Origin of the sequence: Flavobacterium sp., from assembly GCF_965657075.1 — a bacterium.
Classification (GTDB): domain Bacteria; phylum Bacteroidota; class Bacteroidia; order Flavobacteriales; family Flavobacteriaceae; genus Flavobacterium.
In genome coordinates this window covers 43140-100810 of the sequence record NZ_CBFHMV010000003.1, presented here as the reverse complement: position 1 = coordinate 100810, position 57671 = coordinate 43140, and the positions used below count along the sequence as shown (strand labels likewise).

General features: G+C 30.7%; 46 protein-coding genes and 1 tRNA gene (1 of these 47 only partly in view). 26 read left to right on the top strand and 21 right to left on the bottom strand.

Annotated elements, in window-relative coordinates; genetic code table 11:
• Nucleotides 1-289 carry the 3' portion of an OsmC family protein gene (locus ACTF56_RS03405; RefSeq protein ID WP_438965509.1) on the top strand. 122 nt of this gene lie to the left of the window's left edge, so the window shows 289 of its 411 coding nt (coding positions 123-411); its start codon lies beyond the left edge, outside the window; its stop codon occupies nt 287-289.
• A 249-nt stretch (nt 290-538) separates the two neighbouring features.
• Nucleotides 539-1819: an ornithine--oxo-acid transaminase gene (gene rocD, locus ACTF56_RS03400; RefSeq protein ID WP_438965508.1), complete on the top strand. Its 1281-nt coding sequence runs from the start codon at nt 539-541 to the stop codon at nt 1817-1819.
• Between the two features lie 47 nt (nt 1820-1866).
• Here rocD and ACTF56_RS03395 read toward each other — a convergent pair whose 3' ends face one another.
• Together ACTF56_RS03395 and ACTF56_RS03390 are read right to left on the bottom strand one after the other, a co-directional pair.
• On the bottom strand, nt 1867-2196 hold the full coding sequence (locus ACTF56_RS03395) for a CCC motif membrane protein (protein ID WP_438965507.1): 330 nt from the start codon (nt 2194-2196) through the stop codon (nt 1867-1869).
• Nucleotides 2197-2221: 25 nt separating this feature from the next.
• Nucleotides 2222-2500 carry a DUF2752 domain-containing protein gene (locus ACTF56_RS03390; protein ID WP_438965506.1) on the bottom strand — a complete coding sequence of 93 codons (279 nt, stop codon included), beginning with the start codon at nt 2498-2500 and terminating at the stop codon, nt 2222-2224.
• 107 nt (nt 2501-2607) lie between these two features.
• Between ACTF56_RS03390 and ACTF56_RS03385 the strand changes: the two genes are divergently transcribed.
• Complete coding sequence (locus ACTF56_RS03385; protein ID WP_438965505.1) at nt 2608-3165, top strand: Smr/MutS family protein; 558 nt, start codon at nt 2608-2610, stop codon at nt 3163-3165.
• A 7-nt stretch (nt 3166-3172) separates the two neighbouring features.
• Here ACTF56_RS03385 and ACTF56_RS03380 read toward each other — a convergent pair whose 3' ends face one another.
• Nucleotides 3173-3685: a hypothetical protein gene (locus tag ACTF56_RS03380; RefSeq protein ID WP_438965504.1), complete on the bottom strand. Its 513-nt coding sequence runs from the start codon at nt 3683-3685 to the stop codon at nt 3173-3175.
• 348 nt (nt 3686-4033) lie between these two features.
• On the opposite strand from ACTF56_RS03380, the gene ACTF56_RS03375 reads away from it, so the two are divergent.
• Both ACTF56_RS03375 and ACTF56_RS03370 read left to right on the top strand, forming a co-directional pair.
• Nucleotides 4034-5872 carry an MFS transporter gene (locus ACTF56_RS03375; RefSeq protein ID WP_438965503.1) on the top strand — a complete coding sequence of 613 codons (1839 nt, stop codon included), beginning with the start codon at nt 4034-4036 and terminating at the stop codon, nt 5870-5872.
• A 112-nt stretch (nt 5873-5984) separates the two neighbouring features.
• Nucleotides 5985-7109, top strand: coding sequence for a cysteine desulfurase family protein (locus ACTF56_RS03370; RefSeq protein ID WP_438965502.1), 1125 nt, complete (start codon nt 5985-5987; stop codon nt 7107-7109).
• Here ACTF56_RS03370 and ACTF56_RS03365 read toward each other — a convergent pair whose 3' ends face one another.
• Nucleotides 7110-7433, bottom strand: a complete 324-nt coding sequence (locus tag ACTF56_RS03365; protein WP_438965501.1) for a YbaB/EbfC family nucleoid-associated protein — start codon at nt 7431-7433, stop codon at nt 7110-7112.
• 142 nt (nt 7434-7575) lie between these two features.
• On the opposite strand from ACTF56_RS03365, the gene ACTF56_RS03360 reads away from it, so the two are divergent.
• The 3 genes from ACTF56_RS03360 (at nt 7576) to ACTF56_RS03350 (ending at nt 12349) form a co-directional block, all read left to right on the top strand.
• Entirely contained in the window at nt 7576-9636 is a 2061-nt protein-coding gene (locus ACTF56_RS03360; protein WP_438965500.1) for a S9 family peptidase, read from the top strand.
• A gap of 78 nt (nt 9637-9714) precedes the next feature.
• Nucleotides 9715-10755 carry a PLP-dependent cysteine synthase family protein gene (locus tag ACTF56_RS03355; protein WP_438965499.1) on the top strand — a complete coding sequence of 347 codons (1041 nt, stop codon included), beginning with the start codon at nt 9715-9717 and terminating at the stop codon, nt 10753-10755.
• Nucleotides 10756-10861: 106 nt separating this feature from the next.
• A complete protein-coding gene (locus tag ACTF56_RS03350; protein WP_438965498.1) occupies nt 10862-12349 on the top strand; it encodes an aminotransferase class V-fold PLP-dependent enzyme in 1488 nt (495 codons plus the stop codon).
• A 1-nt stretch (nt 12350) separates the two neighbouring features.
• Here the strand turns inward: ACTF56_RS03350 and ACTF56_RS03345 are convergent, their stop codons facing one another.
• Nucleotides 12351-13220, bottom strand: a complete 870-nt coding sequence (locus ACTF56_RS03345; protein WP_438965497.1) for a lysophospholipid acyltransferase family protein — start codon at nt 13218-13220, stop codon at nt 12351-12353.
• An 80-nt stretch (nt 13221-13300) separates the two neighbouring features.
• Here ACTF56_RS03345 and ACTF56_RS03340 point away from each other — a divergent pair, with 80 nt between their 5' ends.
• Both ACTF56_RS03340 and ACTF56_RS03335 read left to right on the top strand, forming a co-directional pair.
• Nucleotides 13301-13939 (top strand): rhomboid family intramembrane serine protease, encoded by a 639-nt coding sequence (locus ACTF56_RS03340; protein ID WP_438965496.1) that lies wholly within the window; start codon nt 13301-13303, stop codon nt 13937-13939.
• 176 nt (nt 13940-14115) lie between these two features.
• A complete protein-coding gene (locus tag ACTF56_RS03335; RefSeq protein WP_438965495.1) occupies nt 14116-14808 on the top strand; it encodes an SIMPL domain-containing protein in 693 nt (230 codons plus the stop codon).
• Nucleotides 14809-14864: 56 nt separating this feature from the next.
• Here ACTF56_RS03335 and ACTF56_RS03330 read toward each other — a convergent pair.
• From ACTF56_RS03330 to ACTF56_RS03305, 6 genes are all read right to left on the bottom strand, one after another.
• Nucleotides 14865-14945 (bottom strand) — tRNA-Tyr (locus ACTF56_RS03330).
• Nucleotides 14946-15118: 173 nt separating this feature from the next.
• On the bottom strand, nt 15119-16243 hold the full coding sequence (locus tag ACTF56_RS03325; protein WP_438965494.1) for a redoxin domain-containing protein: 1125 nt from the start codon (nt 16241-16243) through the stop codon (nt 15119-15121).
• Between the two features lie 101 nt (nt 16244-16344).
• Nucleotides 16345-17754, bottom strand: a complete 1410-nt coding sequence (locus tag ACTF56_RS03320; RefSeq protein ID WP_438965493.1) for an MBL fold metallo-hydrolase — start codon at nt 17752-17754, stop codon at nt 16345-16347.
• Nucleotides 17755-17909: 155 nt separating this feature from the next.
• On the bottom strand, nt 17910-18698 hold the full coding sequence (locus ACTF56_RS03315) for a sulfite exporter TauE/SafE family protein (protein ID WP_438965607.1): 789 nt from the start codon (nt 18696-18698) through the stop codon (nt 17910-17912).
• Nucleotides 18698-19330 (bottom strand): Crp/Fnr family transcriptional regulator, encoded by a 633-nt coding sequence (locus ACTF56_RS03310; protein WP_438965492.1) that lies wholly within the window; start codon nt 19328-19330, stop codon nt 18698-18700. The genes ACTF56_RS03315 and ACTF56_RS03310 overlap by 1 nt, the downstream gene beginning before the upstream one ends.
• A 55-nt stretch (nt 19331-19385) precedes the next feature.
• The gene (locus ACTF56_RS03305; RefSeq protein ID WP_438965491.1) at nt 19386-20636 is read right to left on the bottom strand and encodes an FAD-dependent oxidoreductase; all 1251 of its coding nucleotides are present in this window, start codon (nt 20634-20636) and stop codon (nt 19386-19388) included.
• A gap of 227 nt (nt 20637-20863) precedes the next feature.
• On the opposite strand from ACTF56_RS03305, the gene ACTF56_RS03300 reads away from it, so the two are divergent.
• Complete coding sequence (locus ACTF56_RS03300; RefSeq protein ID WP_438965490.1) at nt 20864-21379, top strand: hypothetical protein; 516 nt, start codon at nt 20864-20866, stop codon at nt 21377-21379.
• Nucleotides 21380-21763 carry a YchJ family protein gene (locus ACTF56_RS03295; RefSeq protein WP_438965489.1) on the top strand — a complete coding sequence of 128 codons (384 nt, stop codon included), beginning with the start codon at nt 21380-21382 and terminating at the stop codon, nt 21761-21763.
• 66 nt (nt 21764-21829) lie between these two features.
• Here the strand turns inward: ACTF56_RS03295 and ACTF56_RS03290 are convergent, their stop codons facing one another.
• Complete coding sequence (locus ACTF56_RS03290; RefSeq protein WP_438965488.1) at nt 21830-22726, bottom strand: SIMPL domain-containing protein; 897 nt, start codon at nt 22724-22726, stop codon at nt 21830-21832.
• A gap of 163 nt (nt 22727-22889) precedes the next feature.
• Here ACTF56_RS03290 and ACTF56_RS03285 point away from each other — a divergent pair, with 163 nt between their 5' ends.
• From ACTF56_RS03285 to ACTF56_RS03265, 5 genes are all read left to right on the top strand, one after another.
• Nucleotides 22890-23804 (top strand): hypothetical protein, encoded by a 915-nt coding sequence (locus tag ACTF56_RS03285; RefSeq protein WP_438965487.1) that lies wholly within the window; start codon nt 22890-22892, stop codon nt 23802-23804.
• A gap of 1 nt (nt 23805) precedes the next feature.
• Nucleotides 23806-24348 (top strand): hypothetical protein, encoded by a 543-nt coding sequence (locus ACTF56_RS03280; RefSeq protein WP_438965486.1) that lies wholly within the window; start codon nt 23806-23808, stop codon nt 24346-24348.
• Nucleotides 24349-24558: 210 nt separating this feature from the next.
• Nucleotides 24559-25458, top strand: a complete 900-nt coding sequence (locus ACTF56_RS03275) for a hypothetical protein (RefSeq protein WP_438965485.1) — start codon at nt 24559-24561, stop codon at nt 25456-25458.
• Between the two features lie 85 nt (nt 25459-25543).
• Nucleotides 25544-28978 (top strand): caspase family protein, encoded by a 3435-nt coding sequence (locus ACTF56_RS03270; protein WP_438965484.1) that lies wholly within the window; start codon nt 25544-25546, stop codon nt 28976-28978.
• A 60-nt stretch (nt 28979-29038) separates the two neighbouring features.
• Nucleotides 29039-32227 carry a CHAT domain-containing tetratricopeptide repeat protein gene (locus ACTF56_RS03265; RefSeq protein WP_438965483.1) on the top strand — a complete coding sequence of 1063 codons (3189 nt, stop codon included), beginning with the start codon at nt 29039-29041 and terminating at the stop codon, nt 32225-32227.
• Between the two features lie 3 nt (nt 32228-32230).
• Here ACTF56_RS03265 and ACTF56_RS03260 read toward each other — a convergent pair whose 3' ends face one another.
• The 4 genes from ACTF56_RS03260 to ACTF56_RS03245 all read right to left on the bottom strand — a co-directional run bounded on the left by ACTF56_RS03260 (nt 32231) and on the right by ACTF56_RS03245 (nt 39211).
• Entirely contained in the window at nt 32231-35233 is a 3003-nt protein-coding gene (locus ACTF56_RS03260) for a caspase family protein (RefSeq protein WP_438965482.1), read from the bottom strand.
• A gap of 38 nt (nt 35234-35271) precedes the next feature.
• Nucleotides 35272-37233, bottom strand: a complete 1962-nt coding sequence (locus ACTF56_RS03255) for a caspase family protein (protein WP_438965481.1) — start codon at nt 37231-37233, stop codon at nt 35272-35274.
• A gap of 5 nt (nt 37234-37238) precedes the next feature.
• Nucleotides 37239-38648 carry a hypothetical protein gene (locus ACTF56_RS03250; protein ID WP_438965480.1) on the bottom strand — a complete coding sequence of 470 codons (1410 nt, stop codon included), beginning with the start codon at nt 38646-38648 and terminating at the stop codon, nt 37239-37241.
• Between the two features lie 146 nt (nt 38649-38794).
• Entirely contained in the window at nt 38795-39211 is a 417-nt protein-coding gene (locus tag ACTF56_RS03245; RefSeq protein WP_438965479.1) for an SseB family protein, read from the bottom strand.
• Nucleotides 39212-39722: 511 nt separating this feature from the next.
• On the opposite strand from ACTF56_RS03245, the gene ACTF56_RS03240 reads away from it, so the two are divergent.
• The 6 genes from ACTF56_RS03240 (at nt 39723) to ACTF56_RS03215 (ending at nt 48338) form a co-directional block, all read left to right on the top strand.
• A complete protein-coding gene (locus ACTF56_RS03240) occupies nt 39723-41339 on the top strand; it encodes an N-6 DNA methylase (RefSeq protein WP_438965478.1) in 1617 nt (538 codons plus the stop codon).
• Between the two features lie 76 nt (nt 41340-41415).
• The gene (locus ACTF56_RS03235; RefSeq protein ID WP_438965477.1) at nt 41416-42471 is read left to right on the top strand and encodes a helix-turn-helix domain-containing protein; all 1056 of its coding nucleotides are present in this window, start codon (nt 41416-41418) and stop codon (nt 42469-42471) included.
• Nucleotides 42468-42983: a hypothetical protein gene (locus ACTF56_RS03230; protein WP_438965476.1), complete on the top strand. Its 516-nt coding sequence runs from the start codon at nt 42468-42470 to the stop codon at nt 42981-42983. The genes ACTF56_RS03235 and ACTF56_RS03230 overlap by 4 nt, the downstream gene beginning before the upstream one ends.
• Nucleotides 42984-43115: 132 nt before the next feature.
• A complete protein-coding gene (locus tag ACTF56_RS03225; RefSeq protein WP_438965475.1) occupies nt 43116-44366 on the top strand; it encodes a restriction endonuclease subunit S in 1251 nt (416 codons plus the stop codon).
• Between the two features lie 245 nt (nt 44367-44611).
• Nucleotides 44612-44977: a GIY-YIG nuclease family protein gene (locus ACTF56_RS03220; RefSeq protein WP_438965474.1), complete on the top strand. Its 366-nt coding sequence runs from the start codon at nt 44612-44614 to the stop codon at nt 44975-44977.
• Nucleotides 44978-45338: 361 nt separating this feature from the next.
• On the top strand, nt 45339-48338 hold the full coding sequence (locus ACTF56_RS03215; protein ID WP_438965473.1) for a type I restriction endonuclease subunit R: 3000 nt from the start codon (nt 45339-45341) through the stop codon (nt 48336-48338).
• 404 nt (nt 48339-48742) lie between these two features.
• On the opposite strand, the gene ACTF56_RS03210 is transcribed toward ACTF56_RS03215, so the two are convergent.
• Nucleotides 48743-49057: an Omp28-related outer membrane protein gene (locus ACTF56_RS03210; RefSeq protein WP_438965472.1), complete on the bottom strand. Its 315-nt coding sequence runs from the start codon at nt 49055-49057 to the stop codon at nt 48743-48745.
• Nucleotides 49057-49782 (bottom strand): hypothetical protein, encoded by a 726-nt coding sequence (locus ACTF56_RS03205; RefSeq protein WP_438965471.1) that lies wholly within the window; start codon nt 49780-49782, stop codon nt 49057-49059. The genes ACTF56_RS03210 and ACTF56_RS03205 overlap by 1 nt, the downstream gene beginning before the upstream one ends.
• Before the next feature lie 695 nt (nt 49783-50477).
• On the opposite strand from ACTF56_RS03205, the gene ACTF56_RS03200 reads away from it, so the two are divergent.
• The 3 genes from ACTF56_RS03200 to katG all read left to right on the top strand — a co-directional run bounded on the left by ACTF56_RS03200 (nt 50478) and on the right by katG (nt 55827).
• The gene (locus ACTF56_RS03200; protein ID WP_438965470.1) at nt 50478-51722 is read left to right on the top strand and encodes an FAD-dependent oxidoreductase; all 1245 of its coding nucleotides are present in this window, start codon (nt 50478-50480) and stop codon (nt 51720-51722) included.
• A 346-nt stretch (nt 51723-52068) separates the two neighbouring features.
• Complete coding sequence (locus ACTF56_RS03195; RefSeq protein WP_438965469.1) at nt 52069-52764, top strand: GYF domain-containing protein; 696 nt, start codon at nt 52069-52071, stop codon at nt 52762-52764.
• Between the two features lie 732 nt (nt 52765-53496).
• Nucleotides 53497-55827, top strand: a complete 2331-nt coding sequence (katG, locus tag ACTF56_RS03190; protein ID WP_438965468.1) for a catalase/peroxidase HPI — start codon at nt 53497-53499, stop codon at nt 55825-55827.
• A 222-nt stretch (nt 55828-56049) separates the two neighbouring features.
• On the opposite strand, the gene ACTF56_RS03185 is transcribed toward katG, so the two are convergent.
• The 3 genes from ACTF56_RS03185 to ACTF56_RS03175 all read right to left on the bottom strand — a co-directional run.
• Nucleotides 56050-56256, bottom strand: coding sequence for a hypothetical protein (locus ACTF56_RS03185; RefSeq protein WP_438965606.1), 207 nt, complete (start codon nt 56254-56256; stop codon nt 56050-56052).
• A 182-nt stretch (nt 56257-56438) separates the two neighbouring features.
• The gene (locus ACTF56_RS03180; protein WP_438965467.1) at nt 56439-56642 is read right to left on the bottom strand and encodes a hypothetical protein; all 204 of its coding nucleotides are present in this window, start codon (nt 56640-56642) and stop codon (nt 56439-56441) included.
• 64 nt (nt 56643-56706) lie between these two features.
• The coding region (locus tag ACTF56_RS03175) for a tRNA modification GTPase (protein ID WP_438965466.1) at nt 56707-57671 on the bottom strand (965 nt) is incomplete at its 5' end.

The window sequence follows — 57671 nt, the reverse complement described above, 5'->3', positions numbered from 1 at the left end:
AGTAGGAACCAATCCAGAAGAATTAGTAGCAGCAGCGCACGCTGGTTGTTTTTCCATGCAATTATCAGCTTTCATTGGAGAGTTAGGTCACAAAATTGAAAGCATACAAACTAAGTGCGAAATTAACTTGGTAGAAGGTTCAATCATTGGTTCACATTTAATTGTAGAAGCAAAAATCGACGGAATTTCAGAAGATAAATTTCAAGAATTAGTTACTAAAGCAGAAGAAAATTGCCTAATATCAAAATTATTAGACACAAAAATTACTTCAAGTGCTACTTTAGTATAAGTTGGTAATAATCTATAAATCAATAAAAATCCTTTATTTTATAGAGGATTTTTTTTCTAATTTTATGAAGTAAATAAATATTTTTTAGATTTCAAAAAATTGGAATTTGGATTTTTCTTTTTGGTATTTCTTTTTATTACATTTGTAACATATGGATGATTTCTCTCCAAAAGAAGGAATCTTGCCTGTTAAAAAACAGGTTGATTTTATTAAGAATCTGTAACGAGTTCAGATTAAAAAAATTCATTTATGTCAGTTTTAGAAAAAAATGCATCTAATCAAGCAATTGCTTTAGAAGATCAATTTGGGGCACACAATTATCACCCACTTCCTGTAGTTTTAGCAAAAGGAGATGGCGTTTATGTTTGGGATGTTGACGAAAAAAAATATTACGATTTTCTTTCGGCTTATTCTGCAGTGAATCAAGGACATTGTCATCCTGCAATTATTGGAGCAATGATTGAACAAGCCAAAACCTTAACGTTAACTTCTCGTGCTTTTTACAACGATAAGTTGGGAGTTTACGAAGAATACATTACAAAATATTTCGGTTTTGATAAGGTTTTACCAATGAATACAGGTGCTGAAGCAGTTGAAACAGCTATCAAAATTTGTAGAAAATGGGCTTACGAGAAAAAAGGAATTTCAGAAAATGATGCACAAATCATAGTTTGTGAGAATAATTTCCATGGAAGAACTACAACAATCATTTCGTTTTCAAACGACGAAAATGCTAGAAAGAATTTCGGACCATATACTGCAGGTTTTATCAAAATTCCTTATGACGATATCGAAGCTTTGGAAAAAGCCATTAAATCGTCTAAAAACATTGCTGGTTTCTTGGTTGAACCTATTCAAGGTGAAGCTGGAGTTTATGTTCCAAGTACAGATTATTTAGCTAAAGCTCAAAAACTTTGTAAAGACAATGAGGTATTATTTATAGCAGACGAAGTTCAAACAGGAATTGCACGTACAGGTTCCATTTTAGCTGTTTGTGGAAATTGTACTTGTGAGAACAGTTGTGAAAAACAAGCAACTTACGTTCAACCAGATATGTTAATTTTGGGAAAAGCACTTTCTGGTGGTGTTTATCCTGTTTCTGCAGTTTTAGCTAACAATGAAATTATGGATGTCATTAAACCAGGGCAACACGGTTCTACTTTTGGTGGGAATCCTGTAGCAGCAGCGGTTGCTATTGCAGCTCTTGATGTAGTTAAAGATGAGAAATTAGTTCAGAATGCAAGAACGTTAGGGAATTTATTCAGAAGTGAATTAAATAAATATATTGAAACTTCAAATATTGTTTCATTAGTAAGAGGAAAAGGATTATTAAACGCCATTGTAATCAACGATTCAGAAGAAAGCGAAACTGCTTGGAACATTTGTATGAAATTATCTGAAAATGGTTTATTGGCAAAACCAACCCACGGAAATATCATTCGTTTTGCACCACCTTTAGTAATGACTGAAGAACAATTATTAGATTGTGTGTCAATTATCACCAAGACTTTAAAAGAATTTGAAAAGTAAGAAATAAAAAAAAACCGATTAAAATTTTAATCGGTTTTTTAAAAAAATTATCTTCCTTTACTTAGTTGTTCTAGAAGTTCTTCAAGTTGTTTTTGTTGTTCAATATCTTTTCCTGTTGCTTTCATGTAAATCCAGTATACAAAGACAAGAGCACTTAAAACAAACGCAACCATATTTACAATTTTCCATGTATCTAATGATTTAATGTTGTAAAGTTCAGGGTTTTCGTTGTAAGTATCGTGTGCTTTTTTAGCTAAATACAATCCAATTCCCGAAAGAATTAATCCTCCAATTCCACTCGTACAGCAACATCCAATATAGGATAAGATGCCTAAAATCATTACTACTTGTTCGTTAGGTAATTTTTGTTTTTCCATAATTTAATTTAGTTTTAGTTGGTATTTAATTGAAATTGATTTTATAAAAATAATTAATAATCATTAGAATTCCATTTACTATTGCTAAAAGACTTATTAATTTTAAATAGTTTCTTTTTTTATCAATAAAATGTAAAAATAGAACTACAGTAAATAGTATTAATGTGTAGATAGCTGGAAACATTTTAAACGCTTCTACAAATTCACCTTGCAATAAAAGGTGAAATGCTCTTTGTGTTCCGCAACCCATACAGTCTACTCCAAAAATAGTTTTATTCATGCAGGGTAACATGTAATCTTCCATAAAATAAAAAATTATTTGTTTACAATTTTACAAATAAAAAATGTATTTGTAGTTAATTCCTTTAATCTTTTTTACTTTTGGTAAGGTTTAATTTTAATAAAAAAGGCATGTCAAATTTTCAAATAGGAGATAAGGTTTCGGTTTTAGATGATGCTATTGACGGTATTGTTATTGCAGTGAATTCAAATCAAATAACCATAGAAACTGAGGATGGATTTCCGATGACATATTTTGTCAATGAATTGGTTAAAAACAACATTTCCAATGATTTAAAAGGTTTTATTTCTCGTGATACTATAAGTCAAGTAAAAGCTGAAAAACAAGAAGAAAAAAAGAGAAGTTTTACAAAAGAAAAGAAATCTTCAAGAGATGTTTTTACTTTAGAAGTGGATTTGCATATTGAAAAATTAGTTCCTTCAAAGAAAGGTTTGAATAATTATGACATCTTAACCATTCAATTGGATACAGCAAAAAGACAAATGGAATTTGCCATTAGAAACCGAATTCCAAAGTTGGTTTTAATTCACGGAGTTGGTGAAGGAGTTTTAAAAACAGAGTTAGAATTTCTTTTAAAACGATACGAAAACATAAGCACCCAAGAAGCCAATTATCAAAAATATGGTCAAGGAGCAACCGAAGTTTATTTCTTACAGAAAAAGGTTTAAGTTTTTTTTAGGGTTGATAATCGCCTAGTAAATATTCTTCAAAACTGAATGAGTTATTAGAATTAGCGAAATTAACATTTAAAAACTTTATGGTGTAAGTGTATCCTAATAATGTTATGCCATCAGTAGCAAAACGTTTTGAGGTTGTAACTTCAATCGTTCCACCAGTTGCATTCCATTCATTAACAACTATTGGGGTTGCTGGTGCAATTGTACTGCAAATTGTAGTAGTTGAAGCAGTAGTATCATAAATTCTATAAAAAATCCCATAAGCACTACCAACTTGATAAGTTTTGGTATAAGGAAAATTAGTTTCGTTAGGATCTAAGGTATAAATAGTTGCATCTGTATTTAAAACCAAAAGTTCTTCGCCGTTTATTTTGTATAAAAAAGTCTTGTTTGGATCAGAACATTTTTGAATGGCTTGATTGGAAAAATTAAATGATTCTAAAGTTAAGTCACCATCATCACAGGAATTAAAAAGTAATGACAAAACTAAGATTGCTATGATTTTTTTCATTGTTAACTATTTTTAGCAAAAGTAATTTTAAAAATGAAAACTCGATAACTTTTAACTTAGTTTTTTAATGATAACAAACAGTTGTCTTATTTTAATCGTCTAAATGCTATGAATTTAGAGCTTATCTTAAGAAATATGTAGGTTTTTGGTTCAATAATAATGGACAATTCATTTTTTTTTTAATTCATAAAGAAAACGATTTCGTTAATAACTAATTTTTATAATAATATAGAATATTACCTTATAAATGTATATTTAACAAATTTTTCAGCTTTAAATTATCATTTATTTAATTTAAGTTGTTTGTTACTAATATTTTATAAAATTGAAAATTAAACAGCATCAATTATGAGTTCAAACAAGATTCAAACCAACTATCCAGCATTGTATACACTTATTACAGTATTTTTCTTTTGGGGATTTATTGCAGCTGGAAATAGTATTTTTATTCCCTTCTGTAAAAGTTATTTTTCGTTAGATCAATTTCAATCTCAATTGGTAGATTTTGCCTTTTATACAGCCTATTACGTTGGGGCTTTATTATTGTTCGCTTTTGGAAATAATACGGGGAAAGATATTGTTGGAAAATGGGGTTATAAAGGAAGTATTGTATATGGCTTATTATTTTCAGCATTGGGAGCAGGAGCTATGATTGTTGCAGTTGAGGCTAATTTGTATGCAGGAATGTTAGTTGGATTGTTTATTGTTGCTTTGGGCTTTTCTTTACAACAAACAGCAGCTAATCCGTTTGCCATTTTATTAGGTGATCCAAAAACAGGCGCTAGTCGTGTTAATCTTGGTGGCGGTATCAATTCGTTTGGAACAACTATTGGTCCAATTGTAGTTGCATTAGCACTTTTTGGAACTGCAGCTTCCATTTCTGACGAACAAATTAAATTATTAGAATTAAATAAAGTTGTGATTTTATACGTTTGTGTTGGTTTACTTTTTGTAGCTGCTGCAGCATTATTTTATTTTTCTAAAAAAGTACCTTCAGGAATTTCAGATGAGCCCATTGAAAAAGCTAACAAAGCTTTATACACGCTAATTGTTATTACAGGTTTACTAATTGTAATGTTTAGTCCAGTTTTTGCTAGCTATAATTCTGATGAAGCAAAACAAATTGTTCAAATTGAAAAAAATATTGAACCTACAACAAAAAAAATCAATAAACTTATTGATGATTTAGTTTTAAACAAACATGACAAATCTCTATCTGAAGCTGAAAAATCAATAAAAGTAACTAACATTGAGGCTTCAATTGACGTATTGAAAAGTGAAATTAAACCACAAACCGATGAAATAGATACCATAAAAATGCCATTAGAAAAATACAGAATGTATTGGCTTTTTGGTGCTTTAGCTGTTATTTTGGGTGGAATTTTATTTTCGTATACTTCGGCCAAAAAGAAATCAGAAGGTTGGGGAGCTATGCAATATCCACAATTAGTTTTGGGAATGTTGGCAATTTTTACTTATGTAGGAGTAGAGGTAGCTATTGGAAGTAATTTGGGAGAATTATTAAAACTAAAAGATTTTGGAGGTTTAATGTCATCGGAAATTGCTCCTTACATTTCAATGTATTGGGGAAGTTTAATGATTGGTCGTTGGGCAGGAGCAGTTAGTGTTTTTGAATTAAAAGGTATGAAAAAAACAATTGCTTTAATCATAGTGCCTTTGGTAGCTTTCGCAATAATTTTAGGAGTAAATATTTTGTCAGGAAAAGACATGAAACCATTATATTATTATGTGTTTTGTGTGTTTATTCAAATTGGAGCTTTCTTTTTGAGTAAAGATAAGCCTGCTAGAACTTTAACTATTTTTGGTAGTTTAGGAATTTTAGCTATGTTGGTAGGCTTGTTTAGTACAGGAACTGTTGCTATATATGCATTTTTAGCCGGTGGATTGGCTTGTTCGATCATGTGGCCATCTATTTTTAGTTTGTCTATTATTGGTTTAGGAAAATATACTTCTCAAGGTTCTGCTTTCTTAGTGATGATGATTTTAGGTGGTGGAATCATTCCTCCAATTCAAGGAAAATTATCAGATATTATTGGGATTCATCAGTCTTATATAGTAGCTGTTGTTTGTTTTGCATATTTAACATTATTTGCAATTCTGGTAAAAGCCTTGTTGAAGAAGCAAAATATTGATGTTGACGCTGTTGAAGTAGCTGCGAGTCATTAATATCTTTTAATCTTAAAAACAGAATTCCAAATCCCAAAGTTTATTTAATTTTGGAATTTGGAATTTCTTTTTTAGCAATTTCTTATTCGTATCTTTGCATAAAACACAACAAATGTCAAAAAAAGTTTATTTAGATAGTGCAGCAACAACTTGTTTATTGCCTGAAGTAATAGATGAAATGGTTCAGGTTTTACAAAATGATTATGGAAATCCTTCATCAACACATAGTTTTGGAAGAAGTTCAAAAACATTAGTAGAATCTTCAAGAAAATCCATTGCTAAACATTTGAATTGTTCTTCATCAGAATTAATCTTTACAAGTAGTGGTACAGAAGCTACGAATTGGATATTAAATAATGCCGTAAAGCATAACGGAATCAAGAGAATAATTTCTTCTAAAATAGAGCATCATGCTACTTTATATACTGTTTTAGCTTTGCAAAAAGAATACAATATCCAACTTGATTTTGTAAATATATTACCAACTGGTTCAATTGATTACAATCATTTATCGGAACTATTAAATCAAGAAATTCCAACATTGGTTTCATTAATGCATGTCAATAACGAAATAGGTACTCAATTAGATGTTAGTAAAGTTGGAAAGTTGTGTAAAGAACACAAAGCCTTATTTCATTGTGATACTGTTCAATCTATTGGGAAATCTAAAATAGACTTAGAACTTTTACCAGTTGATTTTTTAGTTGCAAGTGCTCATAAATTTCATGGTCCAAAAGGCATTGGTTTTGCTTATGTTCGAAAAGGAATTGTTATGCAGCCTATGACTTATGGTGGTGCACAAGAAAAAGGATTGCGTGCAGGCACTGAAGCTGTTCATCAAATTGCAGGAATGGCTAAAGCATTTGATTTAGGTCACGAAAATCTTGAAAAAGACATGGCCTATATTTCAGATTTAAAAAACTATTGTATTGAACAATTACTAGCCAATTTTCCTGACATTAGAATAGTGGGAGAAAACACATTCTATAACATCATTAATTTTATTTTACCTTTTTCGGAAGCCAAAACTGCTATGATGCTTTTTAATTTAGACATCAAAGGGATTGCGGTTTCTAGAGGTAGTGCTTGCCAAAGTGGAAGTGTAAAGCCTTCTCACGTTTTATCTGAAATTTTATCAGATGAAAACTTAAAAAAACCTAATTTGCGAGTTTCCTTTTGTCACACTAACACCAAAGAGGATATTGATATGCTTATCGAAGGCTTAAAAAGTACTTAATTATTTAAACAAATCCATTCCTGGTATTGATGGCATTCCTTCTTTTGCAACAGCAGCCAATTCGGTTTCGTTAACATTTGTTGCTTTGGCAATCACTTTATTTAAAGTCGTAATTAAATAATCTTCCAACATCTCTTTATCTTCCAAAAGTCTATCATCTACAGAAATGTTTTTAACAACTCTATTTGCTGTCATGGTAACTTTTAATAAACCATCAGTACTCTGCTCATCAACCAAAACATGGTCTAAACGTTTCTTTGTTTCTTCTACTCTTTGTTGGGTTTCTTTTAATTTACCCATCATATTCATCATGTCTCCAAACATTGTTAATAATTTATTTGTGGTTAAGAAGGCAAATTTACTAAATTGCATTAAAATTAATCAAAAAAAGATGAAATTTAAAACCTCAATTTTCTTACTATGTCTTATTTTTGTAAGCTCTTGTAATAAAAGTAAAAAATCAAAAATGCCTGAAAATATTAAGACACCCATTGCTAAAGTAAAAGATACTATTTTAGAAAAGCATGGTGACCAACGATTAGATCCTTACTATTGGTTAAACGATAGAGAAAATCCAGAAGTAATAGCCTATCTTAACGAAGAGAATGAATATTACAATAAAATGACCGCTCATACCAATGATTTGCAAAAGACTTTATTTGATGAAATGAAATCTAGAATCAAAGAGGATGACGAATCGGTTCCTTATTTGTACAATGGTTATTATTACATAGTGAAATACGAAAAAGGTAAAGATTATCCTATTTATGCTCGAAAAAAAGGAAGTATGTCTGCTAAAGAAGAAATTCTTTTTGATTGTAACGAAATGGCCAAAGGACATGCGTATTTTAGTTTGAGTGGTTTGAGTGTTAGTGATGATAATAAATGGGCTGCTTTTGGTGTGGATAAAGTTTCAAGAAGACAATATGAAATTCAAATAAAAAACCTAGAAACTAATGAAATTCTTCCTGATAAAATAGAAAACACAACTGGTGGTGCAACTTGGGCTGCGGATAATAAAACTTTTTTTTACACGCTAAAAGATCCTGTAACTTTACGATCAAGTAAAATTTACAGACATGAACTAAATACACCAGTTGCTGATGATGTAATGGTTTTTCATGAAAAAGATGAAACATTTACTACTTATGTTTATAAAGAAAAATCAAAAAAATATATTGTAATTGGTTCCAATAGTACTTTATCAAATGAATTTCAGATTTTAGAAACAGATAATCCAAAAGGAAATTTCAGAATGTTTCAAAAGAGAATAAGAGGCTTAGAATTCAGTATTTCGCACTTTGGAGATAGTTTTTATGTGGTGACTAACAAAGACAAGGCTTTCAATTTCAAATTAATGAAAACTCCTGAAAATGCTACGGGTTATGAAAATTGGACTGATGTTATTCCTCATCGAAAAGAAACTCTTCTTGAAGGTGTAGATATTTTTAAAGATTATTTGGTTGTCGAAGAACGTACCAATGGTTTAAATAAAATTCAAATTAGACCATGGAATGGAGTAGGTGCTTATTATCTACCTTTTGAAAGTGAAACTTATACTGCATACACAACAACTAATGTTGATTTTGATACTGAAATACTTCGTTTTGCTTATCAATCCATGAAAACACCTTCTTCAGTTATTGATTTTAACATGAGAACTCAAGAAAAAACTGTTCTTAAGGAACAGCAAGTTTTAGGAGGCAAATTTGATAAAGATAATTATACAGAGGAACGAGTTTGGGCAACCGCAACGGATGGAACTAAAATTCCAATATCGATGGTTTACAGAAAAGGTATCAAGAAAGATGGATCAAATCCGTTATTGCAATATGCTTATGGTTCTTATGGTTCATCAATGGATCCTTACTTTTCATCAATAAATTTAAGTTTATTGGATAGAGGTTTTATTTATGCAATTGCTCACGTAAGAGGTGGCGAAGATTTAGGAAGAGAATGGTATGAAAACGGAAAATTATTAAAAAAAATGAATACGTTTACAGATTTTGTAGATTGTTCTAAATTCCTAATTCAAGAAAAATATACTTCTAAAGACCATTTATATGCAGAAGGTGGCTCAGCTGGTGGATTACTAATGGGAGTTGTTGTAAATATTGCTCCAGAATTATATAACGGAGTAATTGCACAAGTAGCATTTGTTGACGTTGTAACTACAATGCTTGACGAAACAATTCCGTTAACAACTGGTGAATATGACGAATGGGGAAATCCAAATGAGAAAGTATATTACGATTATATGAAGTCTTATTCTCCTTACGATAATGTAAAAACTCAAAATTACCCTAATGTGTTAGTAACTACAGGTTTACATGATTCTCAAGTCCAATATTGGGAACCAGCAAAATGGGTAGCCAAAATAAGAACAAAAAAAACAGATAAAAATATTTTATTGTTCCGAACAGACATGGATGCGGGGCATGGTGGTGCTTCAGGAAGGTTTGAAAGTCTCAAAGAAGTAGCCAGAGAATTTAGTTTTTTACTAGATTTAGAAGGAATTGAGAAATAATTAAATTTTTTTTGTAAATTTGCAGGGTTTTGTGGTTAAAAAAATCAAGAAAAAACACTTTGGAATAATACGTTATTTATGAAAGAACAAATAAAAGCTTATAACAACGTTTTAGAACTAATTGGAAACACTCCATTAATTAAGCTTAGTAAAATCACAAATGAACTAGAAGGAAATTTTTACGCTAAAGTAGAAGCTTTTAATCCAGGTCATTCAACTAAAGACAGAATTGCTCTATACATTATTGAAGAAGCTGAAAAGCAAGGTATTTTATCACCAGGTGATACAATAATCGAAACAACTTCAGGAAATACCGGTTTTAGCTTGGCTATGGTTAGTATCATAAAAGGTTATAATTGTATTTTAGCAGTAAGTTCAAAATCATCAAAAGACAAAATTGATATGCTTCGCACGATGGGTGCAAAAGTATATGTTTGTCCTGCTAATGTTTCCGCAGATGATGAAAGATCTTATTACAGTGTTGCCAAAAGATTACATGATGAAACTAAAGGTTCTGTTTACATCAATCAATATTTTAATCAATTAAATATTGATGCTCATTACAAAAGTACTGGTCCAGAAATTTGGGAACAAACTAGAGGTCAAATAACCCATTTAGTAGCTTGTAGTGGAACTGGTGGAACCATCTCAGGAACCGCAAAATACTTAAAAGAAAAAAATCCAAATATTAAAATTTTAGGTGTCGATGCTTTTGGTTCAGTATTAAAAAAATACCACGAAACAAAAGAATTTGATAATGATGAAATTTATCCTTATAGAATCGAAGGTTTAGGAAAAAACTTAATTCCAACCGCTACAGATTTTGATATTATTGATAAATTCATGAAAGTATCTGATGAGGAAAGTGCTCATTGTGCTAGAGATTTAGCTAAAACAGAAGGTTTATTCGTAGGATATACTTCAGGTGCAGCTCTTCAAGCCGTTAAACAATTTTCACAAGAAGGAGAATTTGACGAAAACAGTAATGTTGTAGTGATTTTCCCAGATCATGGTTCACGTTACATGAGTAAAGTATTCAGCGATGATTGGATGAATGAACAAGGTTTTTTTGACAGTATTAACATTGAAGAAGCTCAGAAAATTGAATTCATAAAATAAGAATCAATAATATAATTATAAGAAACCTTCAAATTTTGGAGGTTTTTTTATTTTATATTCAGTTTTATTGAATTTAATATTATTTTTGTATCAAATCATTATGGTTATGAATTCAGTGTCAGAAACAACAGCATTAGAAGTTTATTTTCAAAAATACAGAGCTAATATTATTGGAATCAATCAACAATTTGAAACCCCATTTGGGTCAAAAAAAATTATTTATACCGATTGGACCGCAAGTGGCAGACTTTACAGACCAATTGAAGACAAACTAGCGAATGATTTTGGACCTTTTGTAGCCAATACCCATACAGAAACTTCTGTTACCGGTAAAACCATGACAATGGCTTATCATAAAGCAAAAAAAATAATTAAACATCACATCAACGCTAATGATAATGATATTTTAATTAACTGTGGAACCGGAATGACAGGTGTTGTAAATAAATTGCAGCGTATTTTAGGTTTAAGAATACCTGAAAATTTAAAAGAGTTTACAAATATTCCAAAAGCAATAAAACCGGTTGTTTTTGTTTCGCACATGGAGCACCATTCTAACCAAACTTCTTGGATTGAGACTATTGCCGATGTTGTGATTATTCCTGCCAATAACGAAGGATTATTTTGCTTAAACGAATTTAAACAAGTATTAGATAAATATAAAGACAGAAGTTTTAAAATTGCTTCAATTACTTCTTGTTCTAATGTAACAGGTATCAAAACTCCTTATTATGAAGTGGCTAAAATGATGCACCAAAATAATGGAGTTTGCTTTGTGGATTTTGCTTGTTCTGGTCCTTATGTCGAAATCAACATGCATCCAGAAGATGAAGAAGCTTATTTAGACGCAATTTTCTTTTCACCTCATAAGTTTTTAGGCGGACCAGGTACTTCGGGTGTAATGGCTTTTAATAAAAATTTACATAAAAATAACATTCCTGATTGTCCTGGTGGAGGTACTGTTTCATGGACCAATCCTTGGGGCGAACACAAGTATATTGATAATATTGAAGATAGAGAAGACGGTGGAACTCCTGGCTTTTTACAAGTGATTAAAACAGCATTAGCCATTCAGCTGAAAGAACAAATGGGTGTTCAAAATATCTTAAAACGGGAACATGAAATTGTAGACTTTATTTTTGAAAGTCTAGGCAATGTTGAAAATATTAACATTTTAGCCAAAGAACATAAAGACAGGTTGGGAGTAATATCTTTTTATATAAATGACTTACATTTCAATTTAGGTGTCAAAATATTAAATGACAGATTTGGTATTCAAACTCGAGGCGGATGCAGTTGCGCAGGAACTTATGGTCATTATCTGTTGCATGTTGATCAAGAAACTTCTAATAATTTAGTTTGTCAAATCACATCGGGTGATTTGATTCAGAAACCAGGTTGGATTCGCATGTCAGTTCATCCTACAACTACCACAAAAGAAATTGAATATGTTTGTGATAGTATCAAAGAATTGGCTAAAAATCATTCGCAATGGGCAAAAGATTATCAGTACAATCCAAAATCAAACGAATTTGAATTTATTGATGCAAAATCAGTTGATGAAAATAGAGTAGAAGAGTTATTTAATTTTTAACTTATCTTGTGTGCTTCCAGCGTTTATGAGTCCATAAATAATATTCAGGAGCTTCATAAATTTGTTTCTCAACTCGCTTAATAAAATCTTTAGAAATTTCAAAACGGTCAGTTTCTTTAGGATTTTCGGCCATTAATTCAAATGTGCCTTCATAATAACCGCGTTTTATTTTTTTGGTTTTTAAAAATATTACGTTCATGTCGTATCTTTTAGCAAGCATTTCTGCACCAGTATGAATTGGAGTTTCAACACCCATAAAATGTTCCCAACAAATGATTTTGTCTTCTCTTGGAGATTGATCACTTGCAAAACCGTATAAGCTCAAAACACCTTCTTTATAATTTTTTTCAATCCTACTAGCAGTCTCTTTTGTAGTTATCAGATTGGCTTTAAATTTTGAACGAATTTCATGAACTAATTTATCAAAATATTTATTAGCAATTTTTTTATAAATTCCATATCCTTTAAATGAAATATAACGATTCATTGATACAACCCATTCATAACTTGCATAATGCGCACAAAGTAAAGCAATACTTTTATTCTTTTTTTCTAAATCTTTGTAAACTTCTAAATTGGTAAAAACATAGCGTTTTTCAATCTCTTTTTTAGATATACTAAGTGTTTTTATCATTTCTAAAAACATATCGCACATGTGATGATAGAATTTTTTTTCTATTTCATTTCTTTCTTCTCTTGATAAATGAGGTAAAGCAAGCGCAAGATTTTGTCGGACTGTTTTTTTTCTGTATTTTATTATTCTATAAACAAGAAAGAAAACAAAATCAGAAAACAAGTACAATAATCGAAAGGGCAAAATAGAAATCAGCCACAAAATAGGATAAACAAAAATAAAAACTATTAATTGCATTACAATTTTTTTACAAATATACTTATAAAATAACATTTAGAAAGTTCCTTTTTTCTACTTTTACAAAAACAATACAAAAAATGAATAGTATAATAATTGCAATTATTGCTATTAACGTCATAGTCAGTTTTAAAGGCTTTGGTGATTCCTCTTTTTTTAGAAAATACGAATTTCATATAGGAAGTGTAAGAGCTGGAGAACAAATTCGAATGCTTACTTCAGGTTTTCTTCATGTTGATATACCACATTTGGCTTTCAATATGTTTACTTTTTATATTTTTGCACCCATAATTGCCAATAATTTCAATGATTTAATGTTTCTATACATTTATTTTGGAAGTCTAATTAGTGGTAGTTTACTAACTTATTATTTTCATAAAGACGAATATTATTATCGTGCCGTTGGTGCTTCAGGTGCTGTTACAGGTATTATTTATAGTGCAATTTTGTTGTATCCTGATATGGAATTATTGTTGTTTTTTGCCATTCCAATTCCGGGATATATTTTTGGCATTGGTTATCTTTTATATTCCATTTATGGTATGAAAGCAAAATCGGATAATATTGGACATACAGCCCATTTTGGTGGAGCTATTGGTGGCTATCTCATTACTTTAGCCATAAAAAGAGAACTCATTTTTGAAAACACTCAAATGGTAGTACTTTTAGCAATTCCAATTCTAATTTTATTCTATCTTCACAAAAATAATAAGCTTTAGTAACCCAACTTTAGGCATTTTTACATTTCCTATTCCTGCTGTCCATTATATCTTTTGTGGTTTATTGAAAACAACAAAAGGATGCCATTTCCATCAGGGTTATTAGATAAGGGTTCTTACCAATTAATTTTGGCATACGTTTTGAACTTAATATAATATCACAAAAAAATATACATATGAAAAAAGTAATCTTATTATTATTTATGGTCTCAACTTCAATATTTGCTCAAGACATCAAACAAGTTCCTCAAATCAATGTTACTGGTGAAGGAAAAATAAAAGTAATTCCTGACGAAGCTATAATTACAGTTTCAATCGAAAGCACAAATAAAGAAGCCAAGGTTGCTAAATCCGAAAATGATGTTATTGTAGATCAAGTTTTAAAGCTTCTTAAGAAACAAAACATAGCTGCTACAGATTATCAAACGCAACGAACGAGTTTGTACCAAAACTACGATTATAATACCAAAAAGAAAGATTATGTTGCCCATCAAACGCTTGTTATTCATTTAAAAGATTTGTCAAAATACGATGCTTTTATGATGGATTTAGTAGAAACAGGTATAAATGGAATTCAAGGAGTTGAATTTAAATCTTCAAAAATCAAAGAACTTGAAAAGCAAGCACGTAAAGAAGCAATTTTAGATGCTAAAAACAAAGCAGAACATTATGTTTCTGTATTAAATGATCAAAAAATAGGCAAAGCATTACTAATTACAGATAATTCACAAACCTATTATCCGCAGCCACAATTTAAAGGAATGATGAAAACCATGGCAATGGAAAGCGATTCAGTGGTTAGAGAAACACTAGCCATTGGTGAAATTGAGATTATTTCAACAGTTTCAGTAACTTTTACATTAGATTAATTATTTAGAAAAAAAACAATTCATAAAAAAAAACCACTCAATTGAGTGGTTTTTTGTGGGGAGAGCAGGATTCGAACCTGCGAAGTTTTCACAGCAGATTTACAGTCTGCCCTCGTTGGCCGCTTGAGTATCTCCCCAATCCCAAGCATTATTGCTTTAACGGCTGCAAATATAGGATACTTTTTTTAGTAAACAAATAAATATTCAAACAACTTTAAACTTATTTTTTAACCTTTTGAAAATGAAATAAATAAAAAATTCCCATTGCTTATGAAAACAATGAGAATTTGTATTTTAAGTTTAAAAAGTGTTATTCAACACCTAAAAGTTCTTTTACTTTAGCTTTCAACTCTTCACCTCTTAAATTTTTTGCCACAATAGCACCATCTTTATTTAATATGAATGTAGCAGGTATAGATTGGACTTTATATTGAACAGCAATTGGATCTTTCCAACCTTTTAAGTTAGATACATGATTCCATATTAAACCATCTTTTGCAATTGCATCTTTCCAAGCTTGTGCTCCATTTGGATTATCAAGTGATACACCAATAATATTTAATCCTTTTTCATGTAATTCTTTATACATAGCCACAACGTTTGGATTTTCAACTCTACATGGTCCGCACCATGAAGCCCAAAAATCGATTATTGTAACTTTTCCTAAAGATTCTTTAAGAGATATTTCTTTACCTTCAGGATTTTTTCCAGAAAAATCAGGAGCAATACTTCCAATTTCGGTAGAGTTAAGATTTTCAAAAAGCAGTTTTAATTCTTTACCTGATTTAGTTTCCAAAAATTTCTTATCTATTTTGTTATACAATTCTGTTAACTCATTTGGTGTTAGTAATGAGTTTTTGAATAGATTTTCTAAAAATAGAACAGAAACAAAGGCATTAGGTTTTTCATTTATAAAATTTACGGGCATGTTTTTCAAGTCCGTATCTAGTTTTTTCAATTCATTTAGTAAGTTTTTTATTGAGATTGAATCGTTGTTCTTTTGAGCAATATCCATTTTCTCTTTGTTGTCATTTTTAAATTTATCGATTAAATCGTATTTTGTTTTTATTTCATCATTAAATTTTTGAAAGATATCATTTTCAGTTGTTCCACCAATTTTAGAGTTTTTTAAAGTATCTACATCCATGGTTACATTTATTATTCCATTCTCTAAAATGACAGCCATCATTTTGTAAGGCTCTTCAAGTCTTAGAATAGCTAATTCTAGTCCATTAATTAATTTGCCTTCAAAATGAAACTTGTTATTTTCAATTACCGCAGTATCTATTCTTACGGGATTATTTTTATCTAAAGTCTCAATGTAAATTTTTTCTCCATTTTTGACTCCTTTAATGATTCCGTTTATTTCGTAACCTTCTTTTTTACATGATATTACTAACAATGTGGTTAGTAGTACTAATACAATTTTTTTCATTATTTTATATTTTTTGCAAATGTATTAAAATTAAGACTATTCGTTATAAACTTTAAGTTTTCTTTTAATAAAAAAATCAGGTTTTAACCTGATTTTTTTATTTACTTTAAAGTTGAAGGACAAACATAATCTGTTAATGGAACTTCGGTGCTCCTAATACCTGACATTCCTTTTTCAACATTGATCATATTATGATAGCCACGTGCTTTTAAAATGGAAGACCAAATTACTGAACGATACCCACCAGCACAATGTACATAAAAAGGTTCTTCTTTAGGAACTTCTGATAAGTAATCGTTGATGTAATCTAAAGGAATATTTTTTGCGTTTTCAACATGCTCAGCACTAAATTCTGATGGTTTTCTAGCATCAATAACGATACTTTCTATAAATTTAGAAGCAAATTCTTCTGGAGAAACCGAATGCAACGAATCTGTTTCAAAACCAGCTTCTTTCCAAGCTTTTAAACCACCATTTAAATACCCTAGAGTTTTGTCAAATCCAACTCTTGATAATCTTGTAATAGTTTCTTCTTCTTTACCTTCAGGTGTGATTAATAAAATTGGTTGTTTTACGTCTTTAATTAAAGCTCCAACCCAAGGGGCAAACCCACCATGAAGACCTATAAATATAGAATTTGGAATATGCTCTTCAACATAATCATTCTCGTGACGCACATCTAATAGTAAAGCTTCAGATTGATTAGCAACTGCTTCAAATTCTTTAGGACTTAAAGGCTTATCTGCTTTAGTAATGATAGAATCTAAACTTTCGTAACCATTGATGTTCATCATAACATTTTGAGGGAAATAGGCAGGTGGAGGTGTTAATCCGTCCAATAATTCAGCTTTAAATTCTTCAATTGTCATATCTGCACGCAAGGCATAATTTGTTTTCTTTTGATTGCCTAATGTATCCGTAGTTTCTTTACTCATATTTTTACCACAAGCACTTCCTGCACCGTGATTTGGATAAACAATTAAATCATCACTTAAAGGCATAATTTTATTGCGTAAAGAATCAAATAAATATCCTGCTAATTTATCCTGTGTTAAATCTTCAACTAATTCCTGAGCTAAATCTGGACGACCAACATCGCCAATAAATAAAGTATCACCAGTAATAATTCCATGAGCTTTTCCATTCTCATCAGAAACTAAATAACAGGTGCTTTCTAAAGTATGACCGGGCGTATGAAGTACTTTTATGGTATAATTACCTACTTTAAATTCTTGATTATCTTCAGCTGTAGTACATTCGTAGCCACATTTTGCAGTTGGTCCAAAAATAATTTCTGCACCCGTTTTTTTTGCTAAATCAATATGTCCTGAAACAAAATCTGCATGAAAATGTGTTTCAAAAATGTATTTTATCTTAGCATTGTCTTTTATTGCTCTGTCCATATAGGGTTGAACTTCTCTTAAAGGATCAAAAATGGCAGCTTCACCATTGTTTTCAATGTAATAGGCTGCATGTGCAATGCATCCTGTATAAATTTGTTCTATTTTCATATGTAAATATTTATTGTTTTTTAAAGATCATATGGTATCGCTTTATTTTTCAATAGTGTTTGTTTGCAACAAACTTGATATTAAAGGCAATTTCATAATCTATTTTATTATAATGTAAAATTAGTTCTTTTTGAGTAATATATAAGTAACATTGGTTACATAAAGTAGAATTCTTTAAGTAAAATAAAACAAGCCATTGCTAACACAAAGTAACCAAAACCTTTTTTTAATTGCGATTCATTTATGAATTTATTAAGGTAAATTCCGATAAAAATACCAATAATTGAAAGACCTGTAAATTTCATCAAAAATAACCAATCAATTTTTAAATTTTGCACATCACCTATAAAACCTATCAATGAATTCATTGTTATGATAAATAAGGAAGTACCAACTGCTTTTTTCATGGGTAGCTTTGCAAATAAAACTAAAGAGGGTATTATCAAAAAGCCACCACCAGCGCCAACTAAACCAATAATAATTCCAATTATAAAATTTTGATTGATTAAGTTAATTATACTACTTTTCTTTTCCTCAATAGTAATTTCTTTTTTCTTTTTTAACATTGAAAATGCTGCAAATAGCATAATTAATGCAAAAAATGCCATTAAAAATTTAGCTTTTGTAAGCAAAACCAAATCATTTTCAAAAATAATATTTGGAAGCATCGGTACAATATTATTTCTGGTTAAATAAACTGCTGTAAACGATGGGATTGCAAATAAAAATCCGGTTTTAACATCAACTAAACCTTTGAAATAATTTTGTGTAGCACCAAATGCCGAAGTTGTTCCGACAATGAATAAAGAATATGCTGCTGCTGTTACTGGATTTATGGTTAATACATACACTAAAATAGGGACAGTCAATATAGAACCACCACCACCAGTTAAACCTAGTATGAGTCCAATTAATAAAGCACCTATATAACCTAATATTTCAATCAAAACTCTAAAATTTCAATGTTATTTCTGTTCAGTTTTATTTTACCTTTCAATTCTAAAGCCTTTAACAATCTTGATATAACTACTCTTGAAGTATGCATTTCATAAGCAATTTCTTGATGTGTGTTATGAATTTCGGTTTTTCCAATCACTTTGGCTTTATCGGTCAAATATTTGTATAAACGCTCATCTAAATTCATAAAAGCCAAAGTATCAATAGCTTCAAGCATTTCCTTTAAACGAACATTATAACTATCAAAGACGAAGTTTCTCCAAGTCTTGTATTTGGTCAACCAATCTTCCATTTTTTCGACAGGAATCATTATTAACGCACCGTTTGTTTCTGCTACAGCTCTTATTTTACTTTTGGCATTTCCTAAGCAACAAGTTAAAGTCATGGCACAAGTATCTCCACGTTCCAGAAAATAAAGCAATAATTCATCGCCTTTATCATCTTCTCGAAGTATTTTAATTGCTCCAGTTAGTAGTAAAGGCATTGATTTGATGTAATCTCCGATTTCGATTAAATAATCATCTGCTTTGAATTCTCTGTAAGTACCAATTTTATCGATTTCCTCTAATAATTCTTCTTCAAAAATATAATTATAGGATTGGAATAGTTCTTCTCTCATTTGATGTTTATTTCTGTAAAGGTAAAAAAAATGCTTCTTAGATTTGTTACAATTGTTACATTTTTCCCTTCATCATTTTATTCCAATACAAGTAAGGCAATCCATATTTTTTAAGAATCCACATGCTCCAATTTTCTTTTGTAGTATCTACAAATTTTGATAAAAACGGGTCAGAATCTCTCACATTATCGTATTTGAATTCTGCTAATACCATTTTCCCATAACCTGTTACAAGTGGGCAAGACGAATAGCCTTCATAAGTTGCATGCCCTAATTTATTATCTTTAATCATTGATAATAAATTATCTACAACTACTGGTGCTTGTTTTCTAATTGCAGCTCCAGTTTTTGCTGTTGGTAATGCAGCAACATCTCCTAAACCAAATACGTTTTTATATTTTAAATGCTGTAATGATAAAATGTCAACATCCAACCATTTTTGTGCATTTACCAATGTAGAATTTCTAATAAAATCGGGTGCCATTTGTGGAGGAGCTAAATGAAGTATATCGTAAGGCATTACTATTTCTGATTCACCGTGAAATTCTTCATTTAAAACGTTTCCTTCATTGATAACACATTGATTTTCTTCTGGAGCTACACTTTTAAAATAAACCAATTTCTTTTCTCCATCGATTTTGACAGGCGCATAATGTGGTTTAAAATGAATTCCGTATTTAAAAATAACTTGCATTAATGTTTTAGCAAATTCTTTAACTCCAAAAATTACAGACCCTGGAGTAGCAAAAACAACTTCGGTGTTTTTAACTTTATTTTTTCTGAAATAATCTGCAGCTAAATAGGCAATTTTTTGTGGCGCACCACCACATTTTATTGGAGTTGTGGGTTGAGTAAATACTGCATTTCCACCTTTAAAGTTTTTGATTAATTCCCAAGTATAATTTGGATCAGTATAATTACTACAAACACCATTTTTGTCTAGATTTTCTCTTAAACCTTCAATACCATCTAAATCATAAACTAAACCAGGTGCTAAAACTAAATATTGATAAGAAATTACACCGCCATTTTCAGTAGTTAGACTATTATTATCAGGATTTAACGCAACAACTTTATCTTTTATCCAAGTCACTCCTTTTGGAATTACAGAGGATGTTGGTCGAATTGTTTTGTTGTAATTGAAAGCTCCACCACCAACCAATGTCCAAGCCGGTTGATATACATGTTTTTCGGAAGGATCTATAATTGCTATTTCTAAATTTTTATCTTTGCGAAGCAATTGGGCAGCAGTCATTATTCCACCAGTTCCTGCACCAACAATTACAATTTGATAGTTGTTTTTCATGATATTTGGTTATTAGTTTAATATTGTAAAAGTAACTAATGCAAATAATTAGAATGTAACTTTTGTTACATATGAAGTAATTTGGTTAATTATTTAACAAATTAAAAGCTGTTTTTTTTTACTATTGATATTTTATTAAGTCAATAAATAAGAATTTTAATATTTTGGATAAAAAGTATCATAAATACAATTTTCATAAACACACTTTCTGTATTTTTAGTGAAGTTATGGATAAAGACATTGAAAGTTTGCAAGCCAATTACAAAAGTAAATCGGGCAGCAGTTATTATTTTACTGAGGAAGGTTTATACCGAGTTTCCAATCATTGGGGAAGAGCGGCTAATTGTCGTTGGAAGTTGGAAACAAGTTCAATTATAATATCAAATATTGGTTTAGTTGATAAGAATCTGAAACAAGTTCAGATTAAAATAGGTTATGCCCAATGGACCGACTTTTATCCAAATAATGACCACGAAAATTTATTTTATATTGCAGTTGATTTTCAAGCAAAAAAAGTTGATTTTCATCATAAATTAAATCCTTTTTTTGATGGAAAATCTATTTGTAGAAATGCTTCTGAAACGGCAAAACGTATTAAAATTTGTAAAGAAGTTTTGCTTCATGAAGAATGGTCAAAACATTTGAATTTTAATTCTTTAGAAGATTTAAGAACAGAAATTATTAACGCACTAATTTATACCAATAATTCATTTGTTGCTATAAAAAGAAACTATTTTTATTAAATGAAAAATTGTTATTGCCATTCAGGAAAGTCTTTTGAAAGTTGTTGTGAAGTCTTTCTAAAAAAACAGTCCTTTCCGGTAGTTCCAGAACAATTGATGCGTTCAAGGTATTCCGCTTACGTGTTACAAAATGCGGATTATTTAATGGCAACAACGCATGTTTCTCAACGAAAATATTACTCTAAATCTGAAATTTTAAAATGGTCGAAAAGTAATACTTGGTTAAAATTAGAGGTTTTAAATGCTCTTGAAAATCGAGTTGAATTTAAAGCTTATTATTTAGATGAAAAGCTAGAAGCCAAGGTACATCATGAACAATCAACTTTTAAAAAAGAAGATCATTTATGGTATTATGTTGATGGCATTTTCTTTGATTCATTGTAAAAGGTTTCAGATTGCTATTCTTAAAATTATGAAACAACCTGAAACCCAAAAAACTTGAATCAATTTTTAAATAGAAGTGTCAATTTTATAAGAAACCGTTAAAGTTAATGTGTATTGAATCCCAACTTCTGTTTGATTGGCATTTATAACCTTATCAAAACCTGCAGTTGATACTCCATCATAATAAAAACTCTTGTTTTTTCTAGCTATTTTTTTCATGTAATTAGAATTTCTAGTGTTGTTATAGGTTTGAATTTCGGAACTTTCAAAAGCTTGATAGGTTTTGTATTGATTTTTTGGATAATACACTTCAAAGTTTTCTGAGGCATCTGGTGTTCCAATGGTTTTCTTTTTAAATGATTTTAAATAACGTTCTTTTTTTATTTCAACCATTTTTAGCGCTTCGTCAAATAAATTGGTGTGAATTTCATCTGAATTTTCATTAAAATATTCGACTTTAATGACATCATGAATTTCAAATTCTGAAGCCATAGTGATGATTTTTTCTAAATGAGCAATGTTTTTTGTAGTTATAATGATGTTTTTTTTGATTTCAAATCCTTTTTCGTATTGATTTGCAGAGGTTCCTTCAATAGTAAAATCATAGACTTTAGTTTGTGAAATAAAATCGACATAACTTTCCTCTTTATTGATGCCTAAAGATTTTATTTTTGACAAAAAACCGTCAATTCGTGTGTTGATTTTAGCATTGCAGAGTTTCACAGTTGTATCTTCTTCATTCAAACCTAAAGTCATTACAAATCCATCGGCTTTTGAATTCATTAAAATAGATATGCTTACCGAAAGCACATTATTATTCACAGTAATTGTCTTGTTGCTTGAATGATTGTAATTGGTATGATTGTTTCCGTAAACTTGGTTGCCACTAATTTGAGCATGAGTTTGATAAACAGTTGTTAGTAGAAGCACTAAGTGTAAAAATTTAATGTGTGAAGTTTTCATTTTTTTTAGTTTTATAATTAATAATGATGCAATAGTACAACTGACCTCAAAATTTAGTTTAGTAAAAGAACTTTCAAACAACTGTAAAGTTTTTTCAGTACTTTTACAGTAGATTTACAGTAATGTAAGCCAATCCATTAATACATTTGATTTCAAATCATAAATGAATCCAACAGACTTATTTCAAAATCTTAAAAAAGAGGTGCTTTTAGTTTATAAGGAGCGTTATCCTTATTTTACTGGTACATGGAAAAGTTTTAGTGCTCAAGATATTCAAAATTTAATTGAATTAATTGAAAACACAGTCAAGCAATCGGTTAGTGAAAAATGGATTTATACGCATTTAAAACCAGAAACCAACCACAAATTACCCAGAAAAGATATGTTGGATATTTTGTCGCAATTGGTTGGTTTTTCGGGTTGGGATGAATATGTTTTTAAACACAAAAAAGAAATTGTTCTACCCATCAATAAATCAAAAAATAAGAAGAATAAAACATTATTATGGAGTGTTTCACTAGTTGGAATTTTATTGATTAGTTCGGTGATTATATATCTGGAATTTTATAAAAATTCAAATTCTCACAGCATTGAAGTCAAAGATTCTTTTTCAAATAGTAAGATTAATAACGATGATTTTAAAGCTGTAATTATTAAAGATAGTACCGAAATTCCAGTTGAAATTATAGATTCAAAATTACAAATCAATACAAAAGACAGTACAAAAGTAGTGATAAAAAGTCCATTTTATGAAGATCAAGTGATTGTAGTTCGAAATGAAAAAAGGCATCAAGATATTGTTTTGAAACCCGATGATTTTGCCATGATGTTAAAAGCATTTATGAAATCAGACATCAAAGATTGGCAAACAAGAAAAAAGCAATTGAATAAAATTTTGGCAGACGATTTAGAAGTTATTGTAATGCTAAAAAACGATTTGGGAGCTGAATATTTTAATAAGCAAGAGTTTTCAGAAAAATTAATAATTCCGAGTCAATCCTTACAAAAAATGAAAATTATTGATATTCAGAATAACCATAAACAACAAATTAATTTTATAAGAATTATACAACAATAAAATGCGAATTAAATTTATTACTTTATTTTTTTTGTTTTTCACTTTTGCCTTGTTGGGCCAAAATGCTACTACAACCGTTTCAGTTAAAAAGACTATTAAAACGAGTTTTAGCATGCAATCGGTTAAAGCTTACCAGGAAAGTGCTGTTTTTAAAATTAAGGATTACTACAATTATTTGGAAATTTACTCCAATTCAAAAACATCTGATTCATTAAAATTACAAACTAAAAAAGCCATTCATAATTTATTTGAAAATAAAAATATAGAAGTTATTGATGTTACCACTTTTGAAAAATACTGCATTCAGATTGATAAACTCTTAGAAAAAGTTGCTGATAAAAATTTCAAGTTCAAAATGACTCATATAGAACATTCTATTGCAGCACAAGATTTTTGGACCACTAAGTACTATTTACAAGTCATTGAAGGTGAAGAAATATGTAATTTAGAAGTTTTTAGTAAAGTGATTTTCAAACCTGTTCAAAAGGTATTTGGTTCAAAAACAAAAGAAGTTTGGACGCTTTTTTTAGGAGAAATGGAGTAGTATTTTATAAAACAATTCTTTTATAATATATTGTTTTATAAGATGTTTCCATTTTTTTTAGTGAATTAAATTTTTCATGTAAATTGATTTTTTATATTTGTATAGGTTTCATAATTCTTAAATTTAAATCCGCATCTAAATCAACTTTCTAGACATTAATAATTGTAAAAGTTGATTTTAACAAAACACTAAAAACAAAATTTTAACCATATGAAAAAAGTAATTCTAGCAGCAGCACTTATACTAATGTATTCTTGTTCAACACACAAAAAATCAAATATCAAAGCTGATGAAGAGTTTATTGTTGAATTAAAAAAGCCAGCAACAAGAGGAGGAGCAATTGATATTGCTTTGCAAGGGATATTTTTAGGTGCCAATTACTTTGCAGAAAAGACTTCAAAATCTTTATCAAATTCCTACAACAAATCAATTTCTATCAACGATTACTACAATACAGATTCTGGTGAAATTGAAAAAACATACCATCAAATTCATATCAAAAAATACTCAAAACCGTCTGATGCAGAAAAAAAAGGAGAACTAAGTTCCACCATGAAAACGGAATATCAAGCACTTCCTAAAACAAGAGGAGCAAGTGCAAGTTTAATGTTGACTGATGTTATTAGAGAAGAAAAAAATGATTTATTAAACTTTCATGCAGTAATTGAGTTGGTAAGTGATCCTGAAAATCCAAGTGTAACTCGTTTAAGTTTTAATGAACTTCGCATTTTGTTTTCAAAAACAAGAGTTTACACCGATGAAAATTTGAATGCGAAAGTTTCAGTAGCTATAGAAGGTCAATGGAGAAGCACTGACGGTTCACCCATGAAAAAAATGTTGATTGAACAAGCTTATGAATTTAAAAACTTAAAATATGGGTATGACAACCAAATTAAAGAACCTATACTATCGCCATGGTATTATGACATTCCAATTACAACAGCCATAGATAACAATGGAAAATATGGTGTTTTAAATGTCACAGTTCAAGTGGAAGAATTTGAAGGCGGTAAAAGCAAATACATTAATAAATTGCCTTCTATTTTAAAAGATAATAAAAGTAAAATTGTAAACGATGGTGCTTCTGTAATTGAAAAAGTGATTCATTAAATTTGTGATTATGAGGTTTGGCCAAAAATTCATTTGTATACTATTTTTTTTAATTCCTTTTTCTTTTTTGGGACAAAAGCTTCAATTGCAAAAAAATCTTGAATCTGTTTCTAAAGTACTTCAAAGTCCTAAAGGAACTTACCTTTTAGCAAGTGAATTATCAACCTTTACCTTAATTGACCAAAAATCAAAAATTCAAGTGGCTTCAATGGAAGTTGATTTTAGTAACAATGGCTCTATTGGTCAAGGTAGTTTTCTATTTTATGATGACTCTAGATTTATTGTTAATACAGCAAGAGAGTTACTTTTAGTTGATTTATTAAATAAAAAAGTTGATACTTTAGAAACTAAGATTGAATTTCCTGAAATCATTGAAAGTTTTATTGTTTTACCAAACAATCCTAATAAAATTTTAATTACTTCTAAAGTTTTTCCAATGGATAAAAATGGAGTAATTCAGCTAGTAAATGAAAAAAAAGGACAAGTTTTTTATGAAGACATAAAGAATTGTAAAATACGAATATATGATTTAATTGAAAAAGAAGTAACAGATAGTTTAGATTTTCCATTTTCTGTAACAACCTTGGTAACAAACGAATCCAATGAAGTTTTAGCAGGTACTTTTGACGGAAATATCATAAAAATTAAGGAAGACTTGCGCTACGAAGTTCTTTTTAAAGCATTTGATAGACCTGTTTTTTCAATAGTAAACAAGAAAAATATATTTCTGGTAATTCCACATCGTGGCAAAAATTTAATTTTTGATTCAGGTGAAGGAGATTTATATTTTTTTGATAAATCATATAATTTCACAAAAAAAATTACACTTCCTGTTCATAAAGAAAAATTACTTAAAGAGGATAATAATAAAGTAGGTAATATTGAAGGTTCACCTAACAATCATGTTTTAAATGTTTTAAATCCTGAGAAAGATATTTTTGTTTTTTTAAATTATGGTTTTAATGGTTTGTCAAAAGTCAACTTGCTAAACGCAACCTTTTCTGATTTATCAGTTTCCGAAAGGTCAGCATCTTTTTATGCGCTTAACTTTGACAATTCTCAAATTATTGTTTCGGTATCTAATAATAGAAGTCCCTTTGGAAATTCTGGAAAATTATATTTATACGATTTACAATCTGAAAAATTTATTGATGTATTTAGAACCATTAATTCTCAAACTAAATATGGAAGAATTAATAAAGTGTTTTATAATTCTAATTACTATTACATTGCTAAAAAATTAAATGAGGATGAATTTACTGTTTATAGTAGTAATTCTAAAGAGCCTTTTACACTCAACGGAACAAATATTTTATATAACTACAAAGACAATAGTTTGTTTTTAAAAGATTATAACCGTCTGGTTTATGGTACTTTACAATTAAGTAATTTGTCAAAGAGCAATTATAATTTTACATTTAAAAGAAATACTTGGAATACCGAAGAAAATAAAGATTCGTTACACCTTGAAATTTTTAAACCTATTATTGATATAAAAAATTTAGACTCAATAGGTTTGCCATACAATATAAAATTATGTCAAAAAGTAGGTGATGATAGTTATTTTATTGCTGGAAACCAATACGTTAAAGATAAAACAGCTTATTCTTACCTAGTAATTAATTCCAAAGGGAAAATACTGTTTGAACTCCAAAACTATTTAAATTACGAATCAAATGAAGGTGTAAAAATTTCAACTTCAGGTAATTATTTTGCAATAAATGGCGAGAAAAATTCGACTTCAATTCTTGAGGTTTGGGATTGGAAAAATAATAAAGTAGTTTTTTTAAAAAAATATAAGAACAACAATTTATCTCATTATACTTTTGATCAAACAACTGATACTTTTTGGTTTAGTGAGTTTGATGAAAATATGTATGTAGATATTTTTAGTTTAGATTTAGAAACTTTAAATAATCAACCCAAAAAAGAATTTTCAAAATATAATTTAATAGATAATTTTTTACCAGATCGAACAAATGATATAATTGCATTCGGAAATTTTGGACCATTATATTTAATTCAATTATCCAATAAATCCATCTTGTGGTCTTCAATTGATGCTTTTAAATCATCTTATTCATTAAATATTCAATCTTTACCAAACGGTTTTGGTTTTAATTCAGAACAAAGTTTTATATCAGTAGATAAAAATTTTAAATCGATATATTTTACTACTTATGAAGGTAATAAATCTTTAGAAAGTAATGAAGAATTGTTTTATAAAGCGGATAAAGGAGCTATTAATAATTTTGGTTTTGTTATTAATGGAAAAGGATATTTGCCTTCTGATTATGACCAATATTTTAACAGACCTGATATTGTCATAAAAGAATCGGGTTCCACCAATGAAACGTATCAAAAACTTATTGAAAAAGCTGTTTTAAAACGAACCAAAAGCCTAAATAAAAGTAGTTTAAATGATATTTTTAAAAATGCTCCTTTACTAGAGATTACTAATAATAATGAAATTAGAGCCTTTACAACTAATAATTTTCAGACCTTTGATGTAGTTTTTACACCCTTTGAAAATAGATTTATAAAATCTTATTCCTTTTCTGTAAATGGAGTTCAAGTGATTCATAATGAATTTCTTAATAATGAAAATAAGGTATCTCAAAATATTGAATTATCACAAGGAAAAAACTTAATTCAAATGAATTGTATCGATAATGAAGGATACATTTCAAATACAGAAACATATACCATTTATGCTGATTATGAGGAAAGTAACCCAAAAGTTTATCTTATAATTATTGCAGCTGATACATACAACAATCCAGATTTTAATTTAAAATATTCCGTTAAAGATGCTAATGATTTAGTAACCAATCTAAAAAAGAGATATGGCAATGATTTAATTGTTAGTACTTTGATTAATAAAAATGCAGATGATGTAATAATTAATCAATTGAAAAATAGTGTTAAAAATGCAAATGTAAATGATAAAATTATAGTTTTTGTTTCTGGTCATGGCGTTTTAGACGCTGATTATAATTTTAGATTTGCCACGCCAAATATGGACTTTTCAAAACCAAATGAGTTTGGAATAACAAATAATACCTTGGAAAGTATTTTACTGGCAAGTCCAGCAAGAAATAAACTTTTAATGATTGACGCATGTCATAGTGGTGAACTAGATAAAGAAGAGTATTCAAATGCCATTTCAAGTGATGCTGTTGTGGTTTCTTACAGTGGTTCAAAAGGTTCTGTTGGAACTTCAACAAAAACAACTACTGAAAATAGTTTTGAACTCATGCGTCAATTGTTTAATGATGTGTCAGAAAAAAGTGGTATTAAAGTGATTTCGGCAGCAGCTGGAAATAGTTATGCACTAGAATCTGAAAAATGGAAAAATGGAGTTTTTACCTATTCACTATTAAATATTTTAGAAAAAAATAAATCTATTTCTATCAGTAAATTAAACGATGAAGTTTCAAAAAGTGTTATAAAATTGACTAATTCTAAACAAAAACCAACCAATAGAGGAAACACAGTTGAATTTGATTTTTCATTGTAAATGATACAATTTTTGTAAGGAATTTTATTGATTTAAGTTTTTAATTTAAACAGTTATATCATGATAAAAAAAATTAGTATTATTATCTTTTTTTGGAGTTTCATTTCTTTAGCTCAAAATACTACTCAAGAAAAATTTGTTAAAGTTTTTAATGCTGGTGTTCAAAGTTTAGAAAATCAAGATAGTGATGATGCCATTAAAAATTTAGAAACCGCTTATACCTATAGTATTGATTTATATGGAAAATCGTCTTTAGAAATGGCTCAAGTGTGTTACTATTTGGCAGCCGCTTACACCGAAATAAATCCGCAAAAAGCATTAGAAAATATACTCAAAGCGCAAGTCGTTTTTAAAAAAGAATATGGTGAGGAAAGTCAAGAAAATACTATGTTACTTAGTATGTTAGGAAGTGTTTATCTCGACTTAAAAGACTTTCAAAAAGCAAAAGAAACCTACATTAAATCTCAATCATTAGCTAAAGATATTTATGGTGAAAACAGTATTAATTACGGCGTTTCATGTACTAATACAGCTGCAGCTTTTCTTAAAGTTGCTGATTTTAATACAGCTTTAGAATATGTAAATGAAGGTTTAAACATCTTAAAAAAGCAAAGTGAATTTCCAAAAGTTTATTATGATAATTTAAGATACAATAATTTACCTTTTATTTATGAAGGATTAGGTCGTTATGATGAAGCGTTAACCATTTATGAAGAATCCTTAAATTATATTAAAAAACAGTATGGAAGTAATACGGTTAATTATGCTCACATTTTGCAAAGTATTGGAATGGTTCAACTAAAAATTGGACTTTTACAAAAGGCTGAAAAATCATTTTTAAATTCTATTGAAATACTTTCTTCTGCTACTGATGATTCATATAATGCTTCTATAGCTAATGCTTACATGGGCTTAGCGGTTTTTTATACTCAAAATTATAAATATGAATTAGCCATTTATTATTCCAATTTAGCCATCGAAATTAATGAATCTTTAGAGGCTAATGCTAAGGAATATGATGTTACTTATTACGATATTTTGAGTAATTTGTATTTTGAAATGGGAAATACTTCTTTCGCAAAGAAATTATTAGAAAAAGCCAAAAATAAAAGTAAAGAAGTGTATGGTGAAAACTCTTTAGAATACGCAGTAAAACTAGCCAATTATGCTCAATTAGAATGGTATTTTGATGAAGAATCAGCTAAAAAACTAGTTAATCAAGCTGTTGAAATTGCTGAAAAAATAGATATAAATAGTCCGCAATATCAAGAATGTTTGGTTCAATTAATTCCTATTCTTGTGAGAGACAATAAAATTGACGATGCCATAACAATTGCTCAAAAAAACATTCTTAAAACTGATAAATCTTCAAGGGTTTATTTGGAAAACAAGATACTTTTAGGTGATCTTTATCTATTGGTTAAAAAATATCAAGATGCAGAAATATTATTTAACGAAACTGCTAATGGTATTGCAAAAATATATGGAAAAAACTCACCCAATTATGCCAATGTTTTAGTACAATATATGGAAGCCTTGTTTTATCAAGAAAAATATGCAAATCTGACACCATTGATTCAGGAATGTAACCCCATTTTAGTTAATCAAGTAAAAGATTTTTTCAAATTTGCTTCAGAAAAACCCAAATATACTTATTTACGAACTCTCGAAGATAAATTTAATTTCTTTCAAAATGTGGGTTATATATTGAAAAATGACGAAAAGTTAGCATTGATAAATTATGAAAATCAACTTTTGCTTAAAGGACTGTTATTAAACACTTCAAAAGATTTAATTACAAAATTATCTGAATTAAATGACTTAGAGATTAATAACCTCATAAATACTTTTCTTCAAAAAAAGAATGAATTTGTTAAAAATAATACCCTTCAGAAAATCGATGAAAAAGGGTTAAATATGGAAATTATTAATTTAGAAAATGAATTAACCGACTTGTATAATACTCATTTTAAAACAGATTATAATAATCAATTCAAAAAGTCGTTTCAAGATGTTCAAAACAAACTAGAAACAAACGAAATAGCCATTGAATTTTCTAAAATAGATGTATCGAAATATGACGATGAAAACCCTGATTATATTTATGTGGCCTATTTAATTAGTAAACAATCTAAATTTCCAAAGTTAGTTGTGTTGGCTAATGAGAAAGAATTAAAAATGATAATTAAAGGATCTGAATTAAATCCGAATCAAACTTTTAAAACTAGAGGATCATCTGCTAAAAGAATAGGAGCAAAAGTGGGAGCAAAGGAGTTGTATAAATTGATTTGGAAACCTTTTGAGCCTTACATCAATCTTCAAAACACGGTTTATTTTGCTTTAGATGGAATTTTACACCAAATACCTATGGCTTTGTTAACTAATGAAGCTAATGAAATGCTACTTGAAAAACATCCATTAGTACAACTAAATAGCACTTTTGATCTTACCAAAAAATCAAATGAACCTAAATTAAGCAACGCTCTATTTGTTGGTGGAATTCAATACGATTATTACGATAAAAAGGCTTCAAAAATTGAAAATAAAAGTACATTAGAAATATCTAAATTAAGTAAGCAAGCTGAAGTAAAAAAATGGGATTATTTACCTGCAACTTTAGCGGAAATTAATGCCATTGAAGCCTTGTTTCAAGAGCACAACACCACTTATCAATTGCTTACAGATTCTCTGGCTACTGAAGATAAAATAAAAGCTTTAGATAAAAAAAGTCCGTCAGTAATTCACATTGCTACTCATGGATTTTTCTTTGAAAATAACACAAAAAGTAAAGCCAGTTCTTTAAATAATGATAATGTATTTCAGTTGGCTGATGATCCTTTATTGCGTTCGGGATTACTCTTTTCAGGAGCAAATTATGCTTGGTTAAACGGAAGCAATCCCTATGAAAAGGAAGATGGTATATTAACAGCTCTTGAAATTTCAAATTTAGATTTACACGGTACAGATTTAGTAGTTTTATCGGCTTGTGAAACAGGTTTAGGCTATGTAGAAGGCAATGAAGGCGTTTATGGATTGCAACGTGCTTTTAAAAAAGCAGGTGTATCAAAAATGATTATGAGTCTGTGGGAAGTGCCTGATAAAGAAACAGCAGAGTTTATGGAATTGCTTTATTCCAACTGGTTTAAAGGAATTACACTGAAAGAAGCTTTTAGCAAAACACAATTAGAAATGAGTAAAAAATACAGAGATGAACCTTTAAAATGGGCTGCCTTCTTTTTATTGGAATAAAATTTAATTTCCTGTGATATAATTCTTGATAGAATTTTCACTGAATAATTCTTTTAACTGTACCGAATTTATAAGCTTTTGATTGACTTTAGCTATTGCTCCATTAAAACAATCTAAATTTCCTATGAATTTACAATAAACTGCGGTTAATAAAACATCAGTCTTTTCTTGTGCTTCTACTGCTAATAATTTCATGTATTTATCACAAATATCTTTATTGTTTAAATCTATTGCCGACTTAACAATCAATTCGTAAAGATTGATTTTTTCTTTCTTTGAAACTTCTTTTTTTAGCAATTCAATGCAAAGTTGGTTAGCCGTTTCTGGTTCTTGATTTAGATATAAATAGTCACTATAAACCAAGCCGTTTTCTACAGAAGAATCAATTTCATAAGCTAATTTGAATAATTCTTTCGTTTTTGCTGCTGTTCCAAAATTTTGTTTATTTCTAGCTAAGGATAAAATATAAGTGGCAATATCACTTTTTTTATTTTGATATGGATCATAAGCATTGGCTAATAAATAGTTTTTTTTTGAAGCTTCAAACTCATTGGTTTCTAATTCGCTTTGTCCTAATTTGGAATAACTTTTGGCATAGGAATTATCACTATTTATAGCTTGTTTGTAAGCATTAATAGCTTCTGTATAGTTTTGTTTAGAAAAATAACTATCTCCTAATAAATTCCATAAATCAGGAACATCCTTATTGGTTTTAAGAATTTCGGTTACTAAATTTATAGCATTATCCGATTGATTTTGTTTGTTATACAATTCTAACAATTTTGTATAAGCAGGAATGTAAAGTCGATGTTTGTCAATGGCTTTTATATAATATTCTTTTGCTGTTGTATAGTCTTTTAAAGCTTCGTTCAGATAATTAGCATAGTTGTAATACGCTTCTGGATTGTTTGTATTGAATTGAATTCCAGTTTCAAAAGATGTTTTTGCTTCTGCTTTTTTTCTTATCTTGAAATACAGCCAACCTTTACCTGCATAAGCAGAAATATTATGCGGATTTTTTGAAATGGCTTTGGTGTAAAGTGAATCTGCAAGTATATTTCTATTGGATGTAAAGGTATTTGTTGATAAAAAATCGGCATATTGCGAATACAATTCAGAACTATGTGGATTATTTTCAATAGCACTTATAAATATATTTTCGGCTCTTTTTTTATCTATTTTCTGTTCGTTGATGAACTTTAAAAAACCATAATTTAAAAGCGTGTTTATAGAATCAGATTGTATGGCTTTATCAAACCATTTTTGTGATTCAATGACATTCCCTTTTGTTTTATATAAATTACTGATTTTTTGTAAAACAAAAGTGTTTTTTGGATTTAAAGCAATTGCTTTTTTATAGTTTTCTTCGGCTAAATGATACTTGCCTTCATTCTCATAAATTTCACCTAATTTGGTATATGAATTAACATCTGATCCGTTTGTACCTAATGAAGTATTTAGCATTTCTTTGGCTTCATCAAAACGGTTTTGCAGCATTAGATTTGAACTTAAATTTGTAGTAGGAGCAGCCCAAGTTTTAATTAAGTTGCGAGCAGCACTAAAATGATAATAAGCACTATCCGATTTTTGTTCTAAATTGTAAATTAAACCCATGGCATTGTGAATGTATGCTGCTTTTGGCTCTATTTTTAATGCTTCATTAAGTTTTATCTTTGCTTTTTTGTAACCCACATAATTTTTACTCTTTATTACCGAATAGGCTTCTAATAAGAGTTTACTGGCATTTATTCGTGAATATAAATAATCTTCTTTATTCATTAATTGCAAACAAATTTCTAAATTCTTAGCCTGTTTTAAAAATTCACTTGCTGACGGTAAATCGGAAGAGCCATTGATGTAATCATTTATTAAATTTTGAGCATTTGTTGCCAGTTTGTCAATTAATTTAGCCTGCATTTTTTCCAGCAAGTCTTTTGAAATAGTGTTGTTTGCTTTTGCTGATTCATATAATTCTAATGCACTAAATGGTTTTCCATAATAGTCTTTTCGTTTTAAAGCTTCGGTAAAATCATTTGTAAGTTTTATTGCTTCTTTACTTTCTGATTTTGTATTTAAAGCACCTCTAGACTTCACTTCATTATTGATTTTTTCTTTAGAAACATCTTTAAAAACAATATTCTTATCTTCTTGGCCAACCGCTTTATAAATGGCTCTACTATTTTCAGTACGAATGATAGGAATTTGATTTTGATTGTGTTTTTTTGAAACCAAATTATTGACGTTATTGTATAAATAATCATCAATTTCGTTGTATTGCAGGTTGTTATCGGTATTATTATCGGCATTTCCAGCTAATGCTTTGACTAAGTAATAAGTAAAATAACCGTGTTTTAGTTCGCTACTCTCATAGGAAAGTTCATTAGGTCCACAACTCAAAAATTTTATAGAATTTTCAAACATGGATTGAATGGCACCCATGTTTTTTTGAGTACCTTCTTTGTAAATAAACCCAGAGCGACAAGCATCTAAAACCAAAAATACCTTGACTCCTTTTTCGGTTAATTTTGGAATTACTTTCTCATTTAAATAAGCAAGAGGTAAAACACCACCAACACCATTATACTCTTGATTAGCGTTGGCATCAGCAGCTAATAAATAACCTACTTTATCACCAAAATCGTCAATAACATCTCCATGACCTGCAAAATAAATGTATACAACATCACCTGAAACGGCTTTGGAATAAATGTTTTTTAGTTCTTGCGAAATTCGCATTCCTGTGGCATCTTCATTCGCTAAAAAGCACAAGTTTTCTTCTGAAACCTTTTCAATTTGACTTAAATAATCTTTAAACATAAAGGCATCATTGTCAGCATAATTAAGTTTAAGATTTTCGGATATGTAATCTGAAATACCAATAACTAAGGCACGTTTAGTTCCTTCTTTTGTGGTTTCAATTTTAGTGCTTTTAGAGCCTCTTGTATCTTCTTGTGCAAGGGTTTTAAAACAAAATAGACCTAAAAAAAAGAGAAGAATAGATTTCATAGTTTTAATGATATAAAAGCAGTAATATTCACAGGAAATTATTTCTCCACAATCTCATAAACAAACTCCGTACTAAAACCGTCTACATCGCCACTGGTTGTATTTCCTGTAGAACCTCTGGATTGACTGTAACTTTGTTGGATGAAATTTTCTAAAGGATTGGCATTTCTACTGCCTTCACCGCGAGTTGCAACTGTGGGTTGAAAATTGATAGAAGTAGTGGTTGCAAAGCCTTTTAAAATTAATCTTTCATATGGAGGACCAAAAGAGTACACACAATCTTTAAAAATCATGGTTTGTCCAGGTGCTAATTTTCGTTCCTCGTTGGTTAGTGCGCAATTGTCGTTAGGCATAAACGGTGCAATTTCTCCTTTACTATTAATTTCTATTATACTGATGTAGAGTGTTTTTTTACTTTTGTTGGTCACTTGTAAAACCACATGGTCTTTTTCTGGAACTACTTCAAAAATACCTGCTTCATTAATGTTTTTTGTTTCTTCAATTAAATCGCCTACTTTTCCTGTTGCATCGGAATAGTTTACAGGCAGTAATTTAAACTCGATTTCGTAAGCTAAGTTTTTAAGACTTAAATTTTTAAGGTATTGGCCTTGTGCAAAATTAAATAACTTTTGGTTTATGTCTTCAAGGGTAACAGCTCCTCTTGTATTTTCGTCAGCATCTAGGTCTTTTGTACCGTTTGGTGTTTTTAATTCGATGGTGTTATTTTGGCTTTCAAGAATAACATCTGACTCTTGTACATTTGTGACAACCGAACCCAATTTGTTGTCTTTTAGATAGTTTGAAACTCCTGTTTTTATGTTGTTATCTTTTACATTTTCATCAAAATACACCTTAATGGCAATATCTCCATAGGATTGTTTGTCAATGATTACCCAAAATTCTTTAGTATTGGTACTGCTCAAACTTTTATCTAATTTTATGTAAGCTAAATTAAAATTAGATTTGGTAATGGTTCCCGTACTTATTATATTTTTATCTGTAGCTTTGGTTGTACCGGAAGGCACTATTATTACTGTTGTTCCTTCAAAAAGGCCTTGAATTTTTCCTGCATTGATGTGTATCATGTTTACGTTTGGAATTTTGGCAATTTCAAAGTAAGGTTGTTGTTTTACATAGTCGCCATTAAACAATTTATAATCTACATCACCTTCAATGGTTGGGGTTTGTTTTGGTGAAATGACATTCATGTTGGTTGCAATTTTTGAAAACAATTGACGGTAGGTGAAATCGCTTCCCAATTCGGTCATGGCTTTGGAAAAAGCATAACTTAATGAACCAAATCCGTTGTATTCGTAATTTAATTCATCTGCCGATGCTCCTGAGATTAGTATGAATGGTGCAGCATCAGGATTTACTGTAGTGCGTTCTACCATTGCACTGCCTTTGGTTTTATCGTTTTCTAAGGGGTTCCAATCATCTGGTGCAAAGGTGGCTTTTCCACCACGCGTTTTTCCACCACGCGTTGTTGACCCTGAATGGCAGCTGTCTAAGATGAATAACAATTGTCCTTTGCTGCCTAAAGTGTTTCTAAAATTGGCAATGATATTTCCTAATTCATCATCACGTAAATGATTTTCGCCTTTATAATTGAAGGTATATTTTACCCAAGCATCAAAAGGGACTAAAGCTTCGTCTTTACCGTCAATTTCGTCGCCATTATCATCAAATATTTGTTGTCCATGACCTGAATAATGAATGACTACAATATCACCTGGTTTCAGTTTTGATTTTAACTCTTCAATGGCTTTGATGATTCCTGCTTTTGTAGCTTGTTCATTGATTAGTAAATTGATGTTTTTTTCTGCAAAACCTTGGTTCAGTAGGGCTTCTTTTATTAAGGGAACATCATTAACGGAACTTATAGAAGACCAACCTGTTTTTGTAGGATAATCACCAATAGCTATAATTAATCCGTACTTTTCAGCGGTTGCATTTAAGGTTAAAAACAGAAAAATAAGTAAAGCGGTTTTTTTAATCATTGTGTTTAATTAACATTAAAAATACTAAATGAGATTCCGAAATAAAATCCGAAATCGTATACGTTTTTAGTGAAACTGTCTACATCATTAAGTGTTGTAGTATCACCTACTTTAAATCCATTGATTAATCGTTTTACTGGACCGTAAGCTACACCACCTGATAATGCCAAACGGCTTTCGCTACCAAGAATTATAGAAGGGCCAAATAAATAATTAACGCCATTTACCGCATCGGCAATTGGAATAGAAATACCAAAACTTCCTCCTAAATTAAAATTTTCTCCAATTACGGGATAAAAATTAATCATGGTACTTAAATTAGGGGTGAAATAGTTATTGCTTTCTGCTCCAATAACCCCATTATCATCAATATAAAAATCATTAGATTTTGATTTAAAATTATTTAGTGTAAGCGCCACACTGGTATTAATTTTAAAACCTCCTTTGGACAATAGTTTTAAATGACGTGTTTTTACTGCAGTTAAATTATCATCATCGTCTAGTTTATTGGCAAACTCACTTTGTAAAAATTGCAGTTCTAGATTTACTTTATCTGCTGAAATTTCGTAATCATAGGTTTGTTCAAAGGAAGAAGCTTCTAAAGAGGTGTATAAAGATTCTATTTTATTTAAGTTGTCAGAAGTCCAATTGGAAGAGGCATTCAACTGATTTAATAAACTTTCTAAGTTGCTGAAATTGGTGTTTTGTGCTTTCAATTCGCCACGAGATAATGTGGTGTTATCAGCTGTTTTGGCTTCTAATTCGTCTTTAATATCGTTTATGTTTGAAGCAATGGAACTGGCATCTTCATTTAAAATTTTCTTTACGCTGGCAAGGTAAACATGAAAGTTTTGCTTTGGATCAGTTATTCTAAAGTCTTCTTGCATGGAAGCTACCTGTAAAAGGTTTTTTAGAATGGTTTCTTTATCTAGATTTGGATTGGTTAGGTTGGCTAATAGTGTTTTTTTCATGGCATCTACATTAGTAGAAAGAGCATTTAATTCGGAAAATTTATTGGAAATGTTTTCTCCTCTTGAAGCATTTGCACCTTTTAAAAAACCATTGTTTGATGGCAGTTCGGTTACATTTAAATTTAAATCGCTTCCTGAAACGGAACTTATGCCTCCTAATAAGTTAGAAAAATTAAATCCGTTACCGCCTGAGGTGTGTATGGTTTCTTCTTTAACATCTGTTTTAATATTAATGGCAAAGGGATTTACATTGAGTAATTTGATTTGCACATAGCTGTTTCTCTTGAACTTAGGATTATTAAGTGTATCAATTATTTTATTGGATTTGTCTAATTTGAAGTATTCAAAATTATCCGTTTTGTAATCGTACTGGATTCTGTATTTTTCTTGAGCAAAGAATGAGGCAGCACATAAAAACAAAAGGGAAGTAAAGAGTGTTTTCATAAATAAGTTGATCTGTTTAAGTTAAAGTTTATGGGTAGTCAAATATAATAAAATATTTTGATTTTATTAACAGTTTCAATTTATTCTATGAAACTCTCTTTGAATTACTTAGCATTTATTTTAACCAATTGCTTGATGCATTTGCACTAAACGGTTCTTCCCAAAACAAACATGCTTTCTTGATTACTGTCAATAATTATTTGACTGATTTTGTGTTCTACAGCTATTTCAAGGACTTCTTTGGCAGGTAATGTTACAAAAGGTTTTGTTTCTGTGGCCCAATTCATTAGGGTGGCTTGTGAGGTGAAAACGCCCATGACTAATTTATTGTCTCTTTCAAAAACCGAAGTGAAGGCTATTTGTGCTCCTTTTTCTAGGGTAGTCCACCCTTTTTCTGGATTTTCACCTGTTACTGGACTTGATGTGGGTACCAATAAAAAAGCTTTATCGCCTTGTAATTCTTCTAAAACCGCCATAAAGGTTTCTTGGTTTTGATTGGTTTGAAAGGTCTTTATTTTGGATAATAGGTTGGTGTTGTTGGGTTTGAATGTGTTTTCTTGCATTTTTTGTGTTTTTGGCAAAGGTAGTTTTTTTTTGGTTGATGGTTTAGGGTTGGTTGAAGGGATTAGGAAGATTGGGAGAAAGGGGAGATAGGGTGAAGTTTTTGCTATTTTGTTTATTTTTAACTGTTTTTATAAGTTAAGCGATTTATTACATGGACTTACTTTGATTTGGGTTCGTATTTGGTTCGTATTTGGTTCGTAATTGGTTCGCAAAAACGACTATTTTTGGCATATACATACAACTTCCTTACAAAGTAGGGGTACCACAACTACGAACGAAATACGAACGAAACACGTACGAAACACGAATAATAATAAACAACTCTTAAATAAGCTTGGTTTACTAAACGGTTGATTTTTTTTATCCAATAAGGTAAACCGTAAGGAAAATTAAATAAGGTTGTTTAGTTTTGGGGTTCCTAATTTATTTCCTACAAAAATAGGTCTTTTAACGGTTGTTAAATTCGTTGAAAATTGTTAGGTTTGGAAAATACAAGTTATAAAACAAAACATGAGTACAAATACCGTAAAAGCCGATATTAATTTTGAACAAGAACTTTGGAAAGCGGCTAACGAACTGCGTGGTGCCGTAGCTGAAAATCAATACAAAGACTATGTGTTGCCAATGATTTTCTTAAAGCACATGAGTGAACGCTATGAAATACGAAGAGAAGAATTAAACACTTTATTACACGATAAAACCTCTTCGTATTTTACTACAGATGATGCCGAAATAAATTATGTTTTAGAAGATGCCGATGAGTATTTGTCTAAAAATATTTATATCATTCCTAAAGAAGCTACTTGGGAATATTTAAAAGCCAATGCCGAACAAGACAACATAAAAGTAATTGTAGATGATGCTTTTGATACTTTAGATGCTACTTTAGCAGTAAGTCGACCTGATTTGAAAGGGATTTTACCTCGTATTTTTGTAAAAAGTCAATTGACGGCTCGGCAGGTAGGTGGTTTGATTAACTTACTTTCTAATCCTAAATTATCGCAGAAAGAAAACCCAGAAAGCGATGTCTTAGGTCGTGTGTATGAATATTATATTGGCAAGTTTGCTATTGCCGAAGGTTCTGGTGCTGGACAATTCTTTACTCCCGGAAGTATAGTTCGTTTGATGGTTGAAATGATTGAACCTTATGAAGGTAAAATCTTTGATTCCGCTTGTGGTTCTGGTGGTATGTTTGTACAATCCTTGAAGTTCTTAGAAAGCCATGGTGGTGATAAAAAGAACATTGCTATATACGGACAAGAGCGTTACGATGGTACCTTGCGTTTGTGTAAAATGAACTTGGCTTTACGCGATTTGTCTTTTGATGTGCGTTTGGGAGATTCTTTATTGCAAGATAAGTTTCCTGATTTAAAAGCTGATTTTATCATTGTAAATCCTCCTTTTAACGTGAGCCAATGGCACCCAGAAGACTTACCTGAGAACGACCCAAGACTATTTGGACCCAAAGAAGAATTTACTACGGATGGAAATGCCAATTTTATGTGGATGCAAACCTTTTGGAGTCATTTGAGTAAAGTAGGAACTGCTTCTGTTGTAATGGCAAATGGAGCGATGACTTCCAACAACAAAGGAGAAAAAAACGTACGGGAGTTTATGGTAAACAACAGCATGATTGACTGTATTGTACGTTTACCCGATAAGTTGTTTTTAACCACAGGCATACCGGCTTGTATTTTTATATTGAGTAAAAACCGTGATGGAAAAGACGGCAAACACAGAGAACGTACCAACGAAATCTTATTTATAGACACCAGTAAAATGGGAACTATGGAAAGCCGTAAGTTGCGTATTTTTACAGATGATGATATTGACAAAGTAGCAGCTACTTACCATTCTTGGAGAAATATTTCCCCTCTTGAGAGGGGTGCCGAAGGCGGGGTGTGTTACGAAAACGTGGACGGTTATTGCTACGCTGCCACCATAGAAGAAGTACAAAAACAAGATTACAAACTAACACCAGGTATTTATGTAGGTACTGAGGAAGTGGAAGACGATGGAATTTTGTTTGAAGATAAAATGGCTGCTTTACAAACTACTTTGCAAGAGCAGTTTACTAAAGGGAATGATTTGCAACAAAGAATTTTAGATAACTTTAATAAGCTTTAAATGTTAAAATTATGGTAGTTTTGGTTGACAAATAAAATATTTTTTATAATTTTGTCAACAACTAAACAAATATGTTATGAAAGAAATTGTAGCTAAAAGAATCAAATCAGCTAGAGGATTAGCGGGTTTATCATTGCGTGAACTGTCTGAAAAATTAGATGGTTTAGTCAGCTATAATGCGATTTCAAAGTATGAAAAAGCTGAAATGATGCCCGATAGTAAAGTAATTTTACAAATGGCAAAAGTATTAAATGTGAAATTAGATTATTTTTTTCGTCCTTTTACTATTTCTATTGAAAATATTGAGTTTAGAAAAAAAAGTAAACTAGGAGTTAAAAAAGTAACCAGTATTAAAGAAGAAGTAATCGATAGTATTACTCGCTACATTGAAGTAGAGCAGTTTTTAAATTTAGAATCTAATTTTAAGAACCCTATTAAAAACATAGCAATTGCTGATGGTGATGCTGTTGAGAAAGCGGTAAATCAATTGATAAAAGACTGGAATATTGGTATCAATGCACTTCCTAATGTAATTGAATTATTAGAAGATAAAGAAATTAAAGTTATTGAAATTGATGCTGATGCTGATTTTGATGGTTTTTCGGGTTGGGCTACTGGAAATATTCCCGTAATCGTTATTAATGCTCAATTTCCTGTAGAACGTAAACGTTTTACTGCTTTGCATGAATTGGGTCATTTATTATTGAATTTTAACGATACTTTATCGGAAAAAGAAATAGAGCGTATGTGCCATCGTTTTGCAGGTGCTATGCTTATGCCACAAGAAACTTTTTTGCACGAATTGGGAAAACAAAGAAGTAAAATTAGTCTTTCAGAGTTAGTAGCTATTAAAGAAACTTACGGTATTTCTATACAAGCCATTATGGCAAGAGCTAAAGATTTAAATGTAATTTCAGAAGAACGTTTCATTAATTTCAGACGTTGGGTAAACCAAGATCAAAATCGTAAAAAAGAAATCAATTTGGGGAGTTTTCAAGGAAGAGAAAGTTCTTCTCGTTTTAAACAATTGTTGTACAGAGCTGCTGCAGAAGATTTAGTATCCTTAAACAAAGCTGCAAGTTTAGCCAACATGAAAGTAGCCGATTTTAGAAAAGAATTTGTGTTGTTATGAAAATAATTGTTAATGATGCTAATATTTTAATTGACTTAGTGAAGTTGGATATCCTGCTTCACTTTTTTCAGTTACCCTTTAGTTTTCATACGACAGATATTGTTTTTGATGAATTAGATGAAGCACAACAACAAGAACTCTTGCCTTTTATAGCAAATGAACAATTGGTAGTAGAGGGTTTTACTGGTGAAGAATTAATAGCAATTGCTACATTAAAAGAAGAAAAAAACCAGCTTTCTATGGAAGATTGCTCTGCCTTATTTTGTGCTCAAAAATTAGATGCTGACTTAATTACTTCTGATAAAAACTTACGCAATTTTGCTAGAAGTAAAGCGGTAACTATAAGAGGTCATTTATGGGTATTAGATATGCTTTTTAACCATACTATTATGAATGGGGTGGAAGTTACAGCGTTATTACATCGTTTACAAACCGAAATAAATCCAAGACTAGGATTACCACTAGCCGCTTGTGAAGAGTTAAAACAGAAATGGAATTTAACTGATGGTTAAAAAAAAAATAAACTATAAATAAAACACAAAAACAAAACCTAAAAACCCTTGATTATAAAGGTTTTATGGGTTTTTTAATAAAAACAAATGCGAATTAAAAGCGAATTTCTTGCTTAAAAACCAAAAAAATAAATGCCAAACAACTGGAAAACATATAAACTCTCTGAATTAACAGATGTAATTACAAAAGGGACAACACCTTCTACTTATGGTTTTGGATTTACAGATGATGGTATTAATTTTATTAAATCAGAAAGTACAAATTACGATGGTAGACTTGATGAAACATCATTTGTAAAAGTTTCGAAAGAAGCTCATGAAAAACTAAAACGTTCTCAATTAAAAGAAAATGATATTCTTTTTTCAATGGCTGGTGCATATCTAGGTAAAACAGGTATTGTATATAAAAATCATCTTCCAGCAAATACAAATCAAGCAAATGGTATTATTAGAGTAAATCCAAATAAAGCGTTACCAAAATTTGTTAGTTTTATTCTGAGAAATCCATCTCTAATAAATTATGTTAATGCAAGTTCTGGACAATCTGCTCAGCCAAATATCAATTTAACAGATATTGGAAATTTAGATTTTAAACTTCCACCACTCCAAGAACAAAAATCCATAGCCCAAATCCTATCCACCATAGACGACAAAATAGAAAACAACCTAGCCATAAACAAAACCTTAGAAGAAATGGCAATGGCATTATACAAACACTGGTTTGTAGATTTTGGTCCTTTTCAAAACGGTGAATTTGTAGAGAGTGAATTAGGGAGCATTCCTAAAGGTTGGGAAGTGAAAAAAATAACTGATTTAATAGAAGTAAAAGATGGAACCCATGATTCGCCAAAAAGAGTTGAAGATGGTTTTTATTTAATTACTTCTAAGCATATAGGAACTAATACAATAGATTTTTCTTCAGCCTATAAGATTAGTAATGATGATTTTATTAAAATTAATAAAAGAAGTTTAGTTGAAAAAGGAGATATTTTAATGACAATGATTGGAACTGTAGGTAACTTTTACTTTGTAAATGAAGAGCCAAACTATGTAATTAAAAATTTAGGTTTGTTTAAAACATCCAAAACTCCATTAATAAAAATATACCTGTTTTCTTTCTTTAAATCAAAAATAGGACAAGAATATATAAAAGCACAAATGACTGGCTCAACGCAACAATACGTTACATTAAAAACATTAAGAAATATTGATATTTTAGTTCCAAATGAACAAATATTAACAGATTATAATCATTTAGCAAATGAATATTATGAACAAATTTTGATAAACATAAAAGAAAACCAAACCCTAACCCAATTACGAGATACTTTATTACCTAAGTTAATTAGTGGTGAGGTAAGATTAAAAGAGTTTAGAGAGTAGTTTTGTCATTTCGAGGCAACGAGAAATCACATAATACTGAGAGAGAAATGAATAATATAAACTATGATAATGTGATGTTTCCTAGCGTCAACATGACAAAGAATATTAAAAAACACATGCAACGTTTGTCATTTCGACCAAAGGGAGAAAACACATAAAGCTAAAAAAAAGATAGTGTAGAACAAAGAGTATATGATGTTTCCTCGCGTCAGCATGGCAAAATAAATTGATAGAAGAGAACGAAAATGAAAGTAAATAATATCATGTTTGAACATACAAAGGGCTATCAGTCTTACTATGTTTATATCATTACTAATAAATATCGTTCTACTTTTTATGTAGGTATGACAAATGATTTACCAAGAAGATTATCTGAGCATAAAGAAAATATTGAAAAAGGGATTAAAACCTTTGCTTCAAAATATAATTTAGAGTTTCTGGTATTTTATGAAAAATTTACTTGGGTGCAACAAGCAATTGCAAGAGAAAAAGAAATAAAAGGTTGGAGAAGAGAAAAAAAGTTAAATTTAATTCGTTCATTTAATGAGAATTTTGAATTTTTAAATGAACGATTTGTTAAAGATGATGTGATTCCTCCTTCGTCGGAATGACAAAGAGTAAAGTGTAGTTTGTCATTTCGACCATCGGGAGAAATCACATAAAGCTGATAAAAAATTGTGTAAAACAAGGATGATGTGATTCCTCCTTCGTCGGAATGACAAAGAGTAAAGTGTATTTTGTCATTTCGACCATCGGGAGAAATCACATAAAGCTGATAAAAAAATTGCGTAAAGCAAGGAAGATGTGATTCCTCCTTCGTCGGAATGACAAAAAGTAACGTTTAGTTTGTCATTTCGACCATCGAGAGAAATTACATAAAGCTGATAAAAAATTGTGTAAAGCAAGGATGATGTGATTCCTCCTTCGTCGGAATGACAAAGAGTAACGTCGGAATGACAATAAGAAGAAAATATGACAACAGAAGCTAGAATAGAACAAGCCACAATCGATTGGTTAACCGATTTAGGGTATACCCATGTAAACGGTGGTACTTTGCCTCAAAATGCTAATGAAGTGGTTTTAAAAGACCAATTATTGGCTTTTATACAAAATCAATATCCGCAATTGCCTAGTGAGTTGCAAGATGTAGCTGTTGCTGAATTTGCCAATACCAAAGGAGCTGATTTGTTGTATCGAAACAGGGATTTTCATTTAAAGCTAACCAAAGGCTTGGATTTTGAATACAAAGATGCCCACAAACAAGACAAAGCCGTTCATATTTATCCTATCGACTTTCAAAACCCAGAAAACAATACGTTTTGGTGTGTGAATCAGTTTAGTATTGTAGGTAAAAACAAACGTCGTCCTGATATTATTATATACATAAACGGTTTGCCTTTAGTGGTTTTTGAATTGAAAAACTGGTTTGATGAAAATACCAATATTGCTGAAGCTTTAAACCAAATAGGGCATTATACCAAAGATATTCCGCAATTGTTTGAATACAATATGCTAACCGTTATCAGTGATGGTAACGAAGCCCAACACGGTATGTTTAATGCCAAAAGTGAATGGTATGCCGCTTGGAAAAGCATGGACGGCACTACTTTAGTAGAAGATGATTTTCAAATGCATACTTTGCTGTTTGGTTTGTTTCCCAAAGAGCGATTGCTCAATTACATCAAGAACTTTATCTTTTTTGAAGACCATAACGGCACTTTAATAAAAAAAGGAGCCAAATACCATCAGTTTTTTGGAGTCAATTTTGCAGTTGAAGCTGCTAAAAAAGCCATAAAACCTTATGGAGATGGACGAATTGGAGTAATCTGGCACACACAAGGCAGTGGAAAAAGTATTTCTATGGCTATGTATGCAGGAATATTACGCAGTTTACCCGAATTAAAAAACCCAACCATTGTAGTACAAGTGGATAGAAGTGATTTGGATTTTCAGTTGTATGAAAACTTTGTCTTGGCAAAGGATTTAGTAGGCGATGTACAACATGCTGATTCTACCAATGATTTAAGACGCTTACTTTCTACAGGAAGTGGTGGTGTTATTTTTACTACGATTGAAAAGTTCCGTTTAAAAATGGGAACCGATGAAAAATTAGGAGAAATAGAACATCCTATTCTATCGGAACGAGAAAACATTATTGTAATGGCTGATGAAGCCCACAGAACCCAATATGGTTTGTTAGATGGATTTGCTTCTAACTTGCGAAAAGCGTTGCCTAATGCATCTTTTATAGGCTTTACAGGAACACCTGTTGACAGTAAAGATGCAGACACCCAAGAAGTTTTTGGAGAAACCATTCATGTTTACGATATAAAACAAGCTGTTGAAGACAAAGCAACCGTACCTATTTATTATGAACCTCGTTTGGCTAAGTTGCATTTAGGCAATGAAAATATAGATGATGATGCAGATGAGATTTTATGGGAACAAGAAGATGCTTCTAATTTAAAATGGGCAGCTATTGAAGATGCAGCAGGTTCAGAAGAACGTGTAGCAAAAATCGCAGCCGATATATTAAATCACTTTAAAAACCGAACGGATACCTTGCCAGGAAAAGCCATGGTGGTTTGTATGAGTAGAAGAAACAGTGTTAAAATGTATGATGCTTTAACCGCATTAGAAGGTTGCCCAGAAGTTGCGGTTGTAATGACTGGTAACATATCTAAAGATCCCATTGCATGGAATCCTCATATTAGAACACAAGATGCTACAGAAGCTTTAAAAAAGCGTTTTAGAAATCCTAAGGATGCTTTAGAAATAGTCATTGTTAGAGATATGTGGCTGACAGGTTTTGATGCTCCTTGTGTGCATACTATGTATGTAGATAAGGTGATGAAAGGACACAGTTTAATGCAAGCTATTACTAGAACTAATCGCGTTTTTAAAGATAAACCTTCAGGAGTTATTGTCGATTATATTGGAATTGGAGACCAACTGAAAAAAGCCACTAGCAAATATACTGGTAGTGGTGGAAAAGGTGAACCTACTATAGATATGCGTCAAGCTTTAGAACTATTTTATAATCAAGTAGAAATTTGTAAATCGTTATTAGAAGGTGATGTAGATTATAGCAATTGGAAAGGATTACGAGATAATGACAAAATGTTATTGGTTCGTAGTGCTTTGAATCACATTATAAAATTTGATGAAGTTGCTAATCAATATATGTTGGAAGAAAAGAAACTGACCGGCTTGTTGTCTATCGTAAAATCACAACCAGAGATTCAAGAGTTTGCAATTGATGTTTTGTTTGCACAGCATTTATCTAAAGCCATTAGAAATGCTAAATCAGTAAAAGGTGGTGGTCGAAATACAGCCAATGAAGTAAAAGAATTAATTAGTCGTAGTATTGAATCGGATGACATAATTGATGTTTTTGCAATGGCAGGCATTGAACGAGCTGATATTTCTATTTTAGACGAGAACTTTTTGTTGGGTGCAAAACAAGATAAAGACAGTATGGCAATCAAAATAGAGTTATTAAAAAACATTTTAAAAGATGAAATAAAACTCCGAATGCCAAAGAACATTAGAAAATATACTTCTTTAAAAGAAGAGATTGAAAAAGTAATTGACCGCTATCATTTGAATGCAATTGATTCGTACACAGCTATAGCAGAATTGGTTCACAGAGCCCAAGAAATGCAAGACGAAGACAAACGTAAATCAGAATTAGGTTTGTCGGATGAGGAATTGGCTTTTTATGATATTATTTCGGCTAAGAAAGAAATCATTAACGAATCGGGACCAATTCAGAATATAGTTCATGCAGTAGTAAAAGCGGTTAAAAGCAACTTACAAATAGACTGGATGAATAAGGAAGATGCGAAAGCTGCTATTCGTTTAGCCGTTAAAAAAGAACTAAGAGGAAAAGTAAGCATAGCAGAATTAAACGGTATTCTTCAAGAGATTATGGAACAAGCCGAAGGGCAATTTAGTGAATGGAGGGCTTAGGAATTAAAATTATGACAGAAGCAGAAAAGAAAATAGTAGACAATGCATGCGCGAATCCTTTCGCGTTCGGTAACTAGACATAAAATGTTGCGTTAAGATGCTGAAACGAGTTCAGCATGACAAGTTTGTAGGTTGTTGGTGATGGTTGATGGTTGATGGTTGGTTGTAGCACGGAGTTTCACTAAGTTTTTCACTAAGTTTCGCAGAGTTTTTTTGTAATGGGTGTTTATTTTAAACCTGACAGGTTTTAAAAACCTGTCAGGTTTGAGAATGCAGAGATTTAGGGATTTTTTTATGTGTTATTATGGATCTGTGGTTAGTTTAAATGTTTGTTTTGTGAATATTGTATTATGAAACGGTTGGTTGTAACCATCTGCAACTGGTATTTCTTTTTTAAGGAGCTTTTATAGTATTTCTAGGTTTTGATTTGTATTTATACTGGCTTCTCTTACATTAATAACGGCATTAGTAGTGGTATCAATCAAAAAAGCGACTAGTTTAACTCGGTTTAATGCGGCTACATTATTTGGAATTGCTAAGGAGTAACTTTTTTCTGAAGTTAAAGCTGTTGGAGTAATGGTGTCACCATTAATGGGTGAGATGATTGCTCTTAATACGCCATCATATTTAAAATTGGGAATAGAACTTAAACCGCCATATAGGTTTGAGGAGTAATTGCTTTGGGTGTGAAACAAATTATCTTCTACTAAATAAACCATTAGTTTAGTTGAGGTAGTTGTATTGGCAAAGCCCATGGTAATTGTTGCATTTTGGTTCCGTTAACCACTGTTGAATTTATAGCTAGTCCTGCGTCTGATGAGGGTTTAATTTCTGCAAGTACTTGATTTACGTTTTGGTATTGTGGACCTGTCCAATTGATGGTTCGGTTTATTCTTCCTGCTGGCACACCATTGATTCCTAAACTGGATGCCAATTGATTTCCTTGAGTGGTTATGAAAGGATCGTTTCCAAAAAGATGTATCTGTACAGAAACTTCTTTATCGGTTTGTTGTTTTAATAATTCTGTTGCATATAATATTCTAGGGCAATTTCCGCACCAAGTTCCAGAATATTCTTCAACAAGTACTCGATTTACAAACTGTGTTGTGGTTGGTGGATTTGTAACTATTACTTGAAGTTCATTACTGGTAATGGATTGGTATTCTGCTTTAACAGTATAGGTTCCACTAGTTGTAAAAGTATGTATGTTGCCACTAATGGCTGTTCCATTTACAAAAAAGACACTGAGATTGTTGACATTATTGCCTGAACTGGTTGTGAGTGTAAATATAACGGTAGTACCTGTAAGCACATTACTTTGACTTGCTGCTAAGGTAATGGTTGTTTGTGGATTAGTTATTTCCTCAAAATCACTTTCAGTTTTTGTGCAACTGCTTAATAGGGTTAAGACTGTGAAGTAGCATAAAATTAAATTCTTTTTCATAGTGTAATTTTTAGTGGGTTAAAGTGATAAAATCTTCTTTTTAATTGAAGGTACTTTGATTTATCTTGTTCTTAATTAATTGAATAGCGTATTTTTATCACAAATTTATTTCACTCTTACTTTATAATATGTCATCTATCTTACATTTATGATATTATTTCAATTCTATATTTTTTTAATTAAAGAGTTTATTTATAAAGTAAGTGATGAAATTTATTTTAACTATTGTTCGTATGCGATTTTTTTCGTGTGCTATAATTGGTTAAGCAATGTTGTATTAAGATGCTGAAACGAGTTCAGCATGACAAGATTGGGGTTGGTGTTTCTTATTAACTTTACGAAAAGCTTTTTTACTTTGCTTTAGGATGATTGTGTGGTTGGTTTTATGTTATTCGTAGCAAGGAGTTGCGCTAAGTTTGGCACTGAGTTTCACTAAGTTTTTTATGGTTATTGATTAGGTTTGTGAGTGTTCCTTACTTAGTCAGGATGACAAGATTAGGGTTTGTTTGGGATTCTATTTTTAATTCTGATAAAAAAAAGCATTTATTTTTAGGACAGCGTTACTCTTTCCCATTCAAAATCAGCCAAAACTCTCAAGCAATAAACCCTAACAAATATAAAAAAAACTATATCATTTGGGAAACATCTAAGAGTCTGCTATCTTTGTGTAAATTAAAATCATTATAGCAAAATCCATGGAAAAAGAGGCCTACAAAATACATATTATTGGCGCAGGAGTTAGCGGTTTAGTTGCTGCTCAAGTGTTAGAAGCAAATGGTTATTGTCCTGTTATTATAGAAGCAACCGATCGTGTGGGCGGCAGAGTAAAAACCGATGTGGTAGAGGGCTATCAATTGGATCATGGTTTTCAGGTTTTGTTAACGGCTTATCCTTCGGCTCAAAAGTATTTGAATTATGAAGCTTTAGCTTTGCAACCTTTTTTACCAGGAGCGGCTATTTTTAAACAAGGCAAACAAAAAGTCATTGGAGATCCTTTGCGAGCGTTTTCTTTATTGGTTCCAACTCTTTTTTCTGGCATAGGTTCGATGGCAGACAAGTTTAAAATACTAAAATTAAATGCCTTGTTAAAAAAAACAAGCTTGACTGCTATTTTTGAAAAGCCAGAGCAAACTACCTACGATTATTTGGTGCATTTTGGATTTTCGGAAGACATGATTTGCCATTTCTTTAAACCTTTTTTTAGTGGTATTTTTTTAGAATCCGAATTAGAAACTTCAAGCCGAATGTTTGAGTTTGTATATAAAATGTTTGGAGAAGGACTAGCAACATTGCCCAAAGCAGGTATTGAAGCCATTCCGTTGCAATTGAAAGAGTCGTTAAAAAACACGACTTTTCTGTACAATACCAGTGTAAAAACCGTGGAAGAACATAAAATTCATCTTTCTAACGGAACAATATTGAAGAGTCATTACACCATTATTGCCACAGAAGCCAGTCATTTACTGCCAGCTCTGCACACTGAAACCATGGCATGGAAATCGTGCCAAACACTTTATTTTGAAACCCCTTTAGATACAATAAAAAAGCCATTGATAGGACTAATTTCAGAGGAGGCTGCCTTAATTAATAACTTGTTTTTTCATACAAGTTTACCCACCAAAACTTTGGGTGCGAAAAAATTACTTTCGGTTACCGTAGTAAAAGAACACCAATTAACCCCAGCAGCACTCCAAAAACAGGTGGAAAAGGAATTAAACACTTTTTGCGGCATCTCTACTTTAAAGTTCATCAAACAGTATACAATTCCGAAAGCTTTACCTAAGATGGACAATCTGCGTTATAGTAGGAGTGCGAACGAAACAAGACACGGTACTACTATTTTTTTAGCAGGTGATACACAGTTGAACGGTTCACTCAATGCTGCAATGCATTCTGGGGAAGAAGCGGCTCTGGGATTAATAGCTGCTATTGGTTTGTAATTTTATTTGATTGAGCGTTAATCGATTTGTGTTTTATTGCTTGTTTTTAGATGCAAATTTGAAGTGCTGAATTGGGTTTACTAGGACAGGATAAGAGTAGGGAAGAGATGCTGAAACGAGTTCAGTAGGACAAGAATAGAGATGAGATGCAGAAATGAATTCAGCACGACAAGAGAAGGGAGGAGATGCTTCAACGAGTTCAGTAGGACAAGAATAGAGATGAGACGCATGAACGAGTTCAGCATGACAAAAATTAACGAATTTTAATAAGTATGTAGCTAGAATATTTTTCTGTTTTTGAAATAAACCTACTTTATATTCGTTTTTAAATAAAAAGTGCGAGTCAATGAAAAAGTATTTTATACATAATGGAACGGAAAATAGTGGTCCCTTTAGTTTAGAAGAATTAAAAAAACATGCGATTACAAACTTAACTCCAATTTGGTATGAAGGTTTGGAGGAATGGACTACTGCTGCTCAAGTTGAAGAATTACAGTCTCTTTTAATTAAAGTTCCGATACCCCCAAAAAGCACAGTAAAACAAGATAGAACAACACTTTCAAAAGTAAGGCTTAAAGGTTTGAATGGGAAGTATTTAATTGTTGGTTTAAGTGTTTTTTTGTTTTTGATTTTTATTGTTTTGAAGTTGATTCAAAATGAAAGACAAGCGGCTCTTCAAGAAGAAAATCAAAAGACTGCCATAGACAATGAGACATCAAAAAGCAGACAAAAAGAGCGTGAAAAAACGTTACAACAAGAACAACTTAAAGATAGTTTGGATGAGGTACGTTTGAAAGCTTTAAAACAAGAAACCTTAAAGTCAAAAAGAGAAGCTATTGAAAACCAATTGACATCTCGTTATAAAAAAATGGAACGTGCTAAAAAGGCGTTGATGGATGCTACAAAATTCAAACTATTTCGTTCCAAAAAAGAAAAAGAGGCTCAAATTCTTAGTATTCAAGAAACGATTTCAACTATCGAATATGAAATTTTTCAATTGGAAAAAGACCTGCATTATGTGGACCTAAATAGTAGCAATTAGATATTTTTTTTTGAATTATAAACTTGTTTTGTGATTTCTCAGATTTAATTAGAATTGTAAAGGGCGCTTGTTTTTGGCACATTTATTTAAAAATCCTATTAAATAAAATCTTCCAATTAATTGTTTTGGAAATTCGGTTTTATAAGCGCATGAGCGTTTTGTTAAAAACCATATATTTTGAATGATTGATTTTGTATTAGGTTTACAGGCTTGTTATTTAAGTTTTGATGCCTTATCTGAAAATTATAGAAATTAAAAAAGTAAGAAACAAACAACAAATACATTGGACTTATTTTATATCGATGGATAAAAGGTTTTTTTACAGAAAAGAATAAAACAAAGATTGTATGTTGCAAGGTTTTCTAATTATATAACAATACACATGAAGTGGTTAGGGTAGTTCAGAATTTGGAGGTATTATTCATGGACAAATCCCCTATAGTCAAAAAAAAGATTGTGTTAATGCTCAATAGTTTCGAATAGTTTTTTTTTTAGTTTAAAACCGAGAATTTTTTCGGTTTTTTTTATACTAAGTATTTTTAAATTTTACAATTTGTTAAATCTATGGTTTTGAGTTTTTTATCAGTTATTACTAATGATTTTACTTATGATAAAGTTATTTATTTATAAATAAAAATTATAACGAGATAAGATTTATCATTTAAATAAAATATTATTATTGCGGTATAATGCTGAATTTTGAATAATAATAACATAAAAAATCAATTTAAAATGAGGAAAAAACTATTATTAACATGCTTACTTTTTGCGGTATTTTCATTTTCGCAAGAAACTGTGACTTGTCCTGTTACTGGAAAAACATATAATGTAGGAGAAAGTAGCCAAAGTGGACCCAATACAGGTTCCATTGAATATTTCGTTGAAAATGGTTCTGTTGAAAAAACAACTCCAGTAGCAACACAAACTGGAACTACAAGTAAAGACAAAAATAAAGAATGGTGGCCCAATCAATTGAACTTAGATGTATTGCGTCAAAATTCTGAATTAAGCAATCCTCTTGGGTCAGACTTTGATTACGCCAAAGCATTTGAGTCATTAGATTATTTTGAATTAAAGAAAGATATAGCAACACTTATGACACAATCTCAAGAGTGGTGGCCAGCAGATTTTGGAAATTATGGTCCATTATTTATTAGAATGGCTTGGCACAGTGCTGGTACTTATAGAACAGGAGATGGAAGAGGAGGTTCTAGAGCAGGGCAACAACGTTTTGCACCTTTAAACAGTTGGCCAGACAACGCTAATTTAGATAAAGCGAGAAGATTGCTTTGGCCTATAAAACAAAAATATGGAAATAAGATTTCTTGGGCAGATTTAATGATTTTAACTGGAAATGTTGCTTTAGAAACTATGGGTTTTAAGACCTATGGTTTTGCAGGAGGTAGAGAAGATGTTTGGGAACCAGAATCAAATGTATATTGGGGGTCTGAAAACAAGTGGTTAGATCATTCAAGAAGTGTAGAAGGAAAATTAGAAAATCCATTGGCTGCAACTCAAATGGGATTGATTTATGTAAATCCTGAAGGACCTGCTGGAAATCCAGATCCTTTACTAGCTGCAAAAGATATTCGAGAAACATTTGGAAGAATGGGAATGAATGATGAAGAAACTACAGCATTAAATGCGGGTGGACATACTTTTGGGAAAACACATGGAGCAGGTCCGGCAAATAATGTGGGTCCAGATCCAGAGGCTGCAGGAATTGAAGAACAAGGTTTAGGTTGGAAAAGTAATTATAAATCAGGAAAAGGAACCGATGCAATAACTTCTGGTTTAGAAGTGACATGGACAGCAAAACCTACTCAATGGAATTATGGTTTTTTTAATATTTTATTTGATAATGAATGGGAGTTAACAAAAAGTCCAGCTGGTGCTCATCAATGGGTTGCAAAAAATGGAGAAGAAATCATTCCTGATGCTTTTGATGCTAATAAGAAACACTTGCCTACAATGTTAACTACTGATTTGTCTTTCCGTTTTGATCCTGAATATGCGAAAATTTCTAAGCGTTTTTATGATAATCCAAAAGAATTTGAAGAAGCATTTGCAAAAGCTTGGTTTAAATTAACCCATCGCGATATGGGGCCAAAAACTACATACCTTGGTCCAGAAGCTCCAAAAGAAGATTTAATTTGGCAAGACCCAATTCCGGCAGTAAATCACAAACTTATAAACGATAAGGATATTGCATCATTAAAAACACAAATTTTAACTTCAGGCTTATCAATTCAAGATATGGTAACAGTTGCTTGGGCTTCAGCATCAACTTATAGAGGTTCAGATAGAAGAGGTGGTGCAAATGGTGCAAGAATTAGATTAGAACCACAAAGAAACTGGGAAGTTAATAATCCGATGCAGTTAAATCGTGTTTTGCCTATTTTAGAAAAAATACAAGCTGATTTTAATTCTAAAAATAAAGACAAGAAAGTGTCACTTGCAGATTTGATAGTTTTAGCAGGAAATACAGGTGTAGAACAAGCTGCTAAAAATTCAGGGTATACTGTAAAAGTTCCATTTAGTGCGGGAAGAATGGATGCCTTACAAGAACAAACTGATGTAAATTCTTTTACAGTTTTAGAACCCCAAGCTGATGGATTTCGTAATTATTTAAAAACTAAATTTACAGTTAGTACTGAACAGTTATTAGTAGATAAAGCACAACTTTTAACATTAACAGCTCCAGAAATGACGGTATTAGTTGGAGGTATGCGATCATTAAATGCTAACTATAATGGTTCAAATTATGGGATATTTTCATCCAAAAAAGATCAATTAAATACCGATTTCTTTGTAAATTTATTGGCTATGGGAACTACTTGGAAGCCTGTAAATGCTGATAACGAAATTTTTGAAGGAATTGATATGAAAACTAATGAGCTGAAATGGAACGCTACACGTGTTGATTTAATCTTTGGTTCAAATTCAGAGCTTAGAGCTATCGCTGAAGTTTATGCTCAAAAAGATAATCAAGAAAAATTTATTACTGATTTTATAGCAGCATGGACAAAAGTTATGAATTTAGATCGTTTTGATTTAAAGTAATCTAATTTATTGTGTTATTATAATAAATAGTTTGTTTATTAATACATTAAAATGATAAATCGGGACAGAAGTTTTTGTCCCGATTTTTTTTATGAATTTGACAAATTAAAAAATAAAATATTTTAAAAATGTTAATTTTTTAGTTCTTACAAAATCATACTCCAATTTATTTTGTGTATCTATTATTATGTGAGAATGTTTTTTTTAAATGACTGTAAAGTATTACTCCATGAACATTAAAGTTGTTGTACTAATTTTTAGTAAATCATTTACGGTATTATAATAGAAATAATGCTTTTTTTTGTTTTTATAAATAGTGTAAATTTTTTTTCTGATATTACAAAGAGCTGTCTTAATTTTATCGTTTTCATAAAAGGCTTCTAACTCATTTTTCTCAGCTTCATTGCCTCTTTCGTAAAAAAGTTGAATAATAGCTCTATATTGTTTGTCCTAATTAATTTTAGAAATATCAATATCCCAAAAAGCGATTTTCGTAAATTAGATAGGTTAGTAGTATGAAGTACTTTCTTTTTTCTTGAGCAATTTCGTAATAGGTTTGAAGTAATACCCAAAAACCTTATTTAAAACCTAGAGCAGCTTCTATTTTTAAGCTAATGTAGTATTAAGACTTCTTCTGCCTTTTGTGATGTATTAATAGTTTGTGTATGTTCTCCTGTATAAAGGTCAAAATAACGCTGACAAATCTTTTTTTTAGCTAATAAACGCTCTAAAATGATTCCTGGATGAATGCCTTTATATTTTTCTAATTGAAAACTCATAATAAGAATATAAACAAATTTGTTTGTATAATACAATAAATGTTTTCAGATTTTAAAAAGTATAGATTAATTTTGGGAGACAGAAAAAGTAAGATTCTTTCTATTTTCCGATACAGAAATTTGCGAAAATATTACCAAGTAATTCATCGTTTGACACTTGCCCTGTGATTTCTCCAAAATGAAATAGGGCTTGACGAATATCAATCGCCATTAAATCGGAGGATAAATTTTGGTCTAAACCAAAGCGAACTTTGGTAATTTCTTCCAAAGCTTTCAACAACGAATCATAATGACGTGTATTGGTTACAATCGTTTCATTATTTCTCAAAGCACCCGTGTTTACAAAAGAGAGTAGGGTGTTTTTAAGTTCTTCAATACCTGTTTTTTGTTTGGCGGAAATTAATATTGTAGATGGTTGTTGGTTTATAGTTGATAGTTGACTATTGGATAACATATCCGATTTATTTATTAGAGTAATTAATGTTTTTAATGGAAATTGATTATTTATTTTTTTAATTTCAAAATTTAATTTTTCAAATCCATCAACCATTAACTGAAAACCATCCACTAAAAATAATACTACCTGAGCTTGTTCTATCTTCTCAAAAGTTTTCTGAATACCGATGCTTTCAACAACGTCTTTTGTTTCTCTAATTCCAGCTGTGTCGATAAATCTAAAGCCAATACCTTCAATGACTAATTCGTCTTCGATTGTGTCACGTGTTGTACCAGCAATGTCTGAAACTATGGCACGTTCTTCGTTTAGTAAAGCGTTTAATAAGGTTGATTTACCTACATTTGGTTCACCCACAATGGCTACTGGAATACCGTTTTTAATCACATTACCAACAGCAAATGAATCAATTAATCGTTTTAATACGAATTCAATACGGTTTAGCAATTCGGCAAATTGGGTTCTATCGGCAAATTCTACATCTTCTTCAGCAAAATCTAATTCTAATTCTATTAATGAGGCGAAGTTTAGTAATTCTTCTCGTAATTTGGCAATTTCGTTACTGAATCCTCCACGCATTTGTTGCATGGCAATTTGGTGAGAAGCTTCAT

Coding starts and splice junctions, on each gene's coding strand:
- ACTF56_RS03215 (WP_438965473.1), top strand. CDS start 45,339: ATGACAACAGAAGCTAGAATAGAACAAGCCACAATCGATTGGTTAACC.
- ACTF56_RS03335 (WP_438965495.1), top strand. CDS start 14,116: ATGAAAAAAGTAATCTTATTATTATTTATGGTCTCAACTTCAATATTT.
- ACTF56_RS03310 (WP_438965492.1), bottom strand. CDS start 19,330: ATGAGAGAAGAACTATTCCAATCCTATAATTATATTTTTGAAGAAGAA.
- ACTF56_RS03275 (WP_438965485.1), top strand. CDS start 24,559: ATGAAAAAAGTAATTCTAGCAGCAGCACTTATACTAATGTATTCTTGT.
- ACTF56_RS03210 (WP_438965472.1), bottom strand. CDS start 49,057: ATGGTTTATTTAGTAGAAGATAATTTGTTTCACACCCAAAGCAATTAC.
- ACTF56_RS03230 (WP_438965476.1), top strand. CDS start 42,468: ATGAAAATAATTGTTAATGATGCTAATATTTTAATTGACTTAGTGAAG.
- ACTF56_RS03245 (WP_438965479.1), bottom strand. CDS start 39,211: ATGCAAGAAAACACATTCAAACCCAACAACACCAACCTATTATCCAAA.
- ACTF56_RS03355 (WP_438965499.1), top strand. CDS start 9,715: ATGAAAGAACAAATAAAAGCTTATAACAACGTTTTAGAACTAATTGGA.
- ACTF56_RS03365 (WP_438965501.1), bottom strand. CDS start 7,433: ATGTTTGGAGACATGATGAATATGATGGGTAAATTAAAAGAAACCCAA.
- ACTF56_RS03260 (WP_438965482.1), bottom strand. CDS start 35,233: ATGAAATCTATTCTTCTCTTTTTTTTAGGTCTATTTTGTTTTAAAACC.
- ACTF56_RS03220 (WP_438965474.1), top strand. CDS start 44,612: ATGAAAGTAAATAATATCATGTTTGAACATACAAAGGGCTATCAGTCT.
- ACTF56_RS03325 (WP_438965494.1), bottom strand. CDS start 16,243: ATGAAAAAAATTGTATTAGTACTACTAACCACATTGTTAGTAATATCA.
- ACTF56_RS03305 (WP_438965491.1), bottom strand. CDS start 20,636: ATGAAAAACAACTATCAAATTGTAATTGTTGGTGCAGGAACTGGTGGA.
- ACTF56_RS03235 (WP_438965477.1), top strand. CDS start 41,416: ATGAAAGAAATTGTAGCTAAAAGAATCAAATCAGCTAGAGGATTAGCG.
- ACTF56_RS03265 (WP_438965483.1), top strand. CDS start 29,039: ATGATAAAAAAAATTAGTATTATTATCTTTTTTTGGAGTTTCATTTCT.
- ACTF56_RS03300 (WP_438965490.1), top strand. CDS start 20,864: ATGGATAAAGACATTGAAAGTTTGCAAGCCAATTACAAAAGTAAATCG.
- ACTF56_RS03290 (WP_438965488.1), bottom strand. CDS start 22,726: ATGAAAACTTCACACATTAAATTTTTACACTTAGTGCTTCTACTAACA.
- ACTF56_RS03205 (WP_438965471.1), bottom strand. CDS start 49,782: ATGAAAAAGAATTTAATTTTATGCTACTTCACAGTCTTAACCCTATTA.
- ACTF56_RS03285 (WP_438965487.1), top strand. CDS start 22,890: ATGAATCCAACAGACTTATTTCAAAATCTTAAAAAAGAGGTGCTTTTA.
- ACTF56_RS03395 (WP_438965507.1), bottom strand. CDS start 2,196: ATGGAAAAACAAAAATTACCTAACGAACAAGTAGTAATGATTTTAGGC.
- ACTF56_RS03280 (WP_438965486.1), top strand. CDS start 23,806: ATGCGAATTAAATTTATTACTTTATTTTTTTTGTTTTTCACTTTTGCC.
- ACTF56_RS03380 (WP_438965504.1), bottom strand. CDS start 3,685: ATGAAAAAAATCATAGCAATCTTAGTTTTGTCATTACTTTTTAATTCC.
- ACTF56_RS03320 (WP_438965493.1), bottom strand. CDS start 17,754: ATGAAAATAGAACAAATTTATACAGGATGCATTGCACATGCAGCCTAT.
- ACTF56_RS03250 (WP_438965480.1), bottom strand. CDS start 38,648: ATGAAAACACTCTTTACTTCCCTTTTGTTTTTATGTGCTGCCTCATTC.
- ACTF56_RS03200 (WP_438965470.1), top strand. CDS start 50,478: ATGGAAAAAGAGGCCTACAAAATACATATTATTGGCGCAGGAGTTAGC.
- ACTF56_RS03295 (WP_438965489.1), top strand. CDS start 21,380: ATGAAAAATTGTTATTGCCATTCAGGAAAGTCTTTTGAAAGTTGTTGT.
- ACTF56_RS03375 (WP_438965503.1), top strand. CDS start 4,034: ATGAGTTCAAACAAGATTCAAACCAACTATCCAGCATTGTATACACTT.
- ACTF56_RS03350 (WP_438965498.1), top strand. CDS start 10,862: ATGAATTCAGTGTCAGAAACAACAGCATTAGAAGTTTATTTTCAAAAA.
- ACTF56_RS03370 (WP_438965502.1), top strand. CDS start 5,985: ATGTCAAAAAAAGTTTATTTAGATAGTGCAGCAACAACTTGTTTATTG.
- ACTF56_RS03195 (WP_438965469.1), top strand. CDS start 52,069: ATGAAAAAGTATTTTATACATAATGGAACGGAAAATAGTGGTCCCTTT.
- katG (WP_438965468.1), top strand. CDS start 53,497: ATGAGGAAAAAACTATTATTAACATGCTTACTTTTTGCGGTATTTTCA.
- ACTF56_RS03345 (WP_438965497.1), bottom strand. CDS start 13,220: ATGCAATTAATAGTTTTTATTTTTGTTTATCCTATTTTGTGGCTGATT.
- ACTF56_RS03255 (WP_438965481.1), bottom strand. CDS start 37,233: ATGATTAAAAAAACCGCTTTACTTATTTTTCTGTTTTTAACCTTAAAT.
- ACTF56_RS03340 (WP_438965496.1), top strand. CDS start 13,301: ATGAATAGTATAATAATTGCAATTATTGCTATTAACGTCATAGTCAGT.
- ACTF56_RS03240 (WP_438965478.1), top strand. CDS start 39,723: ATGAGTACAAATACCGTAAAAGCCGATATTAATTTTGAACAAGAACTT.
- ACTF56_RS03390 (WP_438965506.1), bottom strand. CDS start 2,500: ATGGAAGATTACATGTTACCCTGCATGAATAAAACTATTTTTGGAGTA.
- ACTF56_RS03385 (WP_438965505.1), top strand. CDS start 2,608: ATGTCAAATTTTCAAATAGGAGATAAGGTTTCGGTTTTAGATGATGCT.
- ACTF56_RS03360 (WP_438965500.1), top strand. CDS start 7,576: ATGCCTGAAAATATTAAGACACCCATTGCTAAAGTAAAAGATACTATT.
- ACTF56_RS03225 (WP_438965475.1), top strand. CDS start 43,116: ATGCCAAACAACTGGAAAACATATAAACTCTCTGAATTAACAGATGTA.
- rocD (WP_438965508.1), top strand. CDS start 539: ATGTCAGTTTTAGAAAAAAATGCATCTAATCAAGCAATTGCTTTAGAA.